The 57,671-nt window shown below is 49.7% G+C and carries 44 protein-coding genes and 1 pseudogene; 6 read left to right on the top strand and 39 right to left on the bottom strand.

Annotated features, from left to right (window positions below):
- Positions 1 to 217: 217 nt before the first annotated feature.
- The 27 genes and pseudogenes from KQI79_RS02815 to KQI79_RS02685 all read right to left on the bottom strand — a co-directional run bounded on the left by KQI79_RS02815 (position 218) and on the right by KQI79_RS02685 (position 38,061).
- Entirely contained in the window at positions 218 to 3,715 is a 3,498-nt protein-coding gene (locus KQI79_RS02815) for a SwmB domain-containing protein (protein ID WP_216536708.1), read from the bottom strand.
- A gap of 710 nt (positions 3,716 to 4,425) precedes the next feature.
- Positions 4,426 to 4,512 (bottom strand): annotated as a pseudogene (locus KQI79_RS28135) (hypothetical protein); the annotation flags it as partial.
- Positions 4,513 to 4,582: 70 nt separating this feature from the next.
- Complete coding sequence (metK, locus tag KQI79_RS02805) at positions 4,583 to 5,785, bottom strand: methionine adenosyltransferase (RefSeq protein WP_216536707.1); 1,203 nt, start codon at positions 5,783 to 5,785, stop codon at positions 4,583 to 4,585.
- A 173-nt stretch (positions 5,786 to 5,958) separates the two neighbouring features.
- The gene (locus KQI79_RS02800; RefSeq protein ID WP_216536706.1) at positions 5,959 to 6,240 is read right to left on the bottom strand and encodes an alpha/beta-type small acid-soluble spore protein; all 282 of its coding nucleotides are present in this window, start codon (positions 6,238 to 6,240) and stop codon (positions 5,959 to 5,961) included.
- Positions 6,241 to 6,294: 54 nt separating this feature from the next.
- A complete protein-coding gene (locus KQI79_RS02795) occupies positions 6,295 to 6,822 on the bottom strand; it encodes a hypothetical protein (protein WP_216536705.1) in 528 nt (175 codons plus the stop codon).
- A gap of 24 nt (positions 6,823 to 6,846) precedes the next feature.
- Positions 6,847 to 9,378 (bottom strand): hypothetical protein, encoded by a 2,532-nt coding sequence (locus KQI79_RS02790; protein WP_216536704.1) that lies wholly within the window; start codon positions 9,376 to 9,378, stop codon positions 6,847 to 6,849.
- A gap of 166 nt (positions 9,379 to 9,544) precedes the next feature.
- Entirely contained in the window at positions 9,545 to 10,012 is a 468-nt protein-coding gene (locus KQI79_RS02785) for a hypothetical protein (RefSeq protein ID WP_216536703.1), read from the bottom strand.
- A gap of 285 nt (positions 10,013 to 10,297) precedes the next feature.
- Positions 10,298 to 13,432 (bottom strand): S-layer homology domain-containing protein, encoded by a 3,135-nt coding sequence (locus KQI79_RS02780; RefSeq protein ID WP_216536702.1) that lies wholly within the window; start codon positions 13,430 to 13,432, stop codon positions 10,298 to 10,300.
- A 466-nt stretch (positions 13,433 to 13,898) separates the two neighbouring features.
- The gene (locus tag KQI79_RS02775) at positions 13,899 to 14,240 is read right to left on the bottom strand and encodes a hypothetical protein (RefSeq protein WP_216536701.1); all 342 of its coding nucleotides are present in this window, start codon (positions 14,238 to 14,240) and stop codon (positions 13,899 to 13,901) included.
- 124 nt (positions 14,241 to 14,364) lie between these two features.
- Positions 14,365 to 18,090 carry an S-layer homology domain-containing protein gene (locus KQI79_RS02770; protein ID WP_253297923.1) on the bottom strand — a complete coding sequence of 1,242 codons (3,726 nt, stop codon included), beginning with the start codon at positions 18,088 to 18,090 and terminating at the stop codon, positions 14,365 to 14,367.
- Positions 18,091 to 18,593: 503 nt separating this feature from the next.
- Positions 18,594 to 19,724 carry a glycosyltransferase family 4 protein gene (locus KQI79_RS02765; protein ID WP_216536699.1) on the bottom strand — a complete coding sequence of 377 codons (1,131 nt, stop codon included), beginning with the start codon at positions 19,722 to 19,724 and terminating at the stop codon, positions 18,594 to 18,596.
- Between the two features lie 117 nt (positions 19,725 to 19,841).
- A complete protein-coding gene (locus KQI79_RS02760; protein WP_216536806.1) occupies positions 19,842 to 20,540 on the bottom strand; it encodes a WecB/TagA/CpsF family glycosyltransferase in 699 nt (232 codons plus the stop codon).
- A gap of 105 nt (positions 20,541 to 20,645) precedes the next feature.
- A complete protein-coding gene (gene csaB / locus KQI79_RS02755) occupies positions 20,646 to 21,836 on the bottom strand; it encodes a polysaccharide pyruvyl transferase CsaB (RefSeq protein ID WP_216536698.1) in 1,191 nt (396 codons plus the stop codon).
- The gene (locus KQI79_RS02750; protein WP_216536697.1) at positions 21,803 to 23,827 is read right to left on the bottom strand and encodes a DUF5693 family protein; all 2,025 of its coding nucleotides are present in this window, start codon (positions 23,825 to 23,827) and stop codon (positions 21,803 to 21,805) included. The genes csaB and KQI79_RS02750 overlap by 34 nt, the downstream gene beginning before the upstream one ends.
- Positions 23,828 to 23,932: 105 nt before the next feature.
- Positions 23,933 to 25,648 carry a phospho-sugar mutase gene (locus KQI79_RS02745; protein WP_216536696.1) on the bottom strand — a complete coding sequence of 572 codons (1,716 nt, stop codon included), beginning with the start codon at positions 25,646 to 25,648 and terminating at the stop codon, positions 23,933 to 23,935.
- A gap of 51 nt (positions 25,649 to 25,699) precedes the next feature.
- Positions 25,700 to 26,131 carry a 3-hydroxyacyl-ACP dehydratase FabZ gene (gene fabZ, locus KQI79_RS02740; RefSeq protein WP_216536695.1) on the bottom strand — a complete coding sequence of 144 codons (432 nt, stop codon included), beginning with the start codon at positions 26,129 to 26,131 and terminating at the stop codon, positions 25,700 to 25,702.
- A 130-nt stretch (positions 26,132 to 26,261) separates the two neighbouring features.
- Entirely contained in the window at positions 26,262 to 26,801 is a 540-nt protein-coding gene (locus KQI79_RS02735; protein ID WP_216536694.1) for a CDP-alcohol phosphatidyltransferase family protein, read from the bottom strand.
- A gap of 81 nt (positions 26,802 to 26,882) precedes the next feature.
- A complete protein-coding gene (locus KQI79_RS02730) occupies positions 26,883 to 27,098 on the bottom strand; it encodes a DNA-directed RNA polymerase subunit beta (protein WP_230190882.1) in 216 nt (71 codons plus the stop codon).
- 101 nt (positions 27,099 to 27,199) lie between these two features.
- Positions 27,200 to 28,033: a flagellar hook-basal body protein gene (locus tag KQI79_RS02725; RefSeq protein ID WP_216536693.1), complete on the bottom strand. Its 834-nt coding sequence runs from the start codon at positions 28,031 to 28,033 to the stop codon at positions 27,200 to 27,202.
- 53 nt (positions 28,034 to 28,086) lie between these two features.
- Positions 28,087 to 28,971: a flagellar hook-basal body protein gene (locus tag KQI79_RS02720; RefSeq protein WP_216536692.1), complete on the bottom strand. Its 885-nt coding sequence runs from the start codon at positions 28,969 to 28,971 to the stop codon at positions 28,087 to 28,089.
- A gap of 461 nt (positions 28,972 to 29,432) precedes the next feature.
- The gene (mreB, locus tag KQI79_RS02715) at positions 29,433 to 30,431 is read right to left on the bottom strand and encodes a rod shape-determining protein (RefSeq protein ID WP_216536691.1); all 999 of its coding nucleotides are present in this window, start codon (positions 30,429 to 30,431) and stop codon (positions 29,433 to 29,435) included.
- Positions 30,432 to 30,587: 156 nt separating this feature from the next.
- Positions 30,588 to 30,875 carry a sporulation transcriptional regulator SpoIIID gene (spoIIID, locus tag KQI79_RS02710; RefSeq protein WP_216536690.1) on the bottom strand — a complete coding sequence of 96 codons (288 nt, stop codon included), beginning with the start codon at positions 30,873 to 30,875 and terminating at the stop codon, positions 30,588 to 30,590.
- Positions 30,876 to 31,107: 232 nt separating this feature from the next.
- Positions 31,108 to 31,848, bottom strand: coding sequence for a M23 family metallopeptidase (locus KQI79_RS02705; protein WP_216536689.1), 741 nt, complete (start codon positions 31,846 to 31,848; stop codon positions 31,108 to 31,110).
- A 145-nt stretch (positions 31,849 to 31,993) separates the two neighbouring features.
- On the bottom strand, positions 31,994 to 33,106 hold the full coding sequence (gene spoIID / locus KQI79_RS02700) for a stage II sporulation protein D (protein WP_230190884.1): 1,113 nt from the start codon (positions 33,104 to 33,106) through the stop codon (positions 31,994 to 31,996).
- Between the two features lie 145 nt (positions 33,107 to 33,251).
- Positions 33,252 to 34,592 (bottom strand): UDP-N-acetylglucosamine 1-carboxyvinyltransferase, encoded by a 1,341-nt coding sequence (gene murA, locus KQI79_RS02695; RefSeq protein ID WP_216536687.1) that lies wholly within the window; start codon positions 34,590 to 34,592, stop codon positions 33,252 to 33,254.
- Between the two features lie 260 nt (positions 34,593 to 34,852).
- On the bottom strand, positions 34,853 to 35,101 hold the full coding sequence (locus KQI79_RS02690) for a DUF1146 family protein (RefSeq protein ID WP_216536686.1): 249 nt from the start codon (positions 35,099 to 35,101) through the stop codon (positions 34,853 to 34,855).
- 95 nt (positions 35,102 to 35,196) lie between these two features.
- A complete protein-coding gene (locus KQI79_RS02685; RefSeq protein WP_216536685.1) occupies positions 35,197 to 38,061 on the bottom strand; it encodes a S8 family serine peptidase in 2,865 nt (954 codons plus the stop codon).
- Between the two features lie 163 nt (positions 38,062 to 38,224).
- On the opposite strand from KQI79_RS02685, the gene KQI79_RS02680 reads away from it, so the two are divergent.
- A complete protein-coding gene (locus KQI79_RS02680) occupies positions 38,225 to 38,725 on the top strand; it encodes a hypothetical protein (protein WP_216536684.1) in 501 nt (166 codons plus the stop codon).
- A gap of 759 nt (positions 38,726 to 39,484) precedes the next feature.
- On the opposite strand, the gene KQI79_RS02675 is transcribed toward KQI79_RS02680, so the two are convergent.
- From KQI79_RS02675 to KQI79_RS02625, 11 genes are read right to left on the bottom strand one after another with little or no spacing between them, the layout of a single operon-like run.
- Positions 39,485 to 41,041, bottom strand: a complete 1,557-nt coding sequence (locus KQI79_RS02675) for an NADH-quinone oxidoreductase subunit N (protein WP_216536683.1) — start codon at positions 41,039 to 41,041, stop codon at positions 39,485 to 39,487.
- Between the two features lie 3 nt (positions 41,042 to 41,044).
- On the bottom strand, positions 41,045 to 42,661 hold the full coding sequence (locus KQI79_RS02670; protein WP_216536682.1) for a complex I subunit 4 family protein: 1,617 nt from the start codon (positions 42,659 to 42,661) through the stop codon (positions 41,045 to 41,047).
- Entirely contained in the window at positions 42,662 to 44,542 is a 1,881-nt protein-coding gene (gene nuoL, locus KQI79_RS02665; RefSeq protein WP_216536681.1) for an NADH-quinone oxidoreductase subunit L, read from the bottom strand. It abuts the gene before it with no gap.
- A 12-nt stretch (positions 44,543 to 44,554) separates the two neighbouring features.
- Positions 44,555 to 44,857: an NADH-quinone oxidoreductase subunit NuoK gene (nuoK, locus tag KQI79_RS02660; RefSeq protein ID WP_216536804.1), complete on the bottom strand. Its 303-nt coding sequence runs from the start codon at positions 44,855 to 44,857 to the stop codon at positions 44,555 to 44,557.
- A 7-nt stretch (positions 44,858 to 44,864) separates the two neighbouring features.
- Positions 44,865 to 45,383 carry an NADH-quinone oxidoreductase subunit J gene (locus KQI79_RS02655; RefSeq protein WP_216536680.1) on the bottom strand — a complete coding sequence of 173 codons (519 nt, stop codon included), beginning with the start codon at positions 45,381 to 45,383 and terminating at the stop codon, positions 44,865 to 44,867.
- Complete coding sequence (nuoI, locus tag KQI79_RS02650; protein WP_216536679.1) at positions 45,376 to 45,831, bottom strand: NADH-quinone oxidoreductase subunit NuoI; 456 nt, start codon at positions 45,829 to 45,831, stop codon at positions 45,376 to 45,378. Before nuoI ends, KQI79_RS02655 begins: the two co-directional genes overlap by 8 nt.
- 15 nt (positions 45,832 to 45,846) lie before the next feature.
- Positions 45,847 to 46,857 carry an NADH-quinone oxidoreductase subunit NuoH gene (gene nuoH / locus KQI79_RS02645; protein WP_216536678.1) on the bottom strand — a complete coding sequence of 337 codons (1,011 nt, stop codon included), beginning with the start codon at positions 46,855 to 46,857 and terminating at the stop codon, positions 45,847 to 45,849.
- Positions 46,857 to 47,957, bottom strand: a complete 1,101-nt coding sequence (locus KQI79_RS02640; RefSeq protein WP_216536677.1) for an NADH-quinone oxidoreductase subunit D — start codon at positions 47,955 to 47,957, stop codon at positions 46,857 to 46,859. Before KQI79_RS02640 ends, nuoH begins: the two co-directional genes overlap by 1 nt.
- A 6-nt stretch (positions 47,958 to 47,963) precedes the next feature.
- Entirely contained in the window at positions 47,964 to 48,809 is an 846-nt protein-coding gene (locus tag KQI79_RS02635) for an NADH-quinone oxidoreductase subunit C (protein WP_216536676.1), read from the bottom strand.
- The gene (locus KQI79_RS02630; protein ID WP_216536675.1) at positions 48,806 to 49,324 is read right to left on the bottom strand and encodes a NuoB/complex I 20 kDa subunit family protein; all 519 of its coding nucleotides are present in this window, start codon (positions 49,322 to 49,324) and stop codon (positions 48,806 to 48,808) included. The genes KQI79_RS02635 and KQI79_RS02630 overlap by 4 nt, the downstream gene beginning before the upstream one ends.
- Positions 49,309 to 49,677: an NADH-quinone oxidoreductase subunit A gene (locus tag KQI79_RS02625; protein ID WP_216536674.1), complete on the bottom strand. Its 369-nt coding sequence runs from the start codon at positions 49,675 to 49,677 to the stop codon at positions 49,309 to 49,311. Before KQI79_RS02625 ends, KQI79_RS02630 begins: the two co-directional genes overlap by 16 nt.
- A 260-nt stretch (positions 49,678 to 49,937) precedes the next feature.
- Between KQI79_RS02625 and KQI79_RS02620 the strand changes: the two genes are divergently transcribed.
- From KQI79_RS02620 to KQI79_RS02600, 5 genes are all read left to right on the top strand, one after another.
- Positions 49,938 to 50,912, top strand: a complete 975-nt coding sequence (locus tag KQI79_RS02620; RefSeq protein WP_216536673.1) for a LacI family DNA-binding transcriptional regulator — start codon at positions 49,938 to 49,940, stop codon at positions 50,910 to 50,912.
- Positions 50,913 to 51,109: 197 nt separating this feature from the next.
- A complete protein-coding gene (locus tag KQI79_RS02615; RefSeq protein ID WP_216536672.1) occupies positions 51,110 to 52,435 on the top strand; it encodes an ABC transporter substrate-binding protein in 1,326 nt (441 codons plus the stop codon).
- A gap of 92 nt (positions 52,436 to 52,527) precedes the next feature.
- Positions 52,528 to 53,412, top strand: coding sequence for a carbohydrate ABC transporter permease (locus KQI79_RS02610; protein WP_216536671.1), 885 nt, complete (start codon positions 52,528 to 52,530; stop codon positions 53,410 to 53,412).
- Positions 53,412 to 54,254 (top strand): carbohydrate ABC transporter permease, encoded by an 843-nt coding sequence (locus KQI79_RS02605; protein ID WP_216536670.1) that lies wholly within the window; start codon positions 53,412 to 53,414, stop codon positions 54,252 to 54,254. The genes KQI79_RS02610 and KQI79_RS02605 overlap by 1 nt, the downstream gene beginning before the upstream one ends.
- A 24-nt stretch (positions 54,255 to 54,278) precedes the next feature.
- Positions 54,279 to 55,739: a glycoside hydrolase family 32 protein gene (locus KQI79_RS02600; RefSeq protein ID WP_216536669.1), complete on the top strand. Its 1,461-nt coding sequence runs from the start codon at positions 54,279 to 54,281 to the stop codon at positions 55,737 to 55,739.
- A 442-nt stretch (positions 55,740 to 56,181) separates the two neighbouring features.
- On the opposite strand, the gene KQI79_RS02595 is transcribed toward KQI79_RS02600, so the two are convergent.
- On the bottom strand, positions 56,182 to 57,081 hold the full coding sequence (locus KQI79_RS02595) for a transposase (RefSeq protein WP_367398127.1): 900 nt from the start codon (positions 57,079 to 57,081) through the stop codon (positions 56,182 to 56,184).
- Positions 57,082 to 57,671 lie beyond the last annotated feature (590 nt).

Here is a 57,671-nt window from a genome sequence, read left to right as displayed (position 1 = left end):
AAGGTTATGGAGCAGGATTTCGCCCTGATAACGACTCTGAGTTTCGCTAAATTTGCAATGGTACCGTTTTTACGGCAATAGCGGTACTCAAATTCGTTAGGCGGGCCGAACGTCGGGCGGCCTCTCGCTCCCCTAACAGTAAAGCAAAAAGAGCAAGGGGTTGTGGGAATCAAACCACGAACCTCGCTCTTTTGTGCTGCATCGTTATGCAATAATGTTATTCCAGATACTCAATCGCTTGCATCATGCGCTTCAGCATCACAGTCGCTTCCGCACGTGTCGCATTGCCTCTCGGTACAAACGTATCAACCGTTCTTCCCTGAATAATCCCGCTTTGCACCGCTTTAGCGACCGCATCCGCCCCGACATTGCTGATTTGATTGCGATCTTTGAATTTTTGCAGGATCGTGTTGGCGTTTTGAGTCAAGGTTACCGGATTTCCGGTATGTTCCATCGCCCGAATCATCATGAGCGCCATTTGCTCGCGCGTAATCGGGTCGTTCGGCTTAAACGTGCCGTCGGTATGACCCGTAATGATACCCGCTCTCGTCGCCGCCTCGATATACACGCCTGTTGCGGTATTCGGGGCGACGTCGGAAAATTTGGCCGTGGCGCTTCGATCGCCGGTAAGGCCAAGCGCACGCGCGATAAACACGGCAAATTCCGCTCGTGTAATATTTTTGCCCGGCACGAACGACGACACGGTTTGCCCGTCGATCACGAATTTCGAAGCCAGTTGCCGAATATCCGCGGCAGCCCAATGATTGCGAATATCGCTGTAATCTTTGTTTCTCGTTACCGCTGCATAAATATTGTTGCTGACGCCCTTAAAATTCATCACCGTCAAAGTTCCTTCCTGGATAATGAAGGTAGGGGCGTAAGTATATTTGTTAACCAGAGCGTCAAAGCTTATCATTGACGTGCGGTCGCGTACGATATTTTGTCTCACGCGCAACAAATGCTCCGTATTCACGTTCAACGCTCTAGTGGTGTTTCCGATGAGAACGGAAATGCTATATTCATATGGCTCGACGATCAGTTTCGCGCCTTCGGCATTCAATTGAGAGATGCCGAAACTGCCGCCGGTCGAACTGCTTTGTCTCTCAATTTGGAAGAGCAGATGGATCGAACTAACATTTGTGTTGAATTGTCGTGCAATTGCGTCCGCGTTTATATTTTTCAGCGGCAGCCGATATACGGTATCGCCATATCGTACGGACATTACCGTATCGTTATCGAGCTTGTACACCGCTTGCAGCGTCTCTAACGGAACCGCTACCGATGCGGCTCCTTCTCCTCCCGGAACGTCAAATGCCAACTCGATCGTATCGGCGCCGTATGCATTTTCAATGATGTACTCGAACGCTTGCTGCAATTGCTCTTTATTGATCGTATAACGGTTAATCGTTTTGCCTCCGCGCGAACGGTCCGCGCTCTTAGCCGCTCCTTCCGGTTTAAGCAGAAAAATCTCGTCTATAAACAAATCTCGCGGCGACGTCGTCATAAACCCTGGCGTACCGTCCGGCAAATTCGTCTGGTTCACGACCGATTGGTTCGTAAAACCTTTCATTGCGTTGCCGCTAGAGTCTTTCAACGGATTGTTCCCCGGCACATAAGTTAGCGTTACCGCTTGCCCGCCATCCACAGGTTGGGCGAGCATAATCGTTATTGTTGCTCCGTTTAACGATATCGAAGTTATCTGCCGCGGAGCATTATTTACTCTTACGGCAAACTGATTGCTGGCAAGTTCCGATGTCGCCGTCACCGTTTTTGTTAAAGTTAGAGTCAAGACGTCTTCCCGTACGACTGCCGTCTTGACGCTTGCGATCTGGCTATCCGTCGCGTTGGTTGCCTTCACCGCATCGAATGCCGGCGCATTGTTGTAATTCCAGTCTCTTAAACGCGGGCTTCCCGGCACATACGAAACGGTTACGTTCTGGGTTTTGGCAACGGACGACACAAGCGTCAGTATGACTTTGTTGCTGTCGAACTCTACTTTGTTGACGTAGCGCGCCGCATTATCAACCAGAACCGAGAAATGACTGTTCATGGGTATGCTATTGGAATCCATCGGTTTATTGTACGTCAACGTAACTTTATTTCCGGCAATCGTCGCTTCCTTGAGCACAGGGGCTTTATTGTCGTTAACATTCTTCACGAAAAGTTCGGAAGCTGACGCTACGCGATTCCCGTTGTAGGTTTCGAGCGGATACGATCCCGGCGTATAGTCGATCTGTACGACTTCGCCGTTAGCAACGCTTGTCTCCAGAGTGATAACCAAGGAAGAACTGCTGCTCGTGCCGTTGCTGCTCGTGCCGATCGTTTTCCCGTCCGCCCTTACCGTGAACTGCGTATGTGCATATGACGACGGGCTTTTCAATGTTTCGCTGAAATACAATGTCATTGACTTTCCGTTTACCGTTCCGCTTGTAATTTTAGGCAGTGTCGTATCTACGGTGTTGGTTACCGTATAATTGCTGAAGCTTGCGGCCTTATTTCCGTATAAATCCTGAATCGGCCAAGATCCTCCGGCAGTATAGGATATTTTGATCACCTGCCCAACGGCGACGCCGCTGGAAAGCGAAACATAGACGCTGTCCCCGCTTACTCTCACGGATGACACCCCGCGCTTCTCGCCGTTCACGGTGACGGTATAGTTCGAGGCGGACGATTCGTAATAGCTATCCAGCGATTTATTGTATTGCAGCCTGATCGTGTTGTTATTATGCATTTTGGCCGAAGATAAAGTCGGCGGCGTTCGATCCGGGTCTCCGGTCGTAAAGCTCCATTCCCCGCTGCCGTACATGCCGGAATAATAATTGCCGGAATTGTCTCTGAAAAGCCCCGAAGGGATCTCCACATAATAGGTGGCGTTATGATCGAATTTCGTTTCGGGACGAATCGTCACTTCCCGCTTATTCGAGTAAATAATCGGATCGCCGATGATAGAAGAAGAAGTGCCCATTTTGTAAATACGAATCGTCCCCGAATAAATAGAAACTTCGTTGTTGAATCGAATGGTTAAATCGGAATTGACCGGGACGCTGCTCGAACGATTTGACGGCGTCAAATCGGTGACGTACAACCCGGAATAAGAGTCCGCGCGAAATCTCCAGTCGCTTGTGCTGGATATGCCCGAGAAATTAACGTTCGACAGATTTTTGAAAGCTCCGCTATCGATTTTTACGTAATACCAAGTTCCCGTCGATAGCGTCACGCGGGGATTAATCGTAATCGTCGAGGTTCCTCCCCCGCTAACGTCGCTGGAAGATACCGGGATTCGCTTGACCAAGCGATTGTATTGCTCCTCGTAAATCGTAATATCCCCGGAACCGTATTTCACGGCTTCGTTGAACGTAATACGCAGCGTCGGATAGGTGCCGGCACCGCTCGATCCGTTGCTCGGGCTCAGCGAAGTAATGTAAGGGGCGCCTGCGGAACCTTTGGTCGATAAGCTCCACTCTACCTTGTTGGAGAGCCCGCCCGAATTGCCTCGAAAAGCGCCGGCGTCGATGCTGACAAGGTACCGCCTTCCCGAATTGAAATTTTTGCTAGGTTGGATCGTGACCACATTATTATTAATTGAAACCCTGCTGGAAGTAACCGAAAAAGAATCGAATGAAACATTGCTATTAAGATCGTCAATTCGAATATACCCAGACGCTTTGGAAACGGGTTCGTTAAACGTAATGACTAAACTCGCTCCTAGCTCCACGTTGTCCCTCGGATATACATCAGTAGAGTAAACCGCATCCGTCGCAGCAGATACAGTTTGAATGTCGTAGGGCATGATGCCGCCAGCCCACGATTTGCTCCCTGGGGTTTCCGAAACGGCTAGAATTCCTATAAAAAGTTCAAAGAATAGTAAAACAGATAAGACTTTTGCAATCTTTGTCTTCATGTATTTCCGCTCCCCATTGTTTAAAAATACTTCGTCATGTCTTGACCTGCCATCAATTTGAACATACCTGTAGTTTTAACATCGGCATTTTTCAACAAGAAGTTTAGAGCGAAATAAGGAAAAGCCACCGTAAAGGCAATGGCGTTGCATTGAGAATTGGCTATCCGGACCGTAGAGCCGTTATTTTGCGCCAAAACCGCTTATTCGCTGTTTCGGCGGACATTGGTTCCGTTATCCGTTCGTCGGAGGGCTTATTTTTACGATTTTGCCGCGAATAAAGGATCGTCTGTCCGCAAACTATCCGAAATCGGGCCGTTTGTAACAATTAACTTATCCTGTGTCCGCGAAATTTAGGGAGCAGGGCGGTAGAAAAAATATAAGGATTAGCACGGTAATCCACACAGCTGTTTTAAGATTGCTAAGAAAAGTTAATGCAACGCCAATGCCGTAGAGGTGACTTGCTATAGTTTTCTATTAAATTCATCTCGGCTAAACCGTCGTTTTCACAGAATTTTCGATGATCTCTAGGATTCGACATTTATGAATTCTCTTACTTCCTTTGCCTCTTTCTGCATCATTACTTTTAGAACAAAAGGGAAGTGTTCTCGTCTATTTGGAGCATTGTTTTAGCTAAAATATAAAAAGAGCCGAGACAAGTCTCGGCTCCAATATTCCCCAATCTTATTTTTGCGCTTGCTGCTTCAATTGCTCCGCCTTGTCGACGCGTTCCCACGGAAGATCGACATCCGTACGGCCGAAATGTCCGTATGCCGCCGTTTGACGGTAAATCGGCCGGCGCAGGTCAAGCATTTTGATAATGCCTGCCGGACGCAAGTCGAAATTGTTGCGGATTAATTCGACCAGTTTCTCCTCGCTCACTTTGCCCGTTCCGTAAGTATCTACATTGATCGAGACGGGATTCGCCACGCCGATCGCATAGGCCAATTGGATTTCGCATTTGTCGGCAAGACCTGCGGCAACCAAATTCTTAGCCACGTAGCGCGCCGCATAAGCCGCGGAACGGTCGACCTTCGTCGGATCCTTCCCGGAGAATGCGCCGCCGCCATGGCGCGCGTAACCGCCGTATGTGTCGACAATAATTTTGCGGCCCGTGAGTCCTGCATCGCCTTGCGGTCCGCCGATGACGAAGCGTCCGGTCGGGTTAATGAAATATTTCGTTTGCTCGTCAAGCAATTCGGCAGGGACAACCGGAGCAATAACTTTCTCCATAATGTCCTTTTGAATTTGATCTAAGGTAACGTTCTCCGCATGTTGTGTGGAAACGACGATCGTATCGACGCGAACCGGTTTTTCATCAACATATTCGATTGTTACTTGCGTTTTGCCGTCAGGTCGAAGGTAATCGAGCGTGCCGTCCTTGCGAACTTCGGATAAACGTCGAGCGATACGATGCGACAAAGCAATCGGCAGCGGCATTAATTCCGGCGTTTCATTGGTGGCAAAACCAAACATCAACCCTTGGTCGCCGGCTCCGATATTTTCGGTTTCTTTATCCACTTGACTCGGATCGCGATTTTCCAATGCAGCGTTAACGCCTTGCGCAATATCCGCCGACTGCTCGTTCAAGGAAGTCAGTACAGCACAGGTATTATAATCGAAACCGTACTTGGCACGGGTATAACCGATATCTTTAATCGTATTGCGTACGATTGACGGAATATCGACATATTCCGATTTCGTCGAAATTTCTCCGATGACAAGCACTAGACCTGTCGCTACGGACACCTCGCATGCAACGCGCGCATTCGGATCGTTCTCCAGAAACGCATCCAATACCGCATCCGAGATCTGATCGCAAATTTTATCGGGATGTCCTTCCGTCACCGATTCGGATGTAAATAAGTGTCGCCCTTTTACAGACATAGCGTTCTCAACCTCCAACCATCAATTATTATGCGGAAAACAATGAGTCCCTACACAAAAAATGAACCTTTCCCGTATGGAAAAGGTTGTTATACAATCCTTCGAAACACATGATACTTTATTTGTCGTAGCATGTCAATGTATGAATACTGGGGATAATAGCCATAATATGCTCAAGGATGGGAAACGGTGCTTTCCGCATCTCGGACCAATTTCCGAGTCATATGTCCGCCAATGGCGCCGGTTTCCCGGGATGTCATATGGCCGTAATATCCGCGAACCGCATGGCCTCCACTTCCTTGCTCTCCCAGTTCGGAAGCGAATTCCGTATCCCCGAATCCGCTGGAACCGAAGGACGAACCAATCGGCGTTCCCAGTTCAGCCGAAATTTCATACTTCATTTGATCCATCGCTTTCCGGCTTTCCTTCACAAGCAATTGATTGCGATTTGCCATCTAAAGCTGCACCTCCATTAATTTTTTGGTGATACAGCCTTAGTATGTGTGGAATTATTGAATTTCATAATTGCCGCGAACCATCACCGTCAGCCCGTTTTTCTGCCCCGGATCAGGCATGACGCCTCTTCCGTCCCGCGGAAACAAGAGCAAGTGGTTATTTGTTACTGCTTGTCCATTTTTTATATCCTTACCGTCCGTCAAATCGGAAATTCCATTCTCATCCGGGCTGTGTACAACCGCTTTGCCCGCACGGACGATAAATTCGGTGCCTGCCTTGGCGATCAGTTTCTCCCCGACTTTCACATCGACGATTTGCAGTTCTTTGCTAGCGGATTGCCCTGCATCGCCTGTTTGGCCGCTTTCGGAACCTTGTCCTTCATTGCCATTATTAGAAACTGGCAAACCGCCGTTCAGCGCCTTCTGGATCTGCTGATCCACATAACTCTTCGTCACCACCGGATCATCCGCCGACCCGGGGGAGCCGCCCGAGGCGACTCCGTCCGCGCTGGTGGAGAGAACGCTGCCGGCAAGAATGCCGACGCCAAGTACAGTTGCAATGAGAAAGAACTTATTTTTCATTGGATACATACTCTCCTATGTTCTTTATTCTCTTGGCGTACCTGTAAAATAAATTCCGTTATGAGCAATTTTCCGTTTTTGTCCTTGGAACGAGTCATGAAGAGTTAATTGGTATACTCCGCTGGTGTTCTCGTCAAAGCTGGAACCGTCAAAACTAATAGAGAATGATTTATTATTGCCTAATTGCATATCTTTCTCGAACACAATCTCTTTTTCGTTGACATGTCCGGCGGAATCCGTCAATTCTATGACAAGCTTGTGTTCATATTCGCCCATTTCGTATTCCAGATCTCTATCCAAGTTATAAGTAAAGTCGATTCTTGCGCTCGAACCCATCAATTCCCCTTTTAAGTTCGTAATGGAGAACTTATACGGGTAGATTTCCAAATTGGAAAATCCGTTTTTGTACTGATTCGTATCCAGTTCTAATCCTAAAGCGACTGCATTGACATATCCGGTCGATTTTTCCTTCGGAGGCGTCATCTTGCCCTCCATGATGCCCTCGCCGATGATCAAGTTCATGTCCCCGACTGGAATATTTTTGGGAACTTTGGTCCATAATGTAACAATACTTTTTCCGTTCGGGCTTACCGCATGGTCTACTTGTGTAACGTTCGCTTGATAGTATTGATTTTCCGGTGTGACATAGTAGCCTACGATTTGCGAAAGATTCGCTTGACGAGTTTCAATATTTTTCATTTCCAAATCTGTAGCAATGATGTTGGAACCGACTCCCGGATAAACAACCGTTTTTCTTGTTGTAATTTCCGCTTGTCTTCCCGAAGTATGAATCGTATGCAGATTGCCGAACTCTACGGTTGGGATTTCGTCGATTTTACCTGTGTGAACAAAATCGATCAACTCGGATGAACTCTCCCCAATTTTCTCCAACAAGCTGACTTGCAGCTCGGCAAAATCCAGACCGTACGGTACTTTGGCCGTCATGTACAAATCAAGCGTTCCTTTCGGAGGCACGACGAGACTGCTATCGCTTTGTACAAGTTTGGAATCGCCGCTGGCGTCGGCACCGTCGATTTTGAATACTCCTTCCATCTTAGGCAATTCTATCGCCTTCGTACCTGCGTTTTGAATTGTCATATTAGCCGCGATGATATCGCCGTCTACCCAAGGCAGGCGCTGAATCGACGACAATTGAACGGTAAAGTTGCCTTTCTCGTTATTGATGGTATATTTAACGCCTTTAGAATTCGAAGTAGGATTCACTTCCGGAATTTTAAAGATGGCAACCGGGAACTCCATTTTTTCCTTAGCATTCGGATCTGACGGCATATTCACCGACAATTTCAAGTTTTCAATACCGACATATTCAGGTATCGACACGCTAAGTCTTATATTTTTCTCTTCTAAAGGTTTTAATGTCGTATTTTCAAGAGCTTTGGTAGCAATTGGGAAAGAATATCCGTCATTTGCTCTAACTACAAATTCGTAATTTGGAACTGTCACTGTTTGGGCACTAGAATTTTTCAAATTAAAGTTTAAAGAAACATTATAATCGTCGATGCCTCTGCTAATACGCGCAGTCGAGATTTTACCGGCCAATTTGGCATTGCCTACTGTGATTTCATTTACCTCATAACTGCCGGTTACAAGTTCGTTCATCGTCTTCGTCGGCAAATCGAACGTTCCGATCGCCAGACTTGTCGTTTCAACTTTTTCTCCGCCATCTTCTTGCAAAATTTGCAATTGCAACTTATCCGTTTTTACGGTTTTCGGAATCATCGTCACTAAATTTAAAGTTTTCTTATCCCCAGGCTGAATTTTGTATTCAACACTGGCCGCGTCTGCTTGCAACGGATAATTAGCCCCGTCCGGAGTTCGAACTACAAATTTGTATTTCGGATCCTCAAGAACTTTAAATCCGGCATTCTCGATTTGAAGCCCAACTGTGGCGTAGTTATAGTCCTCCGACTGGTACATATAAAATTGACTTACGCTAGCCTTGGCCCAAATTCCGTTCATATTCATATTTTTGACTTTGCTGAACGGAGTCGCTGTTGTAAAATTGCTCGGAATTTGAAATTTCCCCAGTTGATTCTCATAATTCGGTTTGCTAAAATCCCATTTCACAACTTCAAAGATCAAATCGCTAATTTTTGTATTCTTACCGATTTTTGCGAAATATGTAATGTTAACTTGTGACTGAGGGGCTACCCGCTTCTTTTCTTTATCTTTCGTTGTCAGATTGCTGGAATAAACTGTGCCGCTCTTCGATTTCACTCTGGACCAATAATCAATTAATGCGATATCTTTCGCATCCTTATTATTGAAAGTTAATGTATATGTCAGTACATCACCTTCGTCTAGAGTTAAAATATTCACATCCGTCAAAGTTACTGTACTTTTACCAGAGATATTTACCGGCTTTAAATCAGTCAAAGTATTCACTTTAGCCGGAGCTTGATTAGTGGTTTGCTTTGTCGCTGTCGTGGTTGTCTTTGTCGTCTTCGGTGCTTCTTTCGCATTCGCTATTGCCGCAGATTGGCTTAACAGCACTGAAAATGCAAGCACTATTGCGAGTTTGTTCAGCTTTTTCAAGAATTACGCCTCCTTAAAACATTTCTATAGATATATAGACGTAATTATTGGGGGGAAAGTTTCGGAAAAATTTGCGCTTATGTATTTTGTTTATATAAGGAAAAAAAGTTCGTGGAACGGTTACTTGAAACGAGAAAAAGCGCCCGGGGGCGCTTAACGTACTGTACTACTTTAATTCAACATCAACAAGGAATATTTGATAGATTTCTGATGGAGAAATGAAAACTTTGGGCTCAACAACGAAAAAGAGTGTAGCTCCAGCGGGAATATATAGATTAGGTGCCCAACGCACTGTATCGTTCTCTTCTATATATAGCTTCGATGTTTCTGTTCCGTCTGCATAACGAATTTTTATAGCTACATCGTATATCCCTTCCCCAAACTTCATTAAGAGCAAATCAACCATTTTGTGTCGACCGGTATTATTTGTCCACTTGTACCAATCAACGTCATCAGGACCGGATAAAGACATATCAAAATGTTCTCCAGGAGGTGTCAAATTAATTGGAAATGCCGTATCTTGAGTATCACCGAAACCTGCAGCCATCGGGGAAAAGTCAGAACTGGCAAACGCAGAAAACGACAACGCAAACATGCAAGCAATAACAAGAAGTAACGAAAAAATTTTTTTCATGGAATCGTCACCCTTCTTATTTTTTGGAGGCGGCCGTCCTCATCTCTAATTCTACCAATATTTAACTAGTAAATATATGGGTATAAAGTATTATTTACATATTTGTGGGATCATACTATAAGTATTCCTTTGAGAAGTAAATGCAATAATGATATTCAGGTTGAATCAGGGCAGCGTTAATTTAAAAAGGTTGCCTGATCAATGGAACACCGCTCCAAATACTATATTAGGTCATGAAAAAACCAAGAAGCCTATATAAATAGGCTTCTTGGTAAAAAGATAAGATTAATTAACTTCGAGTTTTCCGGCAGCAGAGTTACCTTCTGCTCCGTTGCCTTTCAAGTCTGCAATTGCTTTGGAATTAGCGTTGTAGGATTTGAGAGTAAGTTCAACATCGTAAACTTTACCTTTCTCCCAAGCTGTCTTCGGTGTAAATTCCACAGCCAGTTGTTTCGATTTACCGTCTGCTACTGCGCCAAATTTTCCAGCAATTTCTTCAACGTTGAAAATCTTCTCGATTTTCGCTTTTTCACCATTAACCTTCACTTCAACAATATCCTTATCGGTGCCGTTAAATTTAACGTGCTCGTTGAAAGTAAGAACGGCCGAATAGGTGTTGTCGGTAACAGAGTAAGAGAATTTCAGTCTGTTCGAATCGAGTTCCGGTTTAATTTCGTCTTTCAATATATAGCTGCCAGACTCAATTCTCTTACCAAATTCGTTTTGAGTAGTAGCGCCAGGAAGAACTACGAAAAGTTTCGCTGTCGTACCGTCACTCAACTCATATTCAGTATCCGGTCTCAATTTGGCTCCGGATTTGACTTTAAAGACAACTTCCGTTTTGCCATCTTTGTTCTCTTTGGAATATTGCGTCAGAGCAAGACCTTCTGCTTCAAAGTCGCTATCGTTAATGCTGGAGACAATTCCGTCAAATTTCACTTTAACAGTGTCTCTGGAAGTAGCAGTAGCTTCTTCAACTTGGATTGTTACTTTAGCTTCCGGAGCAACCTTTACTTGTTTGATAGAACCGGAGATAAAGTTTCCTTTCGTATCCGCTACGTTGATGATGCGAAGCGCGAAGTAGGATCCTCCTTCCCCATCCGTAGAAAGTTTAGTTTCGGAACGCGGTAAAATCAACTTCACAGTATTTGCATTCGCCAATTCCACTTTCGTATCTTTCGGGAACGGTTCAAACTTCGTTACGTCCTCAGCATCGAATTTATCATCTGCAAATTTTTGAGTAGAGAAGTTGTACTTGTTGATGTCATCCGCTTTACCCGAACCGTCAACAGCCAAGGCTTTGTCAAATTGCACATAAATCTCAGCTTCATATTTGTTGCTTACTCTACGCTCTTTGTACCATGCTTTAGAAACATTAGGTCTGTTCACATCGGCAAAGTCAATCGTTTTGGAGAATGGCAACATCGTGTTCGGAACAGCGGCCGTGTCACGGATGCTATTTACTTCCAAAACATATTTGCCTGCATCAAGTTTGCCGATCGTTTCGATCGTAACTTTTTTCTTGCCGTCGAATTTCAGGTTGTTCGGATGGCCTTTGTAGTTGAAGCCTTTCGAATCCACAACGCTGCCGCTTTCCTTTTTCAAGGTGAAGTTGTCAGCATTTGTCGCATCTTTTGTTTCAACATCTTTGCTGAATTCGACCGTAATTCTGTATTTGCTGTCATTCTCGATTGCCTCAGTTTTTACGTTAGCAACGTAAGGACGTTCGCTGTCAAGCTGAGGAGTAACTTTTGCTTCACGATTAGCGGAGTTGTTGCTGTAGTCAGTAACGCCTTCCAGGTAAACCGTGTTTTCACCCAAGCTCAATTTGTTATCGTCGTTGAAGAACAACGTTGCTTTGTTGTCTCTGATTTCGATCGAGTAAGCTTCTTTCGACGAAGAAGTGTGGTAAGCTTTCTTCACCGATTTTACCGGTTCGTTGAAGAAGATTTCAACTTTCTTCAAGTCTTTCGTCGTACCGGAAACAACTTCCGGAGCTACTGTATCTTCAGCAACTGTGAACGTGATCTCTTCCGGAACGTTTTTGTAATTCGCAAAGTCTTCAACGTTGCTCACTTCCAATTTGTGCTCGCCAACGCTCAATTCCGTCGAGATGATTGCGACGTTCGGATAGCTGTAATCAACATATCCCGATACGGATTTTCCGTCAACTTTGTAATTGGAAGTAGTGTTAACCGTCGAACGTCTTACCGGTTCCGAGAATACTACTTTGAATGCTTTCGTTCCCAAACCAACAACTTCTTGGACTTTAGGAAGCGTAATGTCAACCGGTTTGAATTTTACTTTTTGGTCAAAAGTTTTGGATTCATCCGAATTTTTGACATTTTTGATTTCAAGTTCGTATTCTTTTTGGTTAACCAAGTCGTTGCTTGAATCTTCTTTCAGAAGAATCTTGGCTGATTTTTTATCTTCGGACAACGAAACGGAATCAACTTCAAACCCATCAATCGTGTAGTTGTACTCTGCTGTTGCGCTTTTCTCGTCAACTTCACCGTCGAATGCAACTACGATTTCTTTCAGGTTGTCAGCTTTTACAGACTCAATTTTTTGAGCTGCAGTCACTACATAAGTAGCTTTAACTGTGTACTCTTTACCGTTTGGATGAGTTACTTTCACTTCAGTTTCTTTGTTAGCTTCGAGCGCTTTTTCAAGCTCTACTTTAACAACTTCGCCGTCAGTGAAAGTTACTTCGATATGTGTAGCGTCAACCACTTTCACTTCTTTAGGTTGAAGTTTAGCGTCTTCGATCGCTTGGAACGCTGCATAGGAAGCGTCAACCAACAAGCTGCGGAGAGCCGGAGCTTTCAGTTCGGATCCTGCAGGAATCAAGCCAGCTTCAACTGCTGCTGCAACATAGTGTTTGGACCAGTTAGCGCCTGGCTCTTCAGCCGGAACTTCGATGTCCAGTGCCAACACCAATACTTTTGCCATTTCTTCAACAGTTACGTCGCCGTTTGGATCGAACAATTTAGCTTTTGCGTTTTTACCTTGCATCAAGCCAGCTGCTGTTACAGCTTCGATAGCTCCATGAGCCCAGTATTCAGTGTTGTACACACCGCCACCGGAAAGCTTATCGTTGTAAGATACAGTGCTGGAGTTGAGGTCAAGATCCAACAATCTTGCTACAACCGTTGCAAACTCTGCGCGAGTCATTGTTTTGTCAAGACCGGCAGTGCCGTCTTTGTAGCCAGTGAATATGCCTTCCTCTTTCAGGAAATCATATTTCTCTTGAGTAGTAAGTTTCTTTTCTGCCTCCGCACCGAACGCTACAGACGCGAACATGGAGAATGCCATCGCTGTAGAAAGTGCGACTGATAAAATTTTCTTCATAACCTTTGTTTCTCCTCCTTGATTATCATGAGAACCTTGTTTAGTAAAATGGTAGCTCTTGTTACTCATTGCCGATTCACCCCCTTCCCCGAGTTGAGCAAATTGCTATAATCATGTCTGCAATCGAATCGATCACAGAAACTAGTAAACAAGACAAGCGACATATGAAAAAAATGTAGATTCGTAGCCTACCCTAACATTATACAATGAGTCCCAATAATCGTAAAGCCATAATTTCGCAAGTTAGGAAGAACCTGTGTCGAATCGGTTAAAATTTATTCATTTTTTTCTTGTCATCATCTTAAACGCATGAAACGAGCAAAAGTTGCGTTCTTTTTTCAAAAAAAATTTGAGAAATTTTGCATATGGCCAGCTATCAGTCCAGATCATATCGGCATGATATATTTTAAAGCCACGGTTGCTAGTATAGCACGGTGTTAGAAGCCCGTCATTAAGAAAAAATTGTAAAATAATCAAGCCAAAAACAAAGGCGCCTTTAGAAAAGACGCCTGATCTCGGCCAACCTGCCTCAACATTATCTGATTTTCATGGCCAATTCGATGATTGTGGCACGCGCTTTCGGATTCGTATGCAGATTTTCATACATCCGGTCGAAATGCTCGCGATTATCCTTGTACATTTTCTCATGCTTAATCGTGCGATGCGACCAATCAATCAGTTCGTTCTCCGCCTTCGTCAAGGAGTTGAACGCGTCATGAAACCCGGTTTCAAGAACGATCTCTTCCATAACTTCTTGCGTAATTTCTTTATGTTGGCGAACTTCCTCAATTTTCTGTTGAAGAATTTTGGCTTTCTCTTCAAATTTCGTTTTGGCCTTGTCGTATTCTAACTGAGGCTTCGATTTCATCAGTTTCATCGAGTCGGATTCTCCCCTTTATGCCTTTTTTCGTTATTGTAACGTAAAGCGCAGAGAATTACAAAAGGTAGTGAGAGGAAAAGAGAGCCCCGCAGGGCTCCCAGTAGCTTGCCAAAGCATTCATTTACTTGATTTTCCTTAACTTTCTCATGATTCTTTCGGCAATAACAGCCGCATCGGCCCGTTTTAAATTAGATGTCGGATCAAAACGGTACGTCGGTTTTTTCTGTCCTTCCACCATTTGATTCGGAAGACCTTCGATATACCCCGCTTTATTGACAGCAAGTACTGCCGGAACCATATAAGGATCGATCGTATTCGCGTCGGTAAATTGCTTTTGCAGCTTCGGAAGGTCTTTCTCCTTCGTGCCTAACTTCAAGTTTAGCGCACGCGCGATCATCGTCGCCGCATGCTCCCGCGTCAAATCGCCATTCGGGTCGAAGACCCGGGGAGCGATTCCGCGAATAATCCCTTTGCGAACCGCTGTCTCGACATATCTGTAATCCCATAGTACGTTAAAACCGCCATAATTGCCGACATCGTCGAATGTAGGATTATTCTCATCGTACTCCAATGGGATGTCCAGTATTTTCACCAGCATCGTGGCGAATTCGCCTCTCGATACGTTCTCGTATACACCGAATTCATAATCGTCGATCGGATTCATAATTTTGCTGGAAAGCATAATTTCCAGGCTATTACGCGCATATGGATGCCCGATAATATCGTCAAACGTATAACGAAGGCCAAGAATCGCATAATAACCGAAACCGTCGAACGGCGCAGTTATCGTTTGTTTCTTCGCATCGATGGTCCCTCCGAGCGGAACCCACATTTGGTCGCGGTCTACCCAACGCCATATCCCCAGGTTTGCGGAAATCGCGTCGCGAATGTTCGGATCGTACTTCATCGTAATGGTTCCTCGTTGTGTCGGTTCCATCCATTGAATGTTGGAACGATCATAGAAGTTGGGATCTTCGATCGGATCGTTATACGATTTATACGGAAGTTTTCCTTCAATGACTTTCGTGACATTCCCCATGCTGTCTTTCTCGATATAGCCCGCGTCCATCCAGAACAACTCGGAAGCGTAGCCGTAACGGCTTGGCAGAGTCAACCATTGAATAGCCGAAAAATCGGCCGGAATTTCTTTAATTATACCGTCTTGAGGTCTTCCGGAAACTTCCTCGCCTACCGCATTATACTTCTTGAGAATTCGGCCGTCATTTTTGTCCGCGATACCGAACAGGATTTGCTGATTGTCGAACATGTTTATTTCAGGAGGCGCTTGTCCAGGCAAGGTGTTAGCCTCCCTCAGCAACGTCCCTTTCGGCAAACTTATGATCATGTCGCCTTTAAACAGCGTCGTTTTGCCTGATTTCGGAATTTCCGTTTTAAATAATGCGCCGGGCAATTTCTCGCCGGCATAATTTACGGTAAATTGGCCGTTAATTTTTTGATCGCCTTGAATGACCGTAAATTTGATCGTATTTTTCCCTACCTTTAAATTGTTCACTTCGCCGCGGAAAATATCGTTCGTCTTATCCTTAACAAGCTCCTGCTTGCCGATAAGCACTTGATTGGCGCCTTCCGCTTCGATGCTTACCTTCAAGAAATTTTGGTTGATGACACTTTCGTCCGGCAGTTTCGGAGAAAGAATCGAGAAAGACGCGTTCTCTTTGACGATCGTGATGGTATGAGATACGTTGGCCGAGCCTTTGCGCGCGGTGATCGTAATGCTTTTCTCTCCCGTTTTGGAAAGCGTGAGCGCATCGGTGTTCTCGTTCGGCTGTTTAAGCAAGCGGAAATGATACAGAATCACTTCATTTCCGTTTTCATCCGTCATTGTATTCCCGTTTTCGTCTTTTAGCGGTTCGGATCCTTCCATAAAGAGCCGGTTATTGTCAAACAACCATGCGTCGCCGTCCTGTTTGGCGTCAGTCCATAACTTTCCGTCTACCCGGACGTCAAACTTATCGGCGCTTCGAACCGTGAACAGCACTTCCAGCGCTTTTTCCGAAGTGGCGTATTTGTTGTCCGATACAAGCTTGAATAATCCGCTCGGATCGTCGTTTTGCCGGATCGGAATCCCGGCCGGATCTACAACGAAAGGAACCGGAAAGACTGCGCTGATCTCAGGCGAATATTTAGCGAAAATATAGATCGTGATTGTCGTGGATACCGGAATGCCGTTGGTCGTTCCCGTAATCTTGATCGTATTCGGGCCGGCAACCAATAAATTTTGTTCGGCATCGCTAATTGTATATTCCAACAAGTTATCTGTACTGTTATTATTTGGCGCTCCCGTCAATTCTCTGCCGTTAATAGACAGCTTAATCGAACTCAAGTCGGATTGGGAAAAATTCGTATGCTTGATAACAATTTTCTCAAGATCTTTATTCTTATTTAAGATCGTTCCATCCTGAATATTCACAATTTCCAGGTAAGGCGCGGATACATAACTGACCGTAACCGTTCTGCTGTCCGCCGCGCTTGCTCCCGGCGTGAACACAAGATTTTGCTGCCCCGGAGGCATGCTTGTTATTTTAAATACAATCCCCGCTTCTCCGTTCGCAAGCGTACGCGATTCGTAATTAAAATTAGAAGCAGCATTGCCGTTGACCAAAGATTTCAAATCTACGGATGTCGCGGCGCTCGTTTTTACCAAAATATAAACAGGCAGCCCTAGAAACGTTGCATTGGACGACAAAGGCGCGCTTCTGTCATAAGTAATTTTGGAACCGTCGTCAATGACGTTAAATAGCTGTTGGATATCCGTAATGTAAGCTGACGAAGAGGTGCGATTCGTGAAATTAATGGCATAGTTGACCGTTTGTTTCCCGTATTCGCCCTGCACGTGCACATTATGCCGCCCCTCCGCATTCACGGTTAATCCCGGGCTTAAATTGGAATAGAAGAAAGTGATAAACCGGCTGTCTTTCGATACCTTGTCCAAATTGCTTGCTGTACCGGTTACCGATTCGAGATTGTTATTAGGATCGGTTAAAGTCAATTTCAAGTTATTTAATTGCTCTTGCGCAGTGTTCTCCAATTTAAAAACAACCGCAACTTTTACAGGCTCGGCGCTCGCAGCCGTTTTGTTCACCGTTCCGTTTTTCTCAACCTTCGTATTGCCGATTTCCAAGTTGTAAGCGGTCGGTCCCCCGCCGTAATAAACGACCTCGCGGGTTTCTGTGATCGTCTTTCCTTCGTTGCTCGCGGTAATAACCAGCGTATTCAACCCGTCTACCAACGGAATGTCCGATGCGACGTAATTTTTTCCGTCTCCGGAATACATTTTCTTGCCGTTTACGTAAACTTCTTTCGCATTGGTCGCCCGCAGTGTGATCGATTTCGTATCAATAACCGTCGGATCGGTGCTGTCTCGCAAAATGCGTCCGTCTGCCGCTTTAATATCATATAACATCGGAGCGTTCGAATATCTGACGAATACTTCCGCGGTAACAACGTTGCCTAACGAATTGTTCCCTTTCACCGTGATCCGGTTTAGCCCCGAATCAAGCTTGATCCCAGGAAAACGGAACGTCATCGAGTTCTCGATCACCGGTTTGACATCGGTCCCTTTGCGGCTTGACACCACTTCAATGGAACCGTCCTCTTTCAAAATAATCGTATCGATCTCATAGGATATGCTGTTCGCCGATACCCCGGTAAACGTCCCCACCAAATCGACCGTTTGCGTATTCACTTCGGTTGGATTCTTTACGTCATCGTTAAAATTGGCAATTTGAAAATAATCCGATGCCGCCGCCGCTTGATGCGACCCTACGGGCAGCCAGGCGACAACTAGAGAAAGCACCAACATCATACTAACCAACTTGCTCCACATTCTCGACACTCTTCGTCCCTCCTTCTTATATTCAACATCCGCACGATGCAGATTTGATAACTTGTCCATTCATCTCCACCTTCTCCCTGATTTTACTTGAAATCCCCTTGGTAAGAGACCTTTCTACAAAAAATAGTCACGTATTTCTGTTATCGGTCGAAAGTTGGCGAAATTTTAGATGTTGCGGCAAAATTTAAGGAGGTTCGTAAATGATGGAAACATATATATCACGGCTAACGGAACCAGGGGACTCTATTTGATCAAAATCCACACTTTTTAAAATCTAACGGATGTGAGAGACCTTATTTGCCGTAATACGTTCATTTCTCCCTCCAAAACCAACGAATAAGAGCGCTGGGTTCCGTTAGAAACGGAAAGGACGGCTTTTTTCCACTTTAAGGTCCTCGAGTTCCGTTACAAATGTTGAACGCCGCTCTCGCAAGCCGGCCCAACATAAAAGCCCCTATCCGGTATGCCGGATAAGGGCTGATTCATACAAAAAATTATTTCGAATGCGAGTCGGTGCCTGTTTTCATGCGTAGCCGCAGCAGGAAATCGAGCAGCGGTCTTCTGGTTTTGTCTACGATGCCGATAATTTCCGCGCCGATTTGCAGGCTGAAGAGCATGATGCAGACGACGATAAACGTCACCCAGTTCGCCTCATGCACGGCGGCGATCGATTGGATAATCGCGAGCACGCCGAAGAACGTGGCGATACCGTAGATGATCAAAACCGATTTGCGATGGCTGAAGCCGAGCTCGCGCAGGCAATGATGCAGATGGCCTTTGTCCGGCGCGAAGATCGGTTTCTTGTTGCGCCAGCGGCGTACGATCGCGAAGAACGTATCCGACAGCGGCACCCCGATAATTAACAGCGGAGTCAGGAACGACACAACCGCGACCTGTTTAAAGCCGAGCAACGATAACATCGCCAAGCTGAAACCAAGAAACAAGGAGCCTGAGTCTCCCATGAAAATTTTGGCCGGATGAAAGTTGAAAAATAGAAATCCGACCACGCTGCCGAGCAGAACAAGGCTGATCAGTACAACTTCCCAGTTTCCCATCACGAACGCCATAACCAACATCGTGCCGATCGCAATGCCCGACACGCCGGCCGCAAGTCCGTCCAAGCCGTCGATCAGATTGATCGCGTTCGTCACGCCGACGATCCATATAATCGTGAGCGGGATAGCAATCCAATCCGGCATGGAAATATGGCCGCTGCCGAACGGAATGTTGACGAAATTAACGGTAACGTCGAATCCGAACACAACAACGCAAGCGGCGACGATTTGGCCGAGCAGCTTCACCTTCGCCGATAATTCAAATCTATCGTCCAGCGCGCCGATCAGCACGATAATCGAACCGCCGACGAGCAGAGCTTTCATTAAATTCGCTTCCCGCACCGTATCGAAGATGCTGTCGGGAATCCATGGATAAATAAGCAAAAAAGTGATAATAACGGCACCGTAAATGCCCAATCCTCCAAGACGGGGCATCGTGCGTGTATGCACTTTACGCGCGTTCGGCACGTCGACCGCGCCGATTTTGACCGCGAATTTTTTGACAAGAGGCGTCAATCCAAGAGCGAACACGAGTGCGATGGCAAATCCGAATACATAGATCATTTCCATTTGGTACTCTCGACCCCCTATTTCTCTACCGGATTGAATTATACTCCGATCGAAAAATAAACTCCATCCCTGAATTTAACCGTTTGCGCGTTATTTTACTATATTTCAATGAAAATGTTAAGGTTTTGTCACGTTTTCTTTGTCGCGGACCACTTTCCATGCGAATTTCGGAAGCGCAAGCATTCTTTTGAAGCGCCGCGGCTCCTTCGCCAAGCGATACAACCATTCGAGACGAAGCTTTTGCACCGCTTGGGGCGCACGCTTCAGCTTGCCCGAAATAACGTCGAAGCTTCCCCCGACTCCCATCATAATCGGCACGTTCAACTGCTGACGGTAGCGCGCAATCCACGGCTCCTGCTTGTCGGCCGAGCGGGCGACGAAGAGGATGTCCGGATCGGCTGCGCGAATTTGCGCAACGACCTCGTCGTCTTCGCTGTCTTGGAAATATCCGTCCCGGATTCCGACGATGCGGACCGCGGGGTAATCGAGTTGAAGCTTCGCCGCGGCGGCCTCGATGACTTCCGGAGAACTCCCCAGAAGGAACATCTTCCACCGGCGCTTCTCGCCCGCACGGAACAGCTCGTGCACCAGATCGAAACCGGTTACCCGTTCCGCTACCGGCTCGCCGACATATCCTGCCGCCCACACGATCCCCGTACCGTCGGGCACGATCAAATCGGCTTGCTTCATGACGCTCATATATTCAGGGCTTCCCAGGGCCGTCATCACCATAATCGGATTGGCGGTAATGACTTGATGCGAATCCCGGCGCTCTACCGCGTCGATCAAATATTCCACCGTCTGTTTCATATCCATCTTGGAAAAAGGAACGCCGTAAATGGAAACCGTAGGCACAGATTGACGCCGTCCGGCAGGTTCCGGTGCTGGCTGCGATTCGTGTTGCAGTGAATTCACCTAACATCACCCTTTGTTTAGACGTAAGTAACGAACGATTTGTTTCGCGGGCAGCTGAGATTCCTGCTTCAGCCGTTCGATTCCCGCTGCCTGGCTGCGGCGCCATTCTGCGCCATGCGCAAGCAGACGCGCCGCTTCGGAAGCGGTGGCTTGCGGGTCAAGGTACGCCGTTGTCCCGACGGCAACCGAATTCAACCGATGCAGGAAGTGATCGATCTTCGGATCGTACGAAATGCCGAGCAGCGGCACGGATTGCGAAGCCGCATAAATGAGCGAGTGCAGCCGCATGCCGATCAGCAAATCGCAGCGGCTCACTTCCCCAAGCATCGCTTGCGGATCTTGCAGCGGCGGACAGATGCTTATGCGGCTGCCGCCCCCGTCTACGCCAAGGCCGGGGCCGCCGTTCTGGCCGATCCGGTCGATCACGTAGCGCGACGCTTCCTCGTCGCTTGGCAGATGAAACGGCAGAAATCGCAAATGGACGGCGCTCCGCTTGCACAATAGGGCGAGCGCTTCGGCACAGCGGTCGAGGTCGGAGCGGTCTTCGTTCCAATAGCGCACAGAGACGCCTACTAGCGGCAAAGGCAAGTCATCCTCGGCGGATTCGGCGCCGGATACGGATACCCTCGCTTCCGCATCCGCACCCCCATCCGGCAGCGGCAACCCCATTACCGGATCGGGCACGACATCGATCCGCCCCCGCGCAACGCCCATCGCAGCGAGCAGTTCCGCCGACTCCTGATCGCGCACCGACACGTAAGCGCATTTGCGAAACGCGCGGCGAATCATCCCGTAGAATAGTTTGCGCCGGACCGGGCCAATTCCTTGCGCATATATAAAGGAAGGTTTTCCGAGCCATTGGGCGATTTTGACAATCGCCAGATAATACGGAATCGATTTGGCGCTCGTCGCATCTTGCAGCAAACTGCCGCCGCCGCTGATCAAGCCGTCGCTTTCGCGCAGCGCGCGAACGATATCGCCCAGCTTCATGCGCTGGACCGCCTGCACGCCGTAAAGCCGGGTCGTCAGCGCCGGGTCGGCGGACAGAACGACCGGCTCGACCGCGATCCCTTCCGCCTGGGCTTGCTCTTCCAACGCGGCCAGAATCGACTTCAACACCGCTTCGTCGCCGCTATTGTTAAAACCGTAGTATCCGGAGATGACTATTCTTTTGCTTGTACCAGCTTTCGACCCCATGTTTGCCAACACCTTTCAAGGATCTGCCACACCCCTGCGGCGATAAGTCCGATGATGAGACCTAATCCCAAACCGAGTACGACACGTATCAACGAAATAACGATCGGCGTATGAATATGCGCAAACGTATCGACCAAGGACAATTGCCCCATCGCTGCGATAATGAACAAATAAACGGCGTTCCGATACTTGAAGCTGAGGAAGAGACCGAGCACAAACGCCGGATGGGCCATCATAAACTCTTTAAACCGCGGACGCACGCCGAACGTATCTTCCAGCAAAGTCCGAATGACCATCTCGATTCCCGATACTTTCCCCGCATTGCCCGTCCGCGTCAGATAATAATACCCGGCCGCGCCGAGGACGCAGAATGCAACGATCCATAGCAATGTAATCGGCGTTTTGAGCAGTTTGCGCGCTTCGCCGACGACCGAATCGCCGCGGTACAAGAACACATACAATGCCACGAGACCGATCGGAGCGAGATGAAGCAAGCTGACGCCGCGGAACTGCTCCAATACAAGGCTGTAAGTAATATTGTTCAGCAGCGCGATAATTAACGGTACGGATGCCAAGGAGATCGCCGCCGTTTTCGCGTACAGCGCGATGGTCAACCCGACGCGGCGGCCCGCCGTCATGTCCGGCTTCGCATCCGCGACCGACATCACCTTGCGAACGAGCAGCACGAGCGCGATCGTAGGCGAACTGATCGATACGCCGAGCGCCATCGCTTGTTCGAGCAGAGGCGGCGACAATTTATAAAGCCCGGCCGCGCCGATTAATCCGATAACAACAGCAGGAAGCATCAACACAGGGATAAAATACGAGATAAGCAAAGCGATCAAAGCCACCCCGCCGATCAATACGAACAGCTTGGCGTAACGCTGCCATGACGCGTCGTGGACGTTGAACGCCTGAGCTTGTCCAAGCTCGAATCCGTTGCTCTCAATGCCTGCAATGGCGTTGCCCGGCTTCTGCAAGCTGCGGATCAAATTGTCCACCGAATTCGTAATCGACGCCTTGGCCGGATTGGTCGACGCCTGCGTGTTCAAATAAATCATGCGGATATTGCGGTCCTTCGTCCCCAGCACGAAGCGGTCGGCTATGACGGATTCGCTAAGCGACGAGTCCGCTTCGCTTAACGAGTAGATTCGCACGACATTATAATTGATAAGATACGCCAGCTTGTTCATTCCTTTTTGCGGCGATTTCAAATTTTCGATGGCGGCGATGCCGATATCGTATTTGTTCAACAACTCCGCAAACGCGGCGATACTCTTCTTCTCGGCGTCATCGGTATAACCTTTCACCGATTCCCCTTCGAACAAGATTCGTTTCACCCCGAGCGCGGCGTATTCCGCAAACAACTGCTCCATCGCTTGTTGATCGTAAGGCAAGCTGTCCGTTAAACGCGGAACAATATGAAACCCTTTGCCGTGCAGCATTTCCATCGCGATCGGATCTTGCGGCATCGGTTTCAGCACGGCATTCTCCACCGGCGTTTCAATGATGAGCCCGTTCTTGTCGTTCCACGTCCAGGGCTTCACGCCGATCTCCAGGCTGGAGAACGTATTCGTAACGAGCGGCGCGATTCTGCGCTCGTTCTCTTCGTTCGTAAACAGAATATACGTATAATTTTCGTTCGGATTAAAGGCTTGTCCGGTTAATGTCGCCATCTCGGCAGCGTTATATACCAAGACGCGGCGATTCGTTTTATATTCGGCAAGCGTGCTTTCGAACATCGCCATCGACTGCACGCCCGCTTCTTTCAGCCGGTCAAGCTGTTCGTCGACATATTGCTGCGGATTCGGTTGATAAGCGGCCACGTCCAATAAATCGCGATAATCGAAAACAAATTCGACCGTATTCGCGGATGATTCGGTTTGTATCCGTTGGTAAGCGATCGGCAATGACGCGAGAATTCCCAATATGACGAGTCCCCACAGCCATTTCTTCGTCCGTGCGTTCCAACGTTGCAAAAATGAAAGCACAAGTTTCCCTCCTCAGGCAAAATTCGGATGACCTCCCCGGAAAACATGCAATTCTCCAAAGAGGTCATGCCCTCAATTCTATCCATTTATCCTTTTCTAAAAATATTACAGTTTTTCCGTTACCGCCTCAACCAGACGGTCGAGCGCCGCGGACGCCTGATCGTACGATTCGCCGCGCACGGCAAAGTATAACTTAATCTTCGGCTCCGTCCCGGACGGGCGCAGGCAAAACCAGGAGCCGTCCTCCATAATAAACTTGAGCACGTTCTCGCGCGGCAGCCCGTCGATGCCTTCCGAATAATCGAGGCGCCGCTTGACGTTCACGCCGGCCACTTGAGCCGGAGGATTCGATCTCCATTCGGACATGATCGATTGGATTTGCTCCAATCCGTCTTTTCCTTTCAAGGTGCGGGACTCTAGTTTTTCCAAAAAATACCCGTGCGATGCGTACAATTCGCTCAATACGTCATACAACGTTTTGCCTTGGCTTTTGTAATAGGCCGCAGCTTCGCAGATGAGCATGGCGGCAATGACGGCGTCCTTGTCCCGCGCGTACTCGCCCGCCAAGTAACCGTAGCTTTCCTCGTATCCGAACAGGAAAGTATGCTCGCCGCTGGCGGCGAATTGCGTCATTTTCTCGCCGATATATTTGAATCCGGTTAACGTATTCAGCACTTTGGCGCCGTAATGTTCGGCGATGACCGCCCCCATCTCGCTCGTTACGATCGTTTTCACGACCGCGCCGTTCGCGGGCAGTTCGCCGGCGGCTTGCATTTGGCTCAATAAATAATGCACCATGATCGCGCCGGACTGATTCCCCGTTAATACCTCATACTCGCCTTGGTTGTTCCTCACCACCGCGCCCATGCGGTCCGCATCCGGATCGGTCCCGATAATAATATCGGCATCGATTCGTTCCGCAAGCCGCACGGCCATCGCGAACGCTTCGCGTTCTTCCGGATTCGGCGACTTCACCGTAGGGAACTGGCCGTCAGGCCGTTCCTGCTCCGGCACGACATGCACATTCCGGAAGCCGATTTCCTCCAGCACCCGTCGCACCGGCATATTGCCCGATCCGTGCAGCGGCGTATAAACGATGGCGAACGATTCTCCGAGGCCGCCCGCCCCTTCGATCCGGCTGCGATTTCGGCTTTGAGCCGCCACCGTCGTTATGTACGATAGATCCTCCGCTTCCCCAAGCCATTGCAGAAGACCTTGCGCTTCCGCTTCTTCGCGCGCAGCCATGCGTACTTGTTCGAAGGAAGCGATCCCCCTGATCTGCTCGATGACTTGCTCCGCCTCATGCGGCACGAGTTGCCCGCCCTCCGCGTTATATACTTTGTATCCGTTATATTCAGGCGGATTATGGCTGGCCGTAATGACGATTCCGCCGCTGGCTTTCAGCGCGCGAACCGCATACGACAATTGCGGCGTCGGCCGAAGCTCGGGAAACACCTTCGCCTGAATGCCGTTCGCGGCAAGCACGAGCGCCGACGTCAGGGCGAATTCGGGAGAGTTCTGCCGCGAGTCGTACGCAATGACGACGGATGGATTCTCTCCTTCTTTCCGGTTCGCCAAGATGTATTGCGCAAATCCTTGCGTCGCGCGGGCGACGGTATAGCGGTTCATCCGGTTCGTTCCCGCTCCCATAATGCCGCGCAACCCGCCGGTGCCGAATTCCAAATCTTTATAGAACCGCTCTTCGATTTCGGCGGGCTGATCGGCGATCGCGCGCAGCTCCGCCTTCGTCGCCTCGTCAATATGCGGATCGTTCAACCATAATTCATAAGCTTTCCCATGCTTGGTGTTGGACTGGTCCATGCTCGTTTCAGTCTCCCTCCGTAAGTTTTTCTTTCTTGCACCTGCTGCGTATTAGGATGGGTCGGACAGCGCAAACATAATTTCGCCCTCGGCCACGACGCGGTCTCCGACTTTCGCCGTTCCTTTTCCTTTGCCGATCGAGCCTTTCAGGCGAATGATTTCCACTTCCAAAGTCAGCGTATCGCCAGGCTTCACTTGGTCGCGGAACCGGAATCCGTCGATACCGGCCAGAAAACCGATTTTGCCGCGGTTCGCCTCTATGCTGAGCATTGCCACGGCGCCAACTTGCGCGAGCGCCTCTACGATCAGCACGCCCGGCATCACCGGGTATTCGGGGAAATGGCCGGCAAAATACGGCTCATTCATCGTCACGTTCTTCAAACCGACGACGCGTTTGCCCTCCTCGATTTCAACGATCCGATCGACAAGCAGAAACGGATAGCGATGCGGAATAATTTCTTGAATTTGTTGAATGTTCAGCAATTGAAAAGCTCCTTTCGGACATAAACTCGTATTGAAGATGAACCTTGCATCACGAATAAAAAAACGCTTTATTGAGCAACATAGGAGTATCCTTCATGAACTGCAGTCGTGAAGGTTGAGATAAGGAGCCTTATTCAGCGAGCGTCCCGCTTTTATGAATAGGCTCTTTTCGGTTTAAATGTTTGAATTGGAAAATATAGATGATCGTCGTGACAAAAGAAAATACGATGACCGCCCACAAAAGTTCCCGCGCATAAGGCAAGGTGAAGAAAATCCACAGAATCGCCACATAATAAAGAATCGTCGTCAATTTCCCCATCCAATTCGCCGGCACGGTAAGAAAACCTTTAAAATGAAAAAAGGCCGAGCCGATAATCATGCCTGCGTCGCGGACGAACATCGCCAGCGCCGCGCTCCAGGGCAAGTCGCCCGATACGAGGAGCGAGATCATCACCGCAAGCATCATCGTTTTGTCGGCAAGAGGATCAAGCATGCTGCCGACCGTTGTCACCTGATTGCGTTTGCGTGCGATGTATCCGTCCAAAATATCGGTAAGCCCTGCCAATAAAATGACGGAAAAAGCCGCATACCGATGTCCGCCTGCGAAAACCAGGATATAGACCGGAATCAAAACGAAACGCGCCAGCGTCAACATATTCGGCAAATTCAAGGTTGTCCCCCTCCGTACTCAGTCTCCCAAATATTATACAACTCTGCTTAAAAAAATAAAACTCCCCATGCGAGGAGTATATTATTTCGCAAATATTAAATCAAACACATGTCTCCACGTGCTCCATTGCATCACATCGGAAGCCGGTTGTTTGCCGAAAACCACATACCCGACGACCAGTCCCGCATATAGAGCAATGATAAACAGTACCGGCACGATTAATTTGCGTAAAATCAAAAACGTGATGCGCGCCCATTTCGGCATAGAACCACCGCCGTTTTTCGTTTCCATTTCCATACTCACATTGTTCCTCACTTTGAATAAGCATCCCCTTTCTTGGTGCAAAGCCGGTCATTCTCGTGATCAAAAAGGGGATTGATTCACCGTCCGTACACGCATTATGCGCGTAAGGTGTTTACCAGACCCATCATATTGTCGCTTGACGTTAACGCTCTGGCCGTCAATTGGTAAGCCCGCTGCACTTGCATCATGTCGGCAATCTCGTCCGTCAGGCTTACGTTGGATTGTTCCAGGAAACCTTGGCGTACCGCCACACTTTTCTGTTCGTCAAGCGGTTCGTCCATATCGATAGCTGCCAGAACGACCGTAGGATCGGTATTCCCCGCAATGACAAACAAATTATCGTCCGTCTGCGTCAGCAAATCAGGCCGCCGCGGCTGTACCAGCTTCATTCGGGCGATCTCTTCGCTTTCGGTGCTGCCGGGCTGCTGCGCCGTCACATTGCCTTTCTCGTCTACTTGAATATGATATCCGTTCGGAACGGCGATCGGTTGGTCTTCCGTATCTACAATAAGATAACCTTGGCTGGTCGTCAAGTATACGTTCTCTTCGTCGCCTTCCACCGGATTCAACTGCAAAGCGCCACCGCGCGTCCAGCCGGTGAGACCGTCCGCATTGACTTCAAACAAAGCGTCGCCTTCAATGGCCAAGTCGGTCGGATTGCCCGTATTGAGCATCGCGCCTTGGGACAAGTCCCACGACATCGTGTTCAGCCTGGCCCCCCAACCTGCCGTAAATCCGGAGGGCGTCATCCGTCCGGGCAGCTTCATTGCTTCCTCATGCTGCACTGCCGTGGTCAACACATCTTCGAACGTAGATTGCTTGCGCTTATATCCGTTCGTATCCATATTCGCGATATTATCGGCGATGATGTCCAATTTCTTCTGAATGCCGCCCATCGACACCATGGCGGAAATCATGGAATTGTTCATTAGCGAAGCCCCTTCCCACTTAGGTATATTCATGCCTTGCTTCAATCATTCTCTTACTGTACTCGTCCGACCTCGTTTACCGTTTTTTCCAAGCTTTTATCGTAAAATTGAATGACTTTCTGATTCGCCTCATAAGCGCGCGCCGCAGCCATCATATCGACCATCGCCTGAGAAGGATCGACATTGGAGCGTTCCAGATAGCCTTGACGAACCTCTACGTCGTCGGTATCGTTGACAGGCCGCGCAGCAGCCGCATCTTCTTCATTCGCGAAACGGAAATTCCCGTTTCCTTCCTTAATAAGCAGATTCGGATTCTCGATCCTCGTAATTAATAACTGTTCAATATCGAATACAAGCTCTCCCGTCGTTGCGTTAAACCATTCTCCGCGCCCGTTGACCGACAGTTCGCCAATGGCCCGATCGCCAATATCGATCGGCTGTCCATCCACGCCAAGCACCAGAGAGCCGTCGCCGGCTTGCAAATTGCCGTTCGCATTGACGGTAAATTTGCCGTCGCGAGTATAGCGGGTTTCCCCGTTGCCGTCTCGCACCGTGAAAAACGCCTGCGGCTTGAACACAACTTCGCCGTCCTGCGTGACGGCTTTGCCGGATGCGTCAAAGACCAAGTTCGGGTCCGCGCCCGTTAAATCCGCTACAAGCGCAAAATCCGACGCGCTCTGGGTCTGTCTCAAATCTCCTTGCATAAATAGCGGAATGCTTTCTTCCGAGAATACACCCATGTTCAACTGGCCGATCGACTTGGCGCCGGGATTGTCCGCGCCGACCAAAGCGATCAGCATCTCCGGGAACGCGCGCGCCGCCGCATTCACCTGCTTATAGCCGGGCGTATTAAGATTCGCGATATTGTTCGTTACCGTATCGTGCCTGCGTTGCTGCGTCATCATTCCCGACGCGGCCGAATATAAACCTCTGAGCATGTAAGGGAACCTCCTTAAAGTTTTGCGGAGCAAAACTGACTTCGTAAGCATCAACTTAAGCTTTGCGGAGCAAAGCTGACTTCGTAAGCATCAACTTAAGTTTTGCGGAGCAAAGCTGTCACTTATGAGTTTGCCGAAACCTCGCCTCAATGAACGAGACAAACTAATTAGCGGTAAAAACTGCCTTTATTTTGCTTATAGCTAGGCTTGTCCCGAATTTAGCGCCATTCTCTACCGTTAATTTTGGCAAATTGCCCATAGAACTATATTCACGCCTAAATTAACGGTACAAATTACATTTAATCTCATACTTTAAACGATAATAGGCGAATTAACGGTAGTTTATACCGCTATATGAACGTATCGTCCCGAACTAGCCTTATCCGTTCGCCTCAGACGATCGGGGAAACCAATGCCCGCCGCCGAATCAATCTTTACCTATAATATAGTTATCGGCAGCGCTACAGTTTTTTCTTAGCGACTTTGTCGAGGTTGTCCAACATAATGCCCGTGCCTTTCACAACGCAATGCATCGGATCGTCGGCGATCAAGACCGGGACCTTCAGCTCCTCGGCCATCAGTTCGTCCAATCCGTTCAGCATGGCGCCCCCGCCCGTCAAAATAACGCCGCGATCGATAATATCCGCCGACAGCTCCGGCGGCGTCCGTTCCAGCACCGATTTGGCGGCGGCGACGATCGACGATACGGGTTCCCATAACGCTTCCCGGATCTCGGTCGAATTAATCGTCACCGTGAGCGGCAGCCCGCTTACCATATCGCGGCCGCGTATATCCATCTCCTCTTCCCGTCCGTACGGATATACCGTCCCGATATTCACTTTAATATCTTCCGACGTGCGTTCGCCGATCAACAGCTTATATTTATTTTTTATGTATTTCATGATAGCGGAGTCGAACTTGTCCCCTGCGATTTTAATAGAAGAGGCGGTTACGACATCGCCCATGGAAAGCACGGCTACATCTGTCGTTCCGCCGCCGATATCGACGACCATATTTCCGCTGGGCTGGAATATGTCCATTCCAGCCCCAATGGCAGCAGCCTTCGGCTCCTCTTCCAAGAATACTTCCTTCGCTCCGCAACGTTCCGCCGCTTCGCGTATCGCTTTCTGCTCGACGGACGTAATGTTCGTCGGGGCGCAAATGAGAATGCGGGGATGACTGTACCATTTCCGACCGCCCACACGATCGATGAAATACTTCAACATCGCTTCCGTTATTTCGAAGTCCGCAATAACCCCGTCCCGCAAGGGACGAATTGCAATGATATTACCGGGCGTGCGGCCGACCATGCGGCGCGCTTCTTCCCCGACGGCGAGCACGCGTTTTGATTCGTTTTCGATCGCGACTACGGAAGGTTCGTCTAATACTACCCCCCTCCCTTTCACGTGGATCAGCACGTTCGCTGTGCCGAGGTCGATTCCGATATCCTTGCTTATCATGATTACATTGGCCTCCAAAGTAAAATATTAGTAAGTCATAAACTTCGACATTTACCGGGAAATTCCTGCACATTATTTACTATTTTCTAAACATATCATACTTTGGGCGGGTTACACAATGACTATTGCTTGCTCTCGCACTTCTCCATATTCTTCTTAAGATTTTCCAGCGGTGATGACTTCGCGTTTTTTGCCGCTCGACTTTTTATACTTAATTTTCGTTGCCTCTCCTCCCCGCAAATGTCGAATCGATTTGTGGTATTCGAGAATGTGCTTAACCTGATCCGCCAAATCCGGATTAATCTCCGGTAAACGCTCGGTTAAATCTTTGTGCACCGTGCTTTTCGATACTCCAAACTCTTTCGCAATGGTACGAACCGTATGTTTGGTTTCAACGATACAACGCCCAATTTTAATGGTTCGCTCTTTGATGTAATCGTGCACGCTCCCGCCTCCCTACTCGAGATAGTTTGGTACATTATATGAGGGGCGTGCCTATATATTCTTTGTTTCCAAGCCTGACAAGCTCAAATCTGTACAAATTTTTTCGGGACATGCCAAAAGGACAGAGGGGTTTCCCCCCTGCCCCGACGGCTGAAACGCTGCATTTTCCTATGTTTGTTCAAGAAATTCCCCGGGAATTTCCCGAAACCCGGATCCTGTCCGGAAAGACTGCTTATTTTTGAAGCAACGGTTCCGGATTGACCACTTTGCCGTTTTGATACACTTCGAAGTGAAGATGCGCGCCCAAGTCTTTTTCAAGCTCGTTGCGTCCCGCGGAAGCGATCGGATCGCCTTTTTTCACTTCATCGCCTTCTTTGACCGCCACGTCGTCGGCCAAGCTTTGGTATACCGTCTTCACATTGTTCGCGTGCGTAATTTCAACGACGTTGCCGAGAATCGGATGGTTCTGCACTTGCGTAACCGTTCCGTCCAGTGCGGCCGTTACTTGGAACGTCTTGCCGTCTTCGCGGCCCAAGTCGATCCCTACGTTCGGCGTGAACGTATCGTTGTACTGAACCATCGCCTCTTTATGTACTTCCGCCGAAGCGTCCGTATCATAGAATGGCATGACGACCTTGACTTCGTCCCGGTTTTTCACCGGCCAGCCTAACGGTTCCACATTTGCCGCCGTTTCGGTATGCTCCGGATCTGTCGCCGCTTCGTTCCCCGTCGTAACCGCGTCTACGTTTTCATTGATGGTATTCAAGCTGAGCTCAGGGTTGTCCTTCGTTCTAGCACCCTGGTAGACGAAAAATACGGTTACTAAGATTGCGATAGCTGCCATGTACACTGCAGGAAAGACCCATTTTTTCGACAACATCCTTTTCCATGAAGAAGGCTTTACAGCCGCCGCTCCCGAGATCGATTTAGAAGCGTCTTCGTGGACTTGCTTCGATTTGTTTTGTTCATTCATTTGCATATCACCTCAGTAACCATTGTTACCGCGGCGAACACTTTTATACCTGTTATCAAACTAATTTTTAAGATTGCTATTCCAATAGAGTATCCGCGCTTTCCTAAAGCCGCTTCCCGTGCGGGATGGAGCAACGCATCCGACCCTACTTGGAACCGTTCCGTAATATATTCGAAGCTTTCTCGAATTGAATTCCCGTATAATAATGTTGCAAAATTTGCTGCGCCGTTTTCCCTTCCTTCGCCATCCCGTTGGCCCCCCATTGGCTCATGCCGACGCCGTGGCCGTTGCCGTAAGTCGTAATCCGTATATTCGCGCCGTCGATAGACCAAGTGAAATGGGAGGATCTCAAACCTAGCTTTTCGCGAACCTCTCTCCCGCTGAACGATTGCCCTCCGATTTGGATTTGCTTGATGCGGCGCCCTTTCGTCCTTTCCAAGACGCGAATGGCCCCCTTTCCCCCGGCCTTATTTCCGAACGCCGGGACGGCCGCCGAATCGAGATTCAGCTTTTGCAAAAAATCGGAAACCGGCATCGTCACCGTTTCCTCGTAATTCGGAGCCAGCGACTTGTCCCACGGGCTGGAAACGCTGCGAAGATACGGAATCTTTTGCTGCCAGTAGTCTTCCGAATTTTCCGTATATCCGTTGCTGGTAGAGAAAAAGACCGCCTCGATCGGTTCGTTCCGGTATGTCATAATCGTATCGCCCGTTTCCGCCACCGCCCGGCCGATCCGGTCTTGTCCGGCGCTGTCGGCCGTTCCCCGCGCGGCCCCCTTCTGGGAAATGTACGCTTGATGCGCAACGGTGTCGGTAATATCCGCCCCCTCGACAGGGACGCCGCTCCTGTCGCCGGCGGCTAACCGGCGGACGATATAAGTGCGGGCCGCGATCGCTTGCGCCTTTAACGCTTCTAGCTCGAAATCGGCCGGCATCTCGGCCGCGACGACGCCGCGGACATAATCGTTCAATGCTACCGTTTCAATCGCATTCTCCTTCGTTACATAGACGCGCACTTCGATTTCCATCTCCGTCTCTCTACCAATTTCCGTCTTCTCCTTCGGCGCAGTCTGTGCCAGTTGCCCCGCCGAATGGTATTGCCGGACCGGAACGTCGTCGACCAATAGCAGCGGAATGCAGAGAGCCGTTCCTATTAATCCCGCGGCCCACATCGCGATCCACCCTCCCGGGGGGATTTTGCCGCAGGCGCGCCGGAACGCTCTTCCGCCGCCGCGAAAGTTGAATTCAATACGTCTCATTGTCATCCTCCGTGAGCTGTTTCTAGCGATTTGCCCGATCCATAGTTATATGAATTTCTCATTAAATAGATATGAGCTTTACAGACAAGCTAGAACTAAAATAAAAGACCGAAACGATAGCCGTTTCGATCTTCTTATTTGTGTATTATGCCCATGTAGGTTGTACTTTAAACAGTTTGACGTCTTGTTCCTTCGTTTTCTCGACTTCCGGTTCGAATACCGGTTCTTCCGCCGTAATTCGCCAAATGTCGGCGCCCAATTGCGAGAGCTTCTCCGCAATATTGACGTATCCGCGATCGATATGATGCGTGCCGGTAATTTCCGTCGTGCCTTCGGCAGCCAGCCCCGCGCAGATGAGCGCGGCTCCGGCCCGCAAATCGGTCGCGCATACTTTGGCGCCCACCAATTTCATGCCGCCGCTGACAACGGCGGTACGGCCTTCGACTTTAATTTGCCCGTTCAGATTAATGAATTCGTCCACATGCATGAAACGATTCTCGAATACCGTTTCCGTCACGACGCTCGTGCCTTCCGAAACCATCAATAAGGCCATCATTTGCGATTGCATATCGGTCGGGAAACCCGGATAAGGCAACGTCTTGACGTCTACCGATTTAAGCGGCCGATCCGCGCGCACGCGAATTCCGTTCTCGTCCGGTTCGATCGTCACGCCCATCTCCTGCATTTTCGAAATGACCGGGCCCAAATGATCGGCGATCGCCCCTTCAACATAGACGTCGCCGCCGGTTATGGCAGCCGCGATCATATACGTTCCCGCCTCCACGCGATCCGGAATGACCGAATGCTTCGCGCCGCGGAGCTTGTCAACGCCTTCAATCCGAACGACGCCGGTTCCGGCTCCGCGCACTTTGGCGCCCATCGCATTCAAATAGTTGGCCAAATCGACGATTTCCGGCTCTTTCGCCGCATTTTCAATCGTCGTCGTTCCTTCCGACAAGGTGGCGGCCATCATAATGTTTTCGGTTGCGCCGACGCTTGCTACATCCAAATAAATTTTCGCGCCTTTCAATCGCCCTTTGACTTTCGCTTCAATATATCCTTGTCCGAGGCCGATCTCCGCCCCCATCGCTTCAAACCCTTTCAGATGCTGATCGATCGGTCTTGTACCGATTGCGCAGCCGCCGGGCAGCGAAATTCGCGCATATCCTTCGCGGGCCAAGAGCGGGCCCATCACAAGAAAGGATGCGCGCATTTTTCGGACAAATTCATATGGCGCTTCGCAGGAGGATAAGCGTTCCGCATTGACGCGAATGATTTCGTTTTGATATGTAATATCGGCTCCGAGTGTTTCGAGCACTTTGCTAATCGTCATAACATCGTCGAGTGGAGGAGCGTCGCAAATTACGCTTTCTCCTACTTCCCCCAAGAGAGAGGCAGCGATAATCGGAAGCACGGAGTTTTTCGCTCCATTAACGCGTACGCTTCCGGATAACCGTTTGCCGCCGCGGACGATAAATTTGCTCATTCTGTTTCCCTCCGCGCGAGTTTTTTACCTTTACGTTTTCAAAATACAGCAGAATATGACATTTGTTGCGTTTCCTGTGTTTTACCCAAGATACATAATACCATCCCAGCATATAAGGTAACAAGCGTTATTTTCTCGATTTACCGTTGTATTAACCATTGTTAACACAAAAGTTCGATGTTATTCGACATTTTCGTTTCACTCGCGTCATTTCTCGTTTCATTGCGCGTTCAAAAAGTCGGCTTTTCCGCGCCAACCTCTCAAAACATCCAGCGAAGCTGCTGCGTCCATTGCCAATACTGCAAAATAAACTCGGCAACCCAGCGCCCGACAATGACGGCCAGAAATAAATAGAGCAGCTTCGCCTGCGGACTTTTCGGACGGCGGATCAACAAGTCCAATTTTAACGTCTGCAGCGCCCACCAAGCTAAAGCTATGCATGCAAGGGTAACGATAATCGAGACCAATCCGTTCAAGCCCATCGCCGCGGAAATTCCCCGGTCGTCCATGATGCGTTTTCGCCTCCTATCCTTTTGTTTACAGCGGATTTTACCTCATGCCGGCATGCCGCCTTATTGGGGCCGCTCCGGCAGAAGGCCTCCGCTTATTTCCGTATTAATATATCGTACAGCATCGATGTAAATTCCGCCCGGCTCGCCGCGCTGTCCGGTTTAAACGTTTCGTCTCCGTATCCGCGAATCAAGCCTCGCCCCTTCATCGCGGCCAGCATCGGCGCGGCCCAATAAGTACGGGAAACGTCTGTGTAAGGTTGCGCGGTAATCGAGCCCGGCTTAATTCCTAACGCATTTCCGATCATCACCGTCATCTCGGCGCGGGTGACGTAGCGGTTCGGCCGGAAGGACATTTCCGAGTACCCGGACACGATGCCGGATGCTGTCGCCCGCGCAATCGCGTCGTACGCCCAATGGTTCTTCGGCACGTCGGTGAATCGTTGCGGCCTGCTCTCCTTAAGTTGGAAAGCTTTCGACAACACCGCAACGGCTTCGGCTCGTGTAATGACTCGATCCGGCTCGAACCGCAGCTGCTCGTAACCGTTGATCCAATTTTTGGCGGTTAGCGCGGAGATCGCTTTTTCCGCCCAATGGCCTTCAATGTCACGGTATCCGGAAACCAACGTTTCGGCTTTCGCTTTCAATTGATAATATTGCTGGTCGAACATGCTGTCTGCCGTCAATTTAACCAAGTACGTTCCCGGCCCAAACGTCCCCGACGCTCTTAGCGAGCTGTTCCCCGCTTTGTTGGCGTAAGAATTAATCAATTTCTGCCGCCGGTCGTAAACATTCATTTTGACGATTCGATTCGCCGGGATGCGGCTCACTTCCAACGTGACATAGCTGCGGGCATCGACTTGAAATTTAAACCAGTCGACATCGTCATCGCTTGAGAACACGCCCAAGTAATCGGTATCGAACGCCATCGTCACCGCTTGATAGCTTTTGTCGTTCGGTTCGTTCGGATCCGTAAATTTGGTAATATACTCAATCGACAGCTTGAATTCCGCCGCTACCGGCCTCGGCTTGGCCGAGATGGCGTTATAGACCGAGATATAGTACGTGCCGGGGGCAAGATTAGGCAAAGTTATATATTCCCCCTCTCCCTTATCTTCCCCATGCGCGTCGACGGTAATCGTATCCGTGTTCGGCCCTCGAAACGTCATGGCCGGGTCGACGCGAACCGAATCCGTTTCCAGCTCCAACCGGAGCGTTCCCCGCTTCGTCACCTCGAAGGCGAACCAGGAGACATGCCCTTCGCGGCTGAACGTGCCCACCACTTCCTGGCTGCGGGTCGGCAGCTTAAACGCACGCTGCTGCGTATCGTTCTTGCCGTACGCATCTTCATAAACGGCAAATTTCGACACTAACCTGTATTGGACTCCATGTGCCGCATCTCGGTTCTTGAGTCGCAATTGAATATAATTTTCCCCTTTCTTCAAAGGGATCGTGCCCTTTCTTTGATCGAAAAAATCGCTTAGGAGTCGTCCTTCCGCTTTATTTCCTTGGAAATAGGTAAGCTCGACCGGCTCATCTCCTTCCAGCATGCCGAATTGCAATTGCAACGTTCCGTCATATGGGGCGTCGACGCGAAACCAATCCGTATCATTGCCGCCGCTTAACGCAGAATAAAGCGCCGTGTCGATCGGAAAGGGCGCAGCTTTGTCCCTGCTGCCGTTATCGCCGTAAATGTCGCTTTTTGGCGGCGACGTCAGCGCGCGATCCGCCCGAAGCAACCCGTATCCCGTGCGGGGATCCCAGCCCTTCTCCCCGATATCTTGAGCCGTCTGCCTTATCAAGTTGCGAATTTGATATGGTTCGTAATCGGGATATTTCGCCCATATGAGCGCGGCGACGGCTGCAACCTGCGGGGCCGCCATCGACGTTCCCTCTTGAGCCGTATACGCGCCGTCCAGCGCCGTCGTATATACTCTCCACGGGGCGACGACATCCATTTCCGGCCCGTAATTCGAGCGGGGCTCCGCTTTGTTCCCGTCACTGCCGCCAACGGCGAGAACGAACGGGTACGCCGCGGGATATTTGATCGCCACTTTATCCCCCAGAACGTTGGCATCGTTCCCGGTTGCCGCAACGAGCAGCACCCCTTTCTGCTCCGCATAGTTGACGATCTCCTCCAAATAATGCGAATAGCGGTACAATCCTACGGACAATATGACAATTTTCGCCCCATGATCGACCGCATATTTAATTCCTTCCCCAAGCTTGTCCTCGTCTCCCGCTCCTTGCCGGTCGAGCGCCTTAATGGGCATCATCCGAGCGGACCATAAAATGCCCGTCGTTCCTTTCTCGTTATTGCCGACAGCAGCGACGACCCCCGCCACATTCGTTCCGTGCCCGTTATCGTCTTGCGGAGGACGGCTTTCGTTAAGCAGATTGATTCCTTCGACCAGATTGTCCTTCAAATCGGGGTGATCCAAATCTACGCCCGTATCCACCAGCGCGATCGTCACGTCGGTATTGTCATGATAGAAATCCCAAGCGGTTCCCGCCCGGATTTCCCGCAAATACTCTTGGCTGTTGAAATAAGGATCGCTCGGAAGCGCGGAGATGCGAACTTTCTGGTTTTTCTGCACATATTCGACATGCGCCGATCGTTCGGCATGCTCCAGCCACTCCCTCTCGTCCGTCCCTTCGTTCGGTTTCGCCACAATCACGTTCATTTCGTCATGGGTGCGGACGATGTCGGTCGACTTCAATAACTGAGCATCGGGCCCTTTATCGTTCCATTTCAGAATCCATGAGTGCGAATCAATTTCATCTTCATCCATGCTCGGATCCGCGTCCGGATTGGCGTCCGGCTCGGCGTGGATTCGTTCTTCGTTATAAGGCTTGGATTCCCCGCCTCCCATTGCGTTCGAAACCGGTTCGAAGCAGAGAGTAACGAGCAGCATAAGCGCCAGTCCGATGATTGCCAGTTGCCTTACCATTGTTTTCATTACGTTCTCCATCTAACTCCGTGAAGATATACGGTATTTTTCACTCAGCCTTAACTATTTCGATATCGGCTCGAGCAATCCCTCTAAGAAGCGCAATATTTTGCACGGTTAAATTTTCGTAACCAGTACTGTATAATAGTGGAAAAAGGGAGGGGCAATACGGATGAGAAAGCCTGTTGTTGATTTGACGCTTTTATGTCTTGTTGTTTCGTTGCTCATTTCATGCGCGAACAAAACGGACGACGCGATTCGATTAGCGACCGAATATAAGCGAGCCCAATTTGACGCAAGCCATTACGATTACGCCGGCAACGCGACGCCCGAAGTCGTCGGCCAAGCCAGGGAAGTGATGGCGCCGTTCCTAACGGATAAGTATTTGGATTACCAGACCAGAAACCGCACATTAATATTGCCCGTACAGCTATCTAACAAGTTGAAGGCAGCGCCGGCTTTGGACGATTTGACATTTTCCGTATTTTCTAAAGAGGAGGGAAGGGTTGAGCTTGACTATGGCGTGAACGTAACATTTCAAAATGAGAACGTTGGCGATGCAAAAGCTTTGAAGATGGAAGGCAGAATTACGCTTGTGAAGGAAGGAGGAGCTTGGAAAGTCGACTACGATAATTTCAATGCTGCCGATTGGTTTGGTGCGTTGATGGAATGAGTGCAGGAAGGCTCGGGGTATTGAACTCCCTGCACCCCTTTTTTTTCGCCTTCTGTCGAAATCCCCGTCGCTCAGAACTTAATACGGCTGCTAAAAATCGCCGGTAATCGCCGCCATACGGGCCCTCGCACGTTTCGATCAGCCCGGCGTGTAGGCACGACGTGAGGAAGTTGCGGAAAAGCCGGGGCCAGTGCACATCGTTCAATGATTGCCGAATCGTTCCGGCGTTTATCGCCTCTTCCTCAGCCCCCATTGGAAAATATCCAATCCAATTCGCCGATTTATGGCTGGACACGCGCCTCTATTGGAAAACATGCAACGGATTCTCACCTTTTACCGTCTTTCGGGCACATTCATGAAGATTTCATTGGACGAAATCCAATGAAGAATAGCAATATGGCCTTAAAAAGAAAAATCCATTGGACAAAATCCAATGGACATCAGACGAAGGTCGAACGTGCAAAAAAAGCACATGGCACTGCCCCGGTATTCGAAAAATATCGGCGTAGTAGATAACTGTTCAAGCACCATCAAGCGCACTCATGCACGAAAAGTCGGAAATCTGCTTTGCACTGAGAAAACGGGTTAACGGCATGCGTGCGTGCACCTCCGTATACGCGCATTTGAACCAGCAGTTTCCCTTCTGAACGAGAGGGATATCGACAGAAGGCGCAGGAAAACCATACCCGTGCAAGCAACCCCGCGAAAATACAAATCCCGTACAACCAAACGGCCGTACGGGATTTTCAAAGCTTCGCCTTACTGAATGAACAAATCAAACGAAACGGAGAAGAAATGATTGATAAATTGGAACACGAAATTCGGGAAAATACCGATCGCGACCGTGGCGACCGCGCATACCCATATTGTAATTCCGAGCGGGGCGGTCAATTTGATTTCTCTTTCTTCGCCGTCCGAACGCATATACATTTGACGAATGATGCCGAAATAGTAATACAACGAGATGACCGCGGTAACGATCATGATCGCCGCAATCCAGTACGCATGCATTTGCACCGCGCCGAGCACGATGAACACCTTCCCGATAAATCCGCCGGTAAGCGGAATGCCCGCAAACGACAGCAGCAATATCGTCATCGCAACGGCCGTATAAGGCGCGCGATAATACAATCCGGCGAAGCCTTTCACATCGTTGTGCCCGGCTGCCCGGCTTACCGCCATGACGACGGCGAAAGCCCCGATATTCATCAATAAGTAGGCGAACAGGTAAAATATCAATTCCGAGAAATTCGACGCGTGAATACTGATCATCGACACGCCGATCGGTACAAGCATATACCCGGCATTGGCCACGCCGGACAAGGCAAGCAGCCGCTTGACGTTCCGCTGCCGCAGTGCCGCGGCATTCCCGACGATCATCGCGATCGCGGCCACAATCAGTACGGCAAGGAACGCATCCTCCCCGAAATTGTTCTGCGGTCCGCCCAACAGTTGAAAGTACACGTTGTACATGATGCGGAACAAGATCGCAAAACCCGCCGCTTTGGACACGACGGCGAGGAATGCGGTAACCGGCGTCGGCGCGCCTTCGTACACGTCGGGAGCCCATACATGAAACGGCGCGACCGCGATTTTGAAGCCGAAACCGGCAAGCATCAGGAAAAAGCTGACGTACAGCAATATTTCGAAGTTTGCCGCATTGCCGGCGAGAACCGCTCCGATTTCCCCTACGTTCGTCGTACCGGTCATGCCGTACAAGAACGACATGCCGTATAGAATGAAGGCGGAAGATATGCTTCCCAGCACCAAATATTTAAACGCACTCTCGTTCGATTTCAAATCGTTTTTCTTTAATCCGGCCAACACGTACGAAGTAATGCTCAGCAGCTCCAGCCCGACATACATCGTGATCAGCTCGCCCGAGGAAGCCATGATCATCGCGCCGAGCACAGCCGGAAGCAGTAAATAATAGTACTCGCCTTTATGCTGAATTTCGTCTTCCCGGATGGAACCGAGGCTCATAAAGACGATCAGTCCCGTTCCGCTCAAGAACAAAATTTTCATAAGATTGGCGAAGTCGTCGATTCGATAGCTTTGTCCGAGCAGTTGAACGACCTGCGCCGCATGCGGCGCGTCCGCGCCTGCGCTCATGCCGGTCATTTTCCATATGACGAAAAAGAGCGATACGGCGATAGCCGCAAGCGAAAGAACCCCCGTAAAATTGCGGTTTACTTTGTTCGGCAGAAGCAGATCCAACACAGAAATCAAAATTGCGGCAATGACCAATGTTAACTCCGGCGCCAAGGTTGCAAGATCGGCCCATTGCAGCGGTTGTATCGTTTCTAACGGACTCATGGGCTACCCTCCTACCTTGAGAATGGATTGTAAAAATTGATCAAAGCTATGCTGCAGCGGTTCGACGACGGTAGCGGGATATACGCCGAGCAAAATAATGAAAGCGACGAGCGCGACCATCGGGATCGCCTCGACCAGTCTCGCATCTTTGATGCCGGTGTACCGTTCGCTCATCGGACCGTAAGTAATGGCGAGCACCCCGCGCAATACATAGACCGCTCCGAGAATAATGCCGAGCGCTCCTACGGCGGTAATGATCTTCATCGAGCCGAACAAGCCGAGGAACGACAGAAACTCGCCGATAAATCCGGATAAGCCGGGCAAGCCGAGCGAGGCTAACCCCGCGATTAGCAGTATCCCGCTCATGAACGGAACGCTCTTCGCCAAGCCGCCAAGCTCGTCGATTCGCGTCGTTTCCGTTCGCTCGTACAAGCTGCCGACGATCAGGAAGAACAGCGCCGAGATGAAACCGTGCGATACCATTTGGAACAATGCGCCTTGCAATCCGGCCTCATTCAAAGACGCGATGCCGAGTAGCACGATCCCCATATGGCTGATGCTGGAATAAGCCAGCACAAGCTTGAATTCTTTTTGCACGAATGCGAGCACCGCGCCGTACAAAATATTGATTACGCCGAGAATCGCCAGAGCCACCGCCCATGAATGGACATGCTGCGGGAACAGGAATACCGCGAAGCGTATCAATCCGTATGCCCCCATCTTCAGCAAAATGCCGGAGTGAATCATGACGATCGAAGGAGGCGCTTCGTTATGAACGCGCAGCATCCAAGTGTGAAACGGGAAGATCGGCAGCTTGATGCCGAATGCCACGAGCAGCAGGATGAACAACGTCAAGCTCATGCCTTCCGACATGTAGAACGGATTGCCCGGGGCCAACTCCGGAGCGATGTTCATCATCGCTTGATCGTCCTGCATATTTGCCGTCAATGTCGTCAAATCGCCGCTGAATATATAGTTCACCTGGCCGGGGACCGTTTGATCGTCCATGCGGAATCCGGCGGTCGCCACCAGCAGGATGAAGGCAATGAGCATGACCGCGGATCCGAAGCCATTGTACAATAAAAACTTGTTGGCCGCTTTTTCCCGCTTCAAGTACCCCCATATTCCGATCAGGAAGAAGGTTGTTACCAATGTCGCTTCGAAGAAGAAGAAAAATAAGAACAAGTCCCGTGCCATAAAGACGCCGAACATACCGATCTCAAGCAACAGGAACAAGATAAAATACGTTTTCCAGCGCTTTTTGATATGATAGGATGCCAATGCCGCCGCAACTGCGACGATCGCCGTCAATACGACGAGCAACAGCGAAATGCCGTCGATGGACATATGATAGTTCAGTTGGAACGAGCTGGCGGCTCCTCGCAAAAATTCGCCGTTCAATGGGATATTGATCCAAGTGACGTTTTCTTCAAACGCTTTTCCATTGATCGAATTAAAGGAAACGTACAACCATACGCTTAGGATCAGCGGGATGATTGTCGCCGCTACGCCAACCATTTTGATGCCGCGGCTATTTTCCTTAGGCATAAACATAATGACGAGAATTCCGATCAGCGGGGAGAAAGCGATCAGTGACAAAATAGGGATGTTCTCCAGCATCTACCACAACCTCCTTCCCGCAATGGCCACGATAAGAATGACGCATCCGATCAACGCAACCGCGCCGTACGTTTGCAATTGTCCGTTTTGCAGCCTTACCGACGCACGGCCGACGAATACCGTGGCGCCCGACACGAGACGCACGATGCCGTCGACAATCCGGTTGTCGAACCAATCGGCCGCTTTGCCGATCGCTTTCAGCGGTACGACAACGATCGCATGCTGCAGTTCGTCGATATAATATTTACGCTCCAGCAATGTCGTCAGCCAAGGAACGCGGGACGAAACCGCATCGCCCGGAATCGAGCGTTTGCCGTACATCAGCCAGCCGAGTCCGATACCGATCAATCCGATCAGCGTCGAGACGATCATGACCATCGCGTTGGCATGCTCCTCCGCCTCGCCGCCCGTTAACCACGACCCGAACCAACCGTTGAACGGCGTATAGACAAATCCGGCGACCACGGCCAGCACGGCAAGGATAACAAGAGGCATCGTCATCGATCCCGGCGATTCTTGCGCTCCCTTCGTTTCGGCGGACGTTCCGGCGAAGACGAGGAAGAACAGCCTTGCCATATAGAATGCGGTAAAGAACGCGGCTACAATGCCTACGATAAACAAGCCTTTATTGCTGTCCCATGCTGCGGTCAGAATCGCGTCCTTGGACCAGAACCCGGAGAACGGCGGAATGCCGGACAAGGCTAACGCCCCGATGCCGAACGTCCAAGCCGTTATTTTCATTTTCGAACCGAGTCCGCCCATCTTATGAATGTTTTGCGTATGTACGGCATGGATGACGCTGCCCGCTCCCAAGAACAGTAACGCCTTGAAGAAAGCGTGCGTGAACAGATGGAATATGCCGGCCGTCACCGAGCCAAGACCGAGCGCAAGCATCATGTAGCCGAGCTGACTGACGGTGGAGTACGCCAGGATGCGCTTGATGTCGTTCTGGGCAATCCCGATCGTTGCCGCGAATATGGCCGTAAACCCGCCGACATAAGCGACGACTTCCATCGCTGCCGCCGATTGGTGAAAGATGTCGAAAGTGCGCGCCACCAGAAACACGCCCGCAGCTACCATCGTAGCCGCGTGAATCAAGGCGCTGATCGGCGTCGGCCCTTCCATCGCATCGGGCAGCCATGTATGCAGCGGGAATTGTCCCGACTTGCCGACGGCCCCGACGAAGATCAGAATCGCAATCAAAGTCGTAATTCCGCCTGTAATTCCGGCCGCAAGCATCGTCTCCTGATTGCCGAACACGTTCTGGATGGAAGAGAAGTCGAGTTCATGCCCGGGCATATACCAGAAGAGGAGCAGGATGGCGATGAACAACGCGACATCCCCGATCCGGGTGACGATAAACGCCTTCTTCGCCGCCGCTTTCGCAGCCGGTTTGTGAAACCAGAATCCGACCAGCAAAAACGAGCAAACGCCGACCAATTCCCAAAAAATATAAAGCTGCAGCATATTTTCGGAAATGACGAGGCCGAGCATCGAGAACGTAAACAACGCCACATAAGAGTAAAACACCGTGATTCGCTCGTCGTCTTTCATATAACCTCTGGAATAAATGTTAACGAGCAGACTGACGAGCGTGACGACAAGCAGCATGATCGCATTCAGATTGGTAACTTCAAAGCCGAGCGTGAGACGAACGTCGCCGAAACGAATCCAGTCGACGCTTTGGCTGTAATCCGAAGCGTTGCCGCCCAAGCGTTCCACAAAAACGAGAATGGCCATTCCAAATGACGCGAGTGTGCATAAAATTCCGATCCAAGAGCCGACTTCTTTCATCTGGCGGCCAAGCGCCGTCAAAATCAAGAACGCGAGCAGCGGGAACAGCGGAATGACCCAGACGTATTGCGAATAGATTGATTCCATTGCTAATCCTCCCTACCGCTTCATTTCATCGAATTCATCGACGTTTGCCGTACCTTTGTTGCGGTACAACGCGATTAAGATCGCGATGCCGATTGCCGCCTCCGCCGCGGCGATCGATATGTTAAAGAGCGAAAAGATCTGCCCCTTCAAACCGGGCACCATCCCGTACTTGGAGAAGGCGATCAGATTCAAGTTGACCGCGTTCAGCATCAACTCAATGGACAAGAGGACGATCACCGCGTTTCTTTTGGTCAAAGCGCCATACAGTCCGAGACAGAACAATATGGCGGCAAGCGTTAAATACGAAGCAAGCATGCCCATCTCAATCCGCCTCCTTCTTCGCGAGGACGATCGCGCCGATAAAGGCGACCGTAAGCAATACCGACAGCAGTTCGAACGGAATGACATGTTCGGTAAAAATCAGTTTGCCGATCTCAAGCGTATTCTCCTTCGGCGCATCCCAGTTCGCCGCGGGGAATTCGGCCATGCGGATCGCATAGAACAAAATTCCGAACAACGCCAGGCAGCCGACCGCCACTAACGCTTCATGCCACGGCCTTGTCATTTCTTCGTCCGTTTTGTCGTGGCGCGTCATCATAATCCCGAATATCATTAGAATCGAAATCGCCCCGGCATAGATCAATACTTGCACGAACGCGACAAATTCGGCGTTCAGCAGCACATACATGCCTGCGAGGCAAATGAACGTGAATGCAAGCGAAACGACCATATGGACGACTTTGTTGAAGCTGATCATGAGCACCGCGCCCGAAATGATGCATACCGCCAAAATAAAAAACGCAATATATTCGCCGGTTAATTCGAGGTTGAAACTAAACATCTTTTTTAGCCCCTCCTCTATTGACCGCCGACAGATTATTTTCTTTGCGAATGTTTTCCGTATTTTCGTTCAGCCATTTGATATCTTTGAACAACTCGTCGCGGCTGTATGTCGAAAGCTCGAAATTGTTCGTCATGACGATGGCCTCGGTCGGGCATACTTCCGTACATAAATCGCATAAAATGCAAATTTCAAAATTAATATCGAACGTATCGAGCACCTTTGCTTTTTTCTCCGGATCGGGGTTCGGCTTACCGGTCAAAGTAATGCACTCCGTCGGACAAATGCGCGCGCATTGATTGCACACAATACATTTTTCGGTATCGAGATACTGTATTCCGCGAAAACGATCAGGCATGACAAGCGGCTCGTCAGGATATTTATAGGTGGCTTTTTTGGTGCCAAGCGCTTTGAGCGTGACGCCAAGCCCTTTGATTAACCCCTTCACAGTCCTCACCCCTATCTATTTAATAAATAATTCCATATAAACGGCCGTGACGAATACGTTTAGCAAGGCGAGCGGGAGCAGCACCTTCCAGCCGAGCCCCATCAATTGATCGACACGAATCCGCGGCATCGTAGCACGCAGCCAGAACAGGAAAAAGACGCAGAACGAAAATTTGACGATAAACCAAATCAAGCCCGGGATAAAATCCAGGAACGGAAACGGCGGATGCCAGCCTCCCAGGAACAAGATTGTCGTAAGCGAAGCGATGGCGAAAATATATACGTACTCTGCCAGCATGAAGAACGCAAACCGGAATCCGCTGTACTCGACGTGATACCCGGCAACCAGTTCGGATTCCGCCTCCGGCAGGTCGAACGGCGAACGGTTCAACTCGGATACGGCCGCAATAATGAAGACGACGAATCCGATAATTTGGGGAAGGAAGTTCCACTCCCAGAAATAGTTGCCTTGGCTGCTTACGATCGTGCGCAAATTCAGGCTGCCGCTAAGCATAATGACGCCGACAACGGATATGATGAGCGGGATTTCATAGCTGATCATTTGCGCCGCCGAGCGCATGCCGCCGAGCAGCGAATATTTGTTGTTCGACGCCCAGCCGCCGATGATGATCGCCAGCGTGGAAATGCCCGTCAATGCGCCGTAGTATAAGATTCCAACGTTCAGATCGGCAAAATAAAGCTGTTCCGTATACGGTATCGTGGCCAATACCGCGAACGCGGGAACGTAGGCCAGCGCGGGTGCGAGAATGAACAGCGCGCGATCCGCTTTTTTCGGAATCGTATCTTCTTTAATCAGCAGTTTAAAAATATCCGCCACCGTTTGCAATAACCCGAGCGGCCCGACATGCGTCGGACCGTGACGAAATTGCATCCAACCGATGACTTTCCGTTCGAAATAAATCGCATAGGTGACAAATCCGAGCACAATGATCAAAAAAACGACGGCCCAAGCGAAAGCGATCGCAAAGTTGGTCCAGGTTAACGTTTCTTGCAGCCAATTGCCCATTAGCAGTCTACCTCCCCTACGACAATGTCGACCCCGCCCAAAATGGTGATCAGGTTCGTCATCGTCTCTCCGACGAGCAGTTTCGGTAATATTTGCAGGTTAACGAACGATGGCCTTCTAAATTTCAAGCGGTAAGGCTCCGCTTTGCCTCTCGAAACGATATAGCACCCGATCTCGCCCCGCGGCGATTCGATGCGCGCGTAGACTTCCCCGGCCGGCGGCCTGACGGCCCGCGGCACCCTGCCCATAATGTCCCCGCCGCTCGGGAACTGTTCGACAGCTTGCTCGAGAATCCGCAAACTTTGGCGCATCTCTTCGATCCGGAGTAAATACCGGTCGTAGCAATCTCCGTTGAAGCTTATCGGCACGTCGAAATCGAATCTGTCGTATAGGCTGTACGGCTCATCTTTGCGCAAATCCCATTTGACGCCGGTGCAGCGGAGATTCGCTCCGCTCAATCCGTAGTTGATCGCCGTCTCGGCGTCGTACTTGCCGACGCCTTTAATTCGCGCGAGGAAAATTTCGTTTCCGCTTACCAAATTGTCGTATTCTTTGATTCTGCCGCGCATGTATGGAATAAAATCGCGCACTTTGTCGATCCATCCCGGCGGCGCGTCCCATTTCACTCCGCCTACCCGCATATAGTTATAAGTCAGGCGGGCTCCGCAGATTTCGTTGAATAAATCGATAATGATTTCGCGGTCGCGGAAAGCATACAGGAAGGGGCTGAGCGCCCCGATATCAAGCAAGTATGTGCCCCACCAGACGAGATGGCTGGCCACCCGCTGCAATTCCATAACGATCAAACGCAAAAATTCCGCTCTTTCCGGCACTTCGATCTGCATCATTTTCTCAACCGCGTGCACCAGCACATAGTTGTTCGTCATGGCAGACACGTAGTCCATCCGGTCCGTATACGGAATAATTTGCGTATAGTTTAAATTTTCGGCCAGCTTCTCCGTCCCGCGATGCAAATATCCCATGACCGGAGTCGCTTCCGTAATCACTTCACCGTCCAACTTCACAATGATCCGAAAAACGCCATGTGTACTTGGATGTTGAGGTCCTACATTTAACAGCAATTCTTCCGTCCGAATCACTTGTGATTACACCTCCGAATCTAGTGGTACATAGTCTTTGCGCAGCGGATGGCCGACCCAGTCGTCCGGCATCATAATACGGCGCAAATCGGGATGGCCCGGGAATGCGATGCCTAGCAAATCGTATATTTCTCGTTCGTTCCAATTTGCCGTTTGCCAAAGTCCGGTGACGGAATCGACAGACGGCTGATCGCGGTCCGTTTTGACCTTGACGCAGTATTCGTGCTTTGTCGTCAGGTTGACCATATGATAGACGACTTCCATATGCGTCTCATGGTCCGCTCCCGCAACGTTGCGCAAGTAGTTACACCCGAATTCGGGATGGCGCAGCAGCTTCTCCGCGCATTTGAGCCAATGCTCGTTTTTGATGGTCAGCGTCGGCAGATGGTTGTTGTTTTCATTGATCGAGCTTTCCTCGACCGCATCCTCCGCCACCTCGGATTGCAAAATTTGCACCGCCCGGTCAAGTCTCGGCTGGTTCGGCGAAGGCTCCTTCGGCGCTTCCGGCTGCGCCGTTTTCTCGGCTTTGCCCGCTTCCCCTTCTTTCGCCGCTTTCGGCCCGTCGGCCGCCCGCGCGGCTCGCGCTTCGGCTGCCGCTTTGCGTCGCGCTTCCCGCTCTTCCTCCGTCAGCGGCTTCCGCTCCGGCTTCGCTGCCGCGGGCTCAGCGGCTTCCGCCTTCTCCGCCGGCTGCGGCGGCGCCGCTTCCTTCGCTGCCTCTGCGCTTGCCTGTTGCGGCTCGGCCGGTTCTTTCGCCCCGGCGCCCGCTTCCCGTTGCGCCGTCTCTATATTCGCCTCGCCATTGGCGGACGATTCAACCGATTGATCGGACTGCTCTTTCTTTTCCTCGCTCATCGATTCGTCACCCGCTTTCCGGTTTTCGCCTCGTAACGGATCTTCTCCTGCAGCTTGTTAATTCCGTAGATTAGCGCCGCCGGATTCGGCGGGCAACCCGGAATATATACGTCGACCGGCACGACCTGGTCGACCCCTTTCATGACGGCGTACGATTTCACGTACGGTCCGCCCGCTGTCGCGCACGAGCCCATCGCGATGACCCATTTCGGCTCGGGCATCTGATCGTACAATCTGCGCAGCAACGGCCCCATCTTCTTCGTTACCGTTCCCGCCACAATCATGACGTCCGATTGGCGCGGCGAGGTGCGGAACATAACGCCGAACCGGTCCAGGTCGTAATGCGACGCCCCCGTACCCATCATTTCGATCGCGCAGCATGCCAAGCCGAACGTAAGCGGCCACAAGGAATTGCTGCGGGCCCAAGCCTTTAATTGCTCCAATGTCCCCATAAAGACGTTGCGTTCCAGCTCTTTGCGTTCTTCAGGGCTAATCGATTCTAGATTGAGTTCCATTTGAGCACCTTCTTCTTCCACGCATATAATAATCCGATAAGCAACAACCCTACGAATATTAACATTTCCACCAATACGAACAATCCCAGCTGATTATACGCTACCGCCCAAGGGTATAAGAAAACCGTTTCAACATCGAAAATAACAAACATCAAAGCGAATAAATAATATCGGACGTTAAACCGAATTTGCCCGGCCCCGACCGGTTCGTTACCGCTTTCATAAGTTGTCCGTTTCATCTCCGTCGGTTTGCTTGGTCTCAGCAGGCGTCCCACCGACAAAGCTACGACAGGCAGCAAAATGCCGAGTGAGATGAAGATCGCGACGATGATGTAATTGTTCCAGTACTCCATACCCCAAATCGCCTCCGTTCGTTGATATAAGTCTTTCTAATAACAAATAACATAAACTGTAATAAACCCGTAACAATTATAACAAAACCTACCATTGGAGTCTATGCAATTCCTGGATTCTTCTTCAACTGTCACTTATTGTGAAGGGCTCATATAAATTTACGTTATTTCCTCCTCGAACATGTAAATGAGAAATGACTATTTAGTGAATTACTGCTATAATTTTAGACTGATCCTAATTATGCAAAGGAAGGTTACGAATGGCGACGATCAAGGATGTAGCGGAAAAAGCGCAAGTCTCCGTCACAACGGTATCCCGCGTTCTCAACAATCGGGGTTACATCAGTCAGGCAACCAGGGAGAAAGTGTTCCGCATCATGAAAGAAATGAATTACCAGCCGAATGAAATCGCAAGATCGCTCATGCGGAAGAGATCGATGATGCTTGGCATGATTATACCGACCATAGCGCATCCCTTCTTCGGAGAGCTTGCCTATCATATCGAAAATTACGCTTCGTCTCTAGGTTATAAGATGCTTATATGCAACTCCAGAATGAATCAGCGCAAGGAAAAAGAGTATATCGACATGCTCAAAAGCAACCGGGTCGACGGCATTATTATGGGGAGCCATACGCTGGATGTCAGCGAATACATTCAGCTTCAGCAACCTATCGTCACATTGGACAGGCGCATTGCGGACATTCCTTACGTTTCGTCGGACAATTATCGCGGCGGCGTGCTGGCGGCCGAATTGCTAATCCGAAAAGGGTGCAGGAAAATCGCCCATATCTGCGGAAATCTCTCGCTCGATTTGCTCGGCAACCTCCGCTCGGAATCGTTTCTAGACATGTTGCAAAAAAACGATATCGAAACCGTTGTCATCGAATTGGGAACCGATGTATTCGAGAGCGAGGATTACGAGAACATGATCACCCGGTTGTTCGAGGATCATCCGGATCTCGACGGTTTGTTCGCGAGCAGCGACATGATCGCCGCCAATGTCATCAAAGTATGCGCTTCGCTGGGCATCGCCGTCCCCGAACGCTTGAAATTGATCGGTTACGACAATATCCAGTTCGCGGCTTTGACCAATCCCGCATTAACGACAATAAGCCAGCCTTTGGAGGAGATGGGGATTTTGGCCGTCGATCTCATCGACAAACTCGTATCCGGAGAGCAGGTGGGGATGGAGCATATTCTTCCCGTAACGCTGATTGAACGGAGTTCAACCTAGTTGAAAAAGCCTATTAGATACTAATACGGCTTTTTTATCGCATCATATGTCAAACGATTGACATATGAAATAATCGGCATGTATAATGAGTCATGCAATCGCTTCAATTGGATACAATTATCAATTTGCAGACGGCATTTCCGATCCGGTTCGAAACGATTGGCTGCGATTCATTTTTAAGGGGAGGAAAAAGAAAAATGAAAAAGAGTGGTCTTGCATCTTTACTCATCCTGTTTCTTGCGTTTTCTATGGTCTTGACGGCATGCGGCGGCGGAAAAAGCGGCGGCGGTTCGAATCCAGCGGGCAGCGAGACGGCAACAAATGGCGCCGACTCCGCCAAGCAGGTAAAAATCACATTTTTAAATTCAAAAGCGGAAATCCAGAAACAAATGGAAGAAGCGGCGAAAGCTTTTACCGAAGCGAATCCGAATATTTCGTTGGAAGTGATCACTACGCCGGAAAGCCAATCCCCGGTCGAAAGAGCTTCGTCGCTTTACGCGGCGGGGACGCCGGCGACGCTCGCCATGCTTGATGCCGGCGACATCGTCAAATTTCAAGATAAAGCCGCGGATCTCTCGGGCGAGAAATGGGTAAGCGATCTGGCTCAGCCTAACGAGATCGACGGGAAAACGTTGGCGTTCCCGTTCGCCGTGGAAGGATACGGATTGATTTACAATCAAGCCGTTCTCGATAAGGCGGTCGGCGGCACCTTCGACCCCGCCTCGATTCAATCCGTTTCCGATTTGGAACAGTTGTTTGGCAAAATCGAAGCTTCCGGCACCGCGCCGTTGATCATCGGCAGCATGGATTGGTCCTTGGGCAACCATTACTTGGCCATCGCTTATGCTACCCAACCGGACGGCGATGTGAACAAATTCCTTGACAGCTTGAAAGCCGGCAACGAGAACTTGGCGGAGAACGCTTCGTTCACAGGCTTGTTGGATACGTTCGACGTCATGAAGAAATATAACAAAGGCAAAAACGACCCGCTCGCCGTCGTGCTGGAGCAAACCGCGGCCGCGGTGGCCAAAGGCGAGGCCGGCATTACGTTTAACGGCAACTGGCTCATTACCGAAATACAGAAATCGAACCCTGACGGACAGTTCGGATTCATACCGGTGCCTGTCAGCGACAACTCCGGCGATAAAGCGAATTCTTCGATCGCGATCGGCGCGACAAAGCAAGTGATTATCGATAAAGCCCAAAGTACGGAAGAGCAGCAGGCCGCCGCCAAGCAATTTCTCGATTGGCTCGTTTACGATCCGGTCGGCCAAGATTTTTTGGTGAATAAAGCGAACGTCGTTCCGGCATTCAAGAACATCGACCTTGAACCGGACAACTCTTTGGCGAAAGCGATTAAAGCCTATAATAACGCCGGCAAGTCCATTCCGTTTGCAGGCAACTACGTACCCGGCGACCACTGGAAAGTATTGGGCGCCTCCATGCAGAAGTATCTGGTCGACAAAGTGGACCGCGCCGGACTGGCTGCCGAAATTCACGATTACTGGAAAAACGTAAAGTAAGTCTAGCAATTTGGACGTCGATGAACGAGACTTCAAGGCCTTGTTCATCGGCCTCCAGCCTTAACAAACTATGAGAAGCGGAGTAGATCCATATGATCGCAGACAAAAATCGAGCCAAGCGCCTTTACCATCGGCTTTTTTTCACGGGACCGACCATGTTGGCGTTTTTCGCCGTCATTATCGTCCCTTTTCTTTACGGAATCTATATGACCTTTTTTCAATGGGACGGCATCTCATCCACTATGCCTTTTGTAGGCTTCTCCAACTATGCTGGCGTATGGCATGACGATAAATTTTGGACTTCGATTTGGCTGACCGTCAAGTATGTGCTGGCAACGGTGCTGCTAATTAACGCGATCGCCTTCTTGCTGGCTTTATTGGTAACGTCAGGCATCCGGGGACAAAATTTTTTCCGTACGGCATTTTTTACGCCGAATCTGATCGGAGGTTTGGTGCTCGGTTTCATTTGGCAATTCGTGTTTAACCATTTCCTCGTGCTTCTCGGCCAGAAGTACGGCCTTCCTCTATTCGATAAATCGTGGCTCGGCGACGAACATAAAGCGTTCTGGGCGCTCGTCATCGTCACCGTATGGCAATACGCGGGATATATGATGGTCATTTTCATTGCCGGTTTAATGAGCGTGCCCAAAGATGTGATCGAGGCGGCCACGATTGACGGCGCAGGCGCGTGGAAGAAGCTTACGCGCATGGTGCTTCCTTTGATGGTGCCTTCTTTTATCGTGACCGTTTTCCTTTCTTTGCAGCGGGGATTTATGGTGTACGACGTAAACTACGCGTTAACGAACGGGGGGCCGTTCGGAAGCACCGTGCTCGCTTCCATGCATGTCTACGACAAAGCGTTCATTCGATACGATTACGGAATGGGACAGGCTGAAGCATTCATTCTCTTCTTCCTCGTTGCGGGCGCAACGCTCTTGCAAGTCTATCTCGGCAAAAAAATGGAGGTTGAAGCCTAATGAAGACGAGCCTTTACCTGCGGCAAACGATCACATACTTTGTATTGCTCATCGCATTGGCGCTATTCGTTTTTCCTTTTTTGTTGCTGCTGTTCAACTCGTTTAAAACGAATGCGCAAATTATCGAGTCGCCGATCTCTCTGCCGACTTCCATCATGTTCGATAATTTTACAATTGCGTATCATGAAATGAACTATTTGGGCAGTTTTATGAATTCGTTGCTTATTACATGCGTAAGCGTGGCCGCCATTTTGCTCTTTTCTTCGATGACGGCCCACTATTTTGTCCGCAACCGTACGAAAACGAATCAATTGCTCTTCTTCACGATGATTGCCGCGATGATTATTCCTTTTCAAGCGATCATGATTCCGCTCGTGTCGATTTACGGGCAGAAGTTAGGATGGATATCGGCACAGCCTCAACTTACCTTAATTTTTATGTATATCGGCTTCGGCAGTTCGTTGGCGGTTTTCATTTATCACGGTTTCATCAAAAGCGTACCCGCCGAATTGGAAGAGGCGGCGCGTATCGACGGCTGCAACTTGCGGCAGACGTTCTTCAAGGTGGTCGTCCCCATTCTGAAACCGACGTCTGTGACGATCGGGATACTGCATGTATTGTGGATTTGGAACGATTTCCTGTTGCCTGTGCTCATATTGCAGAATGCAGGCAAAGACAAATTGACCTTGCCGCTCGCGGTGCAAGTATTTAACGGAACCTATTCGTCCGATTACGAGAAATTTCTGCCCGCGGTCGTAATGATCATCCTGCCCATTCTCATTTTATATCTGTTTGCCCAACGGTTCATTATTCAAGGGGTTACGCAAGGCTCCATCAAATAAATTACTTAGTAAGAAAGGTGCATTATGAATTACACCAAAGAAAAGGCCGATTTATTCATCAGGCAAAACAAAGCATTGCTTCGGGACGATTACCGGCTTCGGTTTCATTTAATGAGCGAATACGGCTGGATGAACGATCCGAATGGCTTTATTTATTATAAAGGAAACTACCACTTATTTTATCAGCATTATCCGTACCGGCCTTATTGGGGGCCGATGCATTGGGGCCATGCCGTCAGTCGGGATTTGGTCGCGTGGGAGTACCTCCCTGTCGCTTTGGCGCCGGATCGGGATTACGACAGAGACGGATGCTTCTCGGGCAGCGCTGTGGAACGGGATGGAAAATTGGCTCTGCTCTATACGGGACATATCGTTACCGGTCCGGACAATAAAAATGACTACATGCAATCCCAATGTTTGGCTCTATCGGACGACGGCGTGCACTTTGAGAAGTTCGCGGGGAATCCGGTCATTCCGGTATCCCAAATTCCGGAAGGCGCCAGCTTGAAAGATTTCCGCGACCCGAAAGTGTTTGAACGAAACGGCTGCTATTATACCGTCATCGGGTCGAATGACGGGAAGGAACGCGGCATCGTTCTGTTATACCGTTCCGCGGATTTGCAGCAATGGGATTTTGTCAATATTATCGCCCAAGGCGACAGCCGGTTGGGAGCGAACTGGGAATGCCCCGATTTGTTTCCGCTGGAAGACCGGGATGTTCTCATCCTATCTCCGGAGCGGATGCCCGCTCAAGGCAATGATTATCATAACGGAAATTCCACCGTTTATATGTTGGGCCGGCTCGACACGGAAGAAGGGAAATTCCGCTACGATTCGTACGAACCTGTTGACTGCGGGTTTGACTTTTATGCGCCCCAAACATGCGAGGATTCCACGGGTAGACGTATTATTGTCGGCTGGATGGAAAACTGGACGACGGAAATTCCGACGCAGCAAGACCATCATTGGGCCGGCGCGATGACGCTTCCGCGCGAAGTGGTCGTTGCGGGGGACAAGCTTCATTTCTTGCCCCTCGAGGAGATTAAGCGATATCGGCTATCTCCCTATGAAGTAACCGATGTTGAGCTAGACGGGGAACGAATGCTGGAATGTTCGGGCGATTGCTATGAACTCGAGGCGGTGTTCGAAGCGCTCGATGCGGAGGAATTCGGTTTGCTGCTGCGGAAACAAGGGCAGGAGGAAACCGTCGTCGCATACCGGCCAAGCGAACAACTCGTCCGGTTTAACCGCGATCGATCGGGGATCGGACCCCAAGGGGAACGCCGGACGAACGTTGCGTTACAAAACGGCAGGCTGGCTCTTCGAATATTTGTAGACCGTTCCTCCGTAGAGGTGTTTATTCAGGAAGGAGAGAAAGTGATGACCGGTCGCATCTATCCGGGAGCGCAATCGGTTGGCATTGGCGTGTTTGCACGCGGCATGTGCCGCCTCGTTTCGTTGCGCAAATGGGATATCCGAGTCTAAGCAGCAATTCTTCTTGTTCTCGCTTCTTGTAAGCCACCGACCGGAGCGCTTCGGGGATGAGCGACGTGCTTTTAGAAGCCGTGAGCGCCATCCCCCTTTTTTTGCATAGCCTCGCACTCGTTCGTTTTCCTTTTTGGCGTCGACTTCCTTTTCAACGTTATGTTTATGCTCTGCTCCCGGTATTATCTCATCTTTCCCCTTCTGTCGAAATCCCGCTCGCTCAGGACAGAAATATCTTTCATGAATCTCTAGTACAGTTAAACAAAAATATCTTTCATGAATCTCCAGTAAAGTTAAAATGAAAAGTACTTTCACGAGTCCCTTGGGAAGCTGAAAAGAAAAATGGATATCCATCCGGGAAGTGGTGCCAAACGAATGTTACTGCATAATTTAAACGAAAAACCGAGCACCGCCCTAACACAATCGTAGCTTGAACAATGCACTAGGATGCGATTTTATAATGAACCATACCCGATTCGGCAGCACTGCCGACAAGCTCCCGATAAGTAATCGTTCGAGACTTCACACAGCTATCAAACAGCGGTTTGAGCAGAGACTCTCGGAAATGATTAAACATATAGCAAAATTGATTTAGATAAGCTTGCAAATGTTTGCTGCCAATGCCGCCAAACACAGCAGCCAACCATTTTTCCGCTTCCCATGCAAGTGAAATCAACCTGAGATTGCGCCGGCGCCCCGTACAGCGCGTGACAACGGCATGGGCTGCGGCTTCCCGTTCCACATGACGATCGATAAAACCTTCAACCGCAAAAGGCGTATAGGGATCTTTGATTGCTTCTTTCTCTTGCTTCTCTATTTTCAATTTGAGGATGGTTCCGTTGTCGTCCACCGAGGCACCGACTAAGAGAGGTTGTTCCGGCACGTGCCATGACCAAAAGGGTGGCGTAATCCGTCTTGCATAGATGGCCTCCGAAATGCGAACCAGCCCGGACAACAGCTCCGCCGAATCGGTTTGAGACATGGCATGCCGAAGCTTGTGGCAGATCAGCCACGCCGTTTTGTAGGTGACCCCAATGATCCGGGCTAATTGGACCGCGTTGACGCTCTCCGGCCGGGAATGAAGATAGATCGCCTGAAACCATTTGCGCAGCGAAGTGCGGCTGCCTTCCATGACCGTCCCCGCAATGAGCGAGGTCTGCGCCCTGCAGCTTTGACACTCATATAAAGGGAGCCTGCGGGTCTTGATAACATAAGCGCTAGGATGCTGACACCGGGGGCAGCGAAAGCCGTCAGGCCATCTCATATCGAACCATGCTTGTACACAGGTCTCTTCCTTTTCATAGAAAGTGGAGAACGCTTCAAAGGATAACAACTCGGACACGGCAATACCTCCCGAACCAACCAAATTCGAACTTATGTTTGTATTTATTTTAACAAACATACGTTCCCATTTCAAGTTCTATTTTTATTTTATGGAAAAAGAAATAAAGAGCTTTTTCTGGTGAGAGGAGCTATCATCCATGATTGAGGAGTGAATTTTTGGGTACACCTACGTAACGAAATCGGGCTTCTGAACAAGGGGGATTTCGACAGAAGGTCTGGTAGGAGGAGATATTGGCAAAAGTGCTGAGTGAAGGGGACCTTGACAGAAGTGCTGAGCGAAGGGGATCTTGACAATAGGCCTGAGCAAGAGGGATATCGATAAAAGGGCGAATGAGAGAATATCGGCAGAAAGGCTGAGCGAAGGGGATTCCGACAGAAGGCCAAACGAATGGGATCTTGACAATAAGCCTGAGCAAGGGGGAGCTATAATATTAAGAAAAACGCCTGACGGCGTCCTTTAAGTTCGTGCATCTCCGTTCATACGTACCAAAGTAAGCTGGGGTATGGGGATCTTCTTCCCCTGTCCCCAGTCTACTTTTTCACATCATTTATCCTGTATTCATAGCCATGAACTCCTTTGTAATAATC

The sequence above is a fragment of the Paenibacillus sp. MSJ-34 genome, from assembly GCF_018918005.1.
Classification (GTDB): Bacteria; Bacillota; Bacilli; order Paenibacillales; family Paenibacillaceae; genus MSJ-34.
This window is presented reverse-complemented; position numbering and strand designations above follow the sequence as displayed.

Coding starts and splice junctions, on each gene's coding strand:
- KQI79_RS02760 (WP_216536806.1), bottom strand. CDS start 20,540: ATGGATATGAAACAGACGGTGGAATATTTGATCGACGCGGTAGAGCGC.
- KQI79_RS02690 (WP_216536686.1), bottom strand. CDS start 35,101: ATGGACGACCGGGGAATTTCCGCGGCGATGGGCTTGAACGGATTGGTC.
- KQI79_RS02670 (WP_216536682.1), bottom strand. CDS start 42,661: ATGCTGGAGAACATCCCTATTTTGTCACTGATCGCTTTCTCCCCGCTG.
- spoIID (WP_230190884.1), bottom strand. CDS start 33,106: ATGAGACGTATTGAATTCAACTTTCGCGGCGGCGGAAGAGCGTTCCGG.
- mreB (WP_216536691.1), bottom strand. CDS start 30,431: ATGATAAGCAAGGATATCGGAATCGACCTCGGCACAGCGAACGTGCTG.
- KQI79_RS02745 (WP_216536696.1), bottom strand. CDS start 25,648: ATGGACCAGTCCAACACCAAGCATGGGAAAGCTTATGAATTATGGTTG.
- csaB (WP_216536698.1), bottom strand. CDS start 21,836: ATGGGGTCGAAAGCTGGTACAAGCAAAAGAATAGTCATCTCCGGATAC.
- KQI79_RS02605 (WP_216536670.1), top strand. CDS start 53,412: ATGAAGACGAGCCTTTACCTGCGGCAAACGATCACATACTTTGTATTG.
- KQI79_RS02785 (WP_216536703.1), bottom strand. CDS start 10,012: ATGAAAAAAATTTTTTCGTTACTTCTTGTTATTGCTTGCATGTTTGCG.
- metK (WP_216536707.1), bottom strand. CDS start 5,785: ATGTCTGTAAAAGGGCGACACTTATTTACATCCGAATCGGTGACGGAA.
- nuoL (WP_216536681.1), bottom strand. CDS start 44,542: ATGGAATCAATCTATTCGCAATACGTCTGGGTCATTCCGCTGTTCCCG.
- nuoK (WP_216536804.1), bottom strand. CDS start 44,857: ATGCTTGCTTCGTATTTAACGCTTGCCGCCATATTGTTCTGTCTCGGA.
- KQI79_RS02675 (WP_216536683.1), bottom strand. CDS start 41,041: ATGAGTCCGTTAGAAACGATACAACCGCTGCAATGGGCCGATCTTGCA.
- KQI79_RS02680 (WP_216536684.1), top strand. CDS start 38,225: ATGAGAAAGCCTGTTGTTGATTTGACGCTTTTATGTCTTGTTGTTTCG.
- KQI79_RS02795 (WP_216536705.1), bottom strand. CDS start 6,822: ATGAAAAATAAGTTCTTTCTCATTGCAACTGTACTTGGCGTCGGCATT.
- KQI79_RS02615 (WP_216536672.1), top strand. CDS start 51,110: ATGAAAAAGAGTGGTCTTGCATCTTTACTCATCCTGTTTCTTGCGTTT.
- KQI79_RS02655 (WP_216536680.1), bottom strand. CDS start 45,383: ATGTTTAGTTTCAACCTCGAATTAACCGGCGAATATATTGCGTTTTTT.
- KQI79_RS02600 (WP_216536669.1), top strand. CDS start 54,279: ATGAATTACACCAAAGAAAAGGCCGATTTATTCATCAGGCAAAACAAA.
- KQI79_RS02610 (WP_216536671.1), top strand. CDS start 52,528: ATGATCGCAGACAAAAATCGAGCCAAGCGCCTTTACCATCGGCTTTTT.
- KQI79_RS02630 (WP_216536675.1), bottom strand. CDS start 49,324: ATGGAACTCAATCTAGAATCGATTAGCCCTGAAGAACGCAAAGAGCTG.
- KQI79_RS02720 (WP_216536692.1), bottom strand. CDS start 28,971: ATGCTCAGAGGTTTATATTCGGCCGCGTCGGGAATGATGACGCAGCAA.
- KQI79_RS02725 (WP_216536693.1), bottom strand. CDS start 28,033: ATGAACAATTCCATGATTTCCGCCATGGTGTCGATGGGCGGCATTCAG.
- KQI79_RS02620 (WP_216536673.1), top strand. CDS start 49,938: ATGGCGACGATCAAGGATGTAGCGGAAAAAGCGCAAGTCTCCGTCACA.
- KQI79_RS02780 (WP_216536702.1), bottom strand. CDS start 13,432: ATGAGTAACAAGAGCTACCATTTTACTAAACAAGGTTCTCATGATAAT.
- KQI79_RS02730 (WP_230190882.1), bottom strand. CDS start 27,098: ATGGAAATGGAAACGAAAAACGGCGGTGGTTCTATGCCGAAATGGGCG.
- KQI79_RS02635 (WP_216536676.1), bottom strand. CDS start 48,809: ATGAGCGAGGAAAAGAAAGAGCAGTCCGATCAATCGGTTGAATCGTCC.
- KQI79_RS02625 (WP_216536674.1), bottom strand. CDS start 49,677: ATGGAGTACTGGAACAATTACATCATCGTCGCGATCTTCATCTCACTC.
- KQI79_RS02705 (WP_216536689.1), bottom strand. CDS start 31,848: ATGAATGAACAAAACAAATCGAAGCAAGTCCACGAAGACGCTTCTAAA.
- nuoH (WP_216536678.1), bottom strand. CDS start 46,857: ATGGGCAATTGGCTGCAAGAAACGTTAACCTGGACCAACTTTGCGATC.
- murA (WP_216536687.1), bottom strand. CDS start 34,592: ATGAGCAAATTTATCGTCCGCGGCGGCAAACGGTTATCCGGAAGCGTA.
- KQI79_RS02765 (WP_216536699.1), bottom strand. CDS start 19,724: ATGGAAATGATCTATGTATTCGGATTTGCCATCGCACTCGTGTTCGCT.
- KQI79_RS02685 (WP_216536685.1), bottom strand. CDS start 38,061: ATGAAAACAATGGTAAGGCAACTGGCAATCATCGGACTGGCGCTTATG.
- KQI79_RS02775 (WP_216536701.1), bottom strand. CDS start 14,240: ATGAAACTGATGAAATCGAAGCCTCAGTTAGAATACGACAAGGCCAAA.
- KQI79_RS02800 (WP_216536706.1), bottom strand. CDS start 6,240: ATGGCAAATCGCAATCAATTGCTTGTGAAGGAAAGCCGGAAAGCGATG.
- KQI79_RS02770 (WP_253297923.1), bottom strand. CDS start 18,090: ATGTGGAGCAAGTTGGTTAGTATGATGTTGGTGCTTTCTCTAGTTGTC.